This is a genomic window from Herbaspirillum sp. VT-16-41, from assembly GCF_001994935.1.
Taxonomy (GTDB): Bacteria; Pseudomonadota; Gammaproteobacteria; order Burkholderiales; family Burkholderiaceae_D; genus Herbaspirillum; species Herbaspirillum frisingense.
In genome coordinates this window covers 1-56,369 of sequence record NZ_MUXB01000133.1, presented here as the reverse complement: position 1 = coordinate 56,369, position 56,369 = coordinate 1, and the positions used below count along the sequence as shown (strand labels likewise).

The window sequence follows — 56,369 nt, the reverse complement described above, 5'->3', positions numbered from 1 at the left end:
AGATTGGAAAAGCGCACGGTACCGCCATCGAGCCCGGCGCGCGAGAGCGGGATGCTGATCGCGTCGCGCAGGCTCAGGCCCGCCTCCAGGGTGAAATCAAGCTGCATGGCCTGGCCTTCCAGGCTGACGATGCGTTCGGGTTCAGGCGGGCCGGGATGGCGGACGGTACGGGCGAAGGCTTGCGGGGTGGGCATGCGGTCTCCTGGGTAAGGTGTCAGGGCGCGGCTTTGGTGGGCCGTCGGATAGCCGGTTCGTAGGCGGCTGGTGTGGTGAATTATCCTGCGTTCTGCGTGGGATTGCTGGTGAATGTTTTTAACCGGAAGGTGTTTCACTGGGCGAGATGTTCAATTGCTCAGTAGTGGAAGTGACGAGAATTTCTTCCTGAAGTCAGCTTTATCTGCCCAGAAGTCGCAGCGCGGCTATATTTGGCCTTGATGAGACAACTCTCCAGAACATGACGAGGCGACATGAAGGGCGCTAACAATATTCAAATGATCCGGACTCCACGTTACGGCGGGGGGGGGAATCGGATTCCCAATGAAGTAGTGGGTGCGACCATGGACGGCTTGACGCCGATACAGGCATGGCGCGAGCATCTGGGGCTGACACAGGCGGTCGTCGCGCAACGCCTCGGGATTAGCCAGGCGCTCTATGCAAAATATGAGAAGAGCCCGAGGCCGAGAACATCTACGATTTCAAGGATTGCAGTCGCGTTGGGTATCTCCAAGGAACAATTGGACTTCTGAGAGGCAATTGGCAATCCTGCCTTGACGCTAGCGCATCATGCTTGCTAGTCTCCGCCATCCCATCGCACATGGGATCGAGTTTGGCGACTCGAACACACCCGCGACATTCAACAATCCTTCTTACCGGAGAAACCATGTCCGACAAGTGTTCGCACGTCCCTGACTCGTCCCCGATCTTTCGTTCGTTCTCCTGGCATCGCGCCGATACGCCCCCGTCGCATCAGAAAACCCTGGCTGACTATTCACTGGATATAGGTGGCGGCGTCTCCACCTTGCTTTCCTTGATCGCATTCAGCGACGCGGAGGCTATCGATGGCAAGCCCTTGCTGTCAGTGGTTGACAGGGAAGTCTTGCTGCGCCTGGCGATCACCGCCTGCAAAATGCTGGCCAAGGTGGCCGAAGGCCATATCGACGCCGCTAATGCCGTAGAAGCGCAATAACCCCGCATCCAAGGGGGCAGCACTCCGTTGCCCCCTCACCAATACTTGCAATGCAGTCTCGCCGATCAGCCTTCGTTGCTCGGCTCAGCCGATTTCTTCGCCTTGTAGGCCCTGACTTCTCCGATCTTCAATCCCCTGGGCAGCAGGCCATGCTTGGCCCAGCCCACCCGTTGCGCGTGGTAGATGCCGGTATGGCCGGAAAACAGGTAAGCGACCACGCAGGCCAGCGCCGCAAACGGGCCGATTTCCGGGCCGAACAATTCGATGGCCATGATGGTGGAGGCAATCGGCGTATTGGCCGCACCCGCGAAGACGGCCACAAAGCCGATGCCGGCCAGCATCGAGAAGGGCAGGTGCAGCAGCGGTGCCAGGGCATTGCCGAGGGTGGCGCCGATGTAGAACAGGGGCGTGACTTCGCCGCCCTTGAAGCCGCTGCCCAGCGAGGTGACGGTGAAGACCATCTTGCCCAGGAAATCCCAAGGTGCCAGCGGCTGCTGGAAGGCTTCCACGATCACCGGAATGCCCAGGCCGATGTAGCGATCGGTGCCGATGGCCCATACCCCCAGCGCCACGACCAGCCCACCGACGAAGGGGCGCAGCGGCGCATAGGCAATGCGGCTTTTCATGAAGGCTGACAGGCGATGCGTGCTGTTGGCAAAGACCATACCGATCAGGCCGAACACCACGCCAGCAGCGATCACGGCGGCTACGCTCCATAAGGCGACGGGGGCGCTGCCGCTCATGAGGTAGTGGGTGTGATGCACGCCCCAGGCCAGGCCGACCTGGTCGGCGGCGATGGCGGCGATGAAGCAGGGCAGGATGGCGTCATAACGCATGCGGCCGATGGCCAGCACTTCCAGCCCGAAGATGGCGCCGGCCATCGGGGTGCCGAAGACGGAAGCGAAGCCGGCGCTGATGCCGGCCATGAGCAGGATACGGCGATCTTCGGTGCGCAGGCGCAGCAGGTGGGTGAGCTGGTCGGCCAGCGCGCCACCCATCTGCACGGCGGTTCCTTCGCGCCCGACGGAGGCGCCGAAGAGGTGCGACATCACGGTACCGAACAGCACCAGTGGCGCCATGCGCAGGGGGATCACCTTCTTGGGGTCGTGGATTTCATCGATGAGCAGGTTGTTGCCGGCTTCGACCGGCTTGCCGGTGTGCAGATAGAGCCAGCCCACGATAAAGCCACCCAGGGGCAGCAGCCAGATGATCCAGGGATGACCCTGGCGCCATTGCGTGGCGTACTCCAGCGAGAACAGGAAGAAGGCGGAGGCCGAGCCTGCCAGTACGGCGATCAGGCAGGCGATCAGGCACCATTTGACGATGTAGGGCAGCAGATAGAGCTGTTCGGGGTATTTGTAATGTTTCATGTTGCCAGGATTATAGTGAACCAGCCTGGAAACACGGAGCGCAGGAAGCGCATGAAAGATGAAGGTGCGCGCCTACAGCCCTGGGTCGCCAGGTCACTGTAGGCATCATCAGCCCCAACATGATGTTGGTGGCGGTTTGAGGAGGAATGCCATCTCCTTGACGCCGATGGTAACAAGTTTGCGTCAGATCGACAACATAATGTCTATCGGGGTTGATGTTTCGCGATCCTTATCGCTCAATCCGGGCCTTATAGCGGGTCTGGCACCAGTTCCGGGATGCCGACCACCACCGTCCACGGTTGCACTTGCCAGCGCGTGACCAGGCCCTGGGTGACATAGGGATCGGCGGCGGCGAATTTTTCGGCATGTCCGGCCGCACCCTGGAACAGCAACAGGCCGCTGGACGGGGGATTGCCGACAGCGCCGCCGGCCAGCATTTCGCCGCGGGCCACGGCTTGCCGGCATAGGTCCAGGTGGGCGGGGCGCAGGGCGGTGCGGCGTTCCAGATAGTCGCCGACGAATTCATAGCTGAGCAGGTAAAGCATGATGGGGCTCCGGTCTGCGTGGAAAAGGTGGATAGCATCGCTGAAGTAGCCTGCACTTGGCAAACATTTAAGCTGCAGGAACGTATCGGCGAATTGCCCTTCAAACGCCTGACCACCGCGACCAGTGCGGTCGTGGCCATGACCAATAACAGGGGAGCACCGGTGAAAACCTTTCATTGCGACAATTGTGGAATGCAGGTCTTTTTTGAGAACACGGTCTGCGGGAATTGCGGCTGGATGCTGGGTTATCAGCCGCAATTGCAGGCCATTGCCAGCTTTTCGCCGCTGGAGCCGGCACAGCCGGTGGATGGCGAGGTGGCAGCGGAGGCAGCGGAGGTGGTGGGCGAACCTGGCCCCGGGCGCTGGCGCAGCGTCAGGCCGGAGAACGAAGGGCGGGTCTTCAAGCAGTGCTTGAACTACTGGCGTGAAAATATCTGCAACTGGATGCTGGACGAGCGCGAGCCCCACGAGTTGTGCGCCTCATGCCGCCTGACGCGGGTGATCCCCAATCTGGAGGAGGGCAATAATCGCGTGCTCTGGAGCCGGCTGGAAACGGCCAAGCGGCGCCTGCTGCATTCGCTGTGGACCTTGCAGTTGCAGCCGGTGCCGAAGATGGAGGATGAGGAGGCCGGGCTGGCCTTCGAGTTCATGCAGGATCTGCCGCACGGTGAACGGGTGCTGACGGGGCATGCCGACGGTGTCATCACCATCAACATCGCCGAGGCCGATCCCGCCTATCGGGAGCAGGCGCGGGAGCAGATGGCCGAGCCTTACCGCACGCTGCTGGGGCATTTCCGGCATGAGAGTGGTCACTATTATTTCGACCGGCTGGTTGCGCCTACGGAGTGGTTGGCGCCGTTCCGGGAGCTGTTCGGTGACGAGCGTCAGGACTATGGCGAGGCGTTGAAAACGCATTACGAGAACGGTCCGCGCGCGGACTGGGATCAACATTTCGTCAGCGCCTACGCCAGTAGCCATCCCTGGGAGGACTGGGCCGAGACCTGGGCGCATTATCTTCACATGTTCGATACCCTGGAGACGGCCTATGCCTGCGGCGTGCAGCTGAGGCCGCGTCATGAGGGCGAGCAGAAGCTGGTGATCAAGGCGCCGCCAGTGGCGGCGGGCTCGTTCGACGAACTGGCGCGGGAGTGGTTTGCGCTGACCTATGTGCTCAACAGTCTGAACCGCAGCATCGGAATGCCGGATTCCTATCCCTTCACCTTGACCACGCCAGTATTGGAAAAGCTGCGCTTCGTTCATGAGGTCGTCAATGGGAAGCGGAAGGTGGGCATGGCTGCGGCGCAGGAGCAGGCGGCATAGTGCATTGCCATGCGGCCTTCGGGTGCGCAGCCATAAAAAAACCCGGAAGCAGCTTCCGGGTTTTTCTTTGGGCGGGCCGCTGCTGCGGCCTGACCCTATGGTTCAGTCCTCCCTGGCTTCGAGTGCACGGTTCAGGCTCAGCGCAGCCAGCGAGCCTACGGCGCCGGAGAGCAGGTAGAAGCTCACGTAGGCCATGCCGAAGTGGGCCGACAACCCCAACGCCACCAGCGGTGCGAAACCGGCGCCGACCAGCCAGGCGAGATCAGAAGTCAAGGCCGCGCCGGTATAGCGATAGCGGGCCTTGAAGTTGGCGGTCACCGCGCCGGCTGCCTGGCCGTAGGACAATCCCAGCAGGGCAAAGCCGATCAGGATGAAGGTGTTCTGGCCCGATTCGCCGCCATTCATCAGGCTCGGGACGAAGGCGGAGAGGATGGCGATCAGCAAGGCCATGGAACCGAGCGTGTTGCGGCGGCCGAAGCGGTCAGCGACCAGGCCCGACACCACGATGCCCACCGCCATGATGAGGCCGCCCCAGATCTGGATGACCAGGAAATCGGCGGCTTCACGCAGCGAATACAGCTTGATCCACGACAGCGGAAACACCGTCACCAGGTGGAACAGGGCATAGCTGGCCAGCGCGGCCAGGGCGCCGATGATGATGTTGCGGCCCTGGGTGGTGGCCAGCTCTACCACGCCGGCCGGTTCCAGCTCGCGTTCATCAAGCAGCTTGGCGTATTCCGGCGTCGAGACCAGGCGCAGGCGTGAGAACAGGGCGACCACGTTGATGGCGAAGGCGACGTAGAACGGATAACGCCAGCCCCATTCGAGGAAATCGGCCGTGGTCAGGCTGGAGAGCATGTAGGCGAACAGGCTGGCTGCCACGACGAAGCCCAGCGGCGCGCCAAGTTGGCCCAGTGCGGCGTACCAGCCACGCTTGTGCTCCGGAGCGTTCATCGCCAGCAACGAAGGCAGGCCATCCCATGCGCCACCCAACGCCAGGCCTTGACCAACTCGTAAAAGCGAGAGCAAGATGATCGCCCAGACGCCAATGTGATCAAAAGTTGGTAACAAGGCAATGCCCGCAGTCGAAAAGCCGAGCATGAACAACGCCAGCGTCAGTTTCACCTCTCGGCCGTAGTGCTTTTGAATCGCCATGAAGATCGTGGTCCCGATGGGGCGGGCCAGGAAGGCGAAGGAGAAGATCACGAAGGAGTAGAGCGTGCCTTCCAGTTTCGGATCGTTGGGGAAGAACAGGGTCGGGAACACCAGCACCGAAGCCAGCGCATAGACGAAGAAATCGAAGTATTCGGACGCTCGTCCGATGACCACGCCGACGGCGATTTCACCGGGTTCGATCCTGGCGTGGTCGTGGGAAGTGGAAGGTTGGTCCGATTGCGGTCTGAATTCACCCGAACCTTGACTGTTGTGGATGCTGGTGCTTGCCATGGCTTTGTCTCCCACTGTTAGAGGTTTAGTCGCAGTACGTACTACTAATCCCAACCTGGCAGGTGGCAGCTGACAGGGTGGGACAAAACGTCCAATCGCCAACACACTTTATTGGCGTTACATTACCACGCTCTGATACATACGACTGGAATTTTCCTTCATGGTTTCTCAAATCCTTCGTCGCGGATCGCTCCTGCTTCCTGCGCTTTTGTTGGCTGGGTGCAACACCGTCGTGATGAATCCTTCCGGCGACATCGCTAACCAGCAAGCGCGCCTGATCGTCATCTCGACCGCCTTGATGTTGCTCATCATCGTTCCGGTGATCATCCTGACGCTGCTGTTCGCATGGCGTTATCGCAAGAGCAACACTTCTGCTCCCTACGAGCCGGACTGGGATCACTCGACCCGTCTGGAGCTGGTCATCTGGGGTGCACCCCTGCTGATCATCATCGCCCTGGGCCTGTTGACCTGGATCACCACCCACACCCTGGACCCGTACCGTCCGCTCTCGCGTATCGACGCCGAGCGTCCGCTGGCTCCGCAGGTCAAGCCGCTGGTGGTGGAAGTGGTGGCGCTGGACTGGAAGTGGCTGTTCATCTATCCGGAACAAGGCATCGCTACTGTCAATGAGTTGGCCGCGCCGGTGGATGTTCCCATCCAGTTCAAGATTACTGCGTCCAATGTGATGAATTCCTTCTACATCCCTGCATTGGCCGGCCAGATCTACGCCATGCCGAGCATGGAAACCAAGCTGCACGCGGTCATCAACAAGGCCGGCGAGTACGACGGTTTCTCCGCCAACTACAGCGGCGCCGGCTTCTCGCACATGCGCTTCAAGTTCCACGGCCTGGACCAGGCTGGCTTCGACGCCTGGGTGCAGAAGGCCAAGGCTGACTCCAGCAAGCTGGACCGTGCCGAGTACCTGAAACTGGAACAGCCCAGCGAGCGCGATCCTGCCCGCCTGATCGGCAGCGTCGAGCCGAACCTGTTCCACGCCATCGTGAACCGCTGCGTGGCTGCCAACACGGTTTGCATGGACAAGATGATGGCCACCGACCTGAACGTGAAACCGGGCCAGCAAAAGGCTGAATGATTTCCTAGCCTGGTAGCCGTATCAGCGCAGCAGAACACCGCTGCGCCCCAATTTCCTTTTTCCCCGGGAAGTAAAGATGTCTGACAATTTTGACCTGATAAAGCTGATCTTCGGTCGCCTCAGTCTGGAAGCGATTCCATACCATGAGCCGATCCTGATCGGTACCTTCGCCATGGTGGCGCTGGGCGGCATAGTGGTACTTGGCCTGCTCACCAAATATCGCCTGTGGGGCATGCTGTGGCGCGACTGGTTCACCAGTATCGACCACAAGCGCATCGGCATCATGTACATCGTGCTGGCCATCGTCATGCTGCTGCGTGGCTTTGCCGATGCGGTGATGATGCGCGCACAGCAGGCCATCGCCTTCGGCGACAACGCCGGCTTCCTGCCGCCGCACCACTATGACCAGGTGTTCACCGCCCACGGCGTGATCATGATCTTCTTCGTGGCCATGCCCCTGGTGACCGGTCTGATGAACTACGTCGTGCCCCTGCAGATCGGTGCGCGCGACGTGGCCTTCCCGTTCCTGAACAACTTCAGCTTCTGGATGACCACCTTCGGCGCACTGCTGGTGATGGCCTCGCTGTTCGTGGGCGAATTCGCCCGCACCGGCTGGCTGGCCTACCCGCCGCTGTCGGGCATCCTGTACAGCCCTGACGTGGGGGTGGACTACTACATCTGGGCCTTGCAGGTGGCCGGGGTAGGGACACTACTTTCCGGCATCAACCTGGTGGTGACCATCGTCAAGATGCGCGCCCCGGGCATGAACATGATGAAGATGCCGGTCTTCACCTGGACCTCGCTCTGTACCAACGTCTTGATCGTGGCCGCCTTCCCGGTGCTGACCGCCGTGCTGGCCATGCTGTCGCTGGACCGCGTCTTCGGCACCAACTTCTTCACCAACGACATGGGCGGCAACGCCATGATGTACGTGAACCTGATCTGGATCTGGGGTCACCCCGAGGTCTACATCCTGGTGCTGCCGGCCTTCGGCGTGTTCTCTGAAATCGTCTCGACCTTCAGCGGCAAGCGTCTGTTCGGCTACACCTCCATGGTCTATGCGACCGTGGTGATCACCATCCTGTCCTACCTGGTGTGGCTGCACCACTTCTTCACCATGGGTTCGGGCGCCAGCGTGAACTCGTTCTTCGGCATCACCACGATGATCATCTCGATCCCGACCGGTGCCAAGATCTTCAACTGGCTCTTCACGATGTACCGTGGTCGCATCCGCTTCGAAGTGCCGATGCTGTGGACCATCGGCTTCATGATCACCTTCGTCATCGGTGGCATGACCGGCGTTCTGCTGGCCGTTCCCCCGGCCGACTTCGTGCTGCACAATTCGCTGTTCCTGATCGCTCACTTCCACAACGTCATCATCGGTGGCGTGGTGTTCGGCATGTTCGCCGGCATCAACTTCTGGTTCCCGAAGGCCTTCGGCTTCAAGCTGAACCAGTTCTGGGGCAAGTGCTCGTTCTGGTTCTGGTTCGTGGGCTTCTACCTGGCCTTCATGCCGCTGTACGTGCTGGGCCTGATGGGCGTGACCCGTCGCATGAGCCACTTCGACGACCCGTCGCTGCAGATCTGGTTCGTGGTGGCCGCCCTGGGTGCTGGCCTGATCGCCCTGGGCATCGGTTCCTTCATCATCCAGATCGCCGTCTCCATCCGCGATCGCAAGAAGCTGGCCGACGTCACCGGCGACCCGTGGGATGCCCGTACCCTGGAATGGTCCACTTCCTCGCCGCCGCCTGTCTACAACTTCGCCTTCACCCCGGTCGTGCATGACAACGACGCCTGGGCTGACATGAAGAAGAACAAGTATCAGCGTCCGCTGGGTGACTTCGTGGAAATCCACATGCCCAAGAACACCGGTGCCGGCTTCATCATCGCTGCGCTGTCGGCAGTGCTGGGCTTCACCCTGATCTGGCACATGTGGCTGCCGGCCGTGGCAATCTTCGTCGTACTGGTTGCCGCCACCATCATCCACACCTTTAATTACAACCGCGACTACTACATCCCGGCCGACGAAGTCGTCCGTGTCGAAGCAGAGCGCACACGTCTGTTGAATAGCCATGTCTGAAGCAATCAACCACACGGCCGACGCGACGCCTAGCTCGCGCTATTTCGTCCGCCATCACCATCCGGAGAACGGCACCCTGCTGGGCTTCTGGATCTACCTGATGAGCGATTGCCTGATCTTCGCCTGCCTGTTTGCGTGCTATGCCGTGCTCGGCCGCAACTACGCAGGCGGCCCGACCGGCGCCGAGCTGTTCGACCTGCCGCTGGTGGCGCTGAACACCGCGCTGCTGCTGCTGTCGTCGATCACCTACGGTTTCGCCATGCTGGCCATGCAGGCCAAGAAGCAGCAGAACACCATCATCTGGCTGGTCATCACCGGTCTGCTGGGTGCCGGCTTCATCTACTTCGAGCTGTATGAGTTCCTGCACCTGATCCACGAAGGCGCCGGCCCGACCCGCAGCGGTTTCCTGACCTCGTTCTTCGCCCTGGTCGGTACCCACGGACTGCACGTCACCTTCGGCATCATCTGGCTGGTCGTGCTGCTGTTCCAGATCAACAAGCATGGTCTGACCGAAGCCAACGGCCGTCGCCTGATGTGCCTGTCGATGTTCTGGCACTTCCTGGACGTGGTCTGGATCGGTGTCTTCACCTTTGTCTATCTGATGGGAGTCCTGCCATGAGCCGCGGCCACCAAGAACACCCGGCCCGTCCGATGGGCCACCACGATGACCATGGCCACGGTCATGGTCATGGCGACCACGCCGCCCACGGCACGATGAAGGATTACGTCACCGGCTTCGTGCTGGCCGTGATCCTGACCGCGATCCCGTTCTGGATGGTGATGAACAAGTCCATCTCCAGCTCGGCCACGCTGGGCATCGTGCTGCTGGCCTTCGCGGCCGTGCAGATCGTGGTCCACATCAAGTACTTCCTGCACATGAACGGCAAGTCCGAAGGTGGCTGGAACATGCTGGCGATGATCTTCACCATCGTCATCGTGGTCATCACCCTGTCCGGTTCGCTGTGGGTCATGTATCACCTGAACCACAACATGATGCCGACCATGTCGCCGGAAAACATGCCGACCGAAACTGTCCCGCAATCGATGCAGGGCATGCAGGGTATGCAACACGGCGCAGCCCAATCGAAATGAGCCCGACGCCGAATCAAGGCGTGAAGCAGGGCAAAGAAAGCGGAGCGGCGCAAGCCGCTCCGGTATCCCGCACAAAGGCCAGCCTGCTGTTGCTGACCCTTTTGGCGGGATTTTTCTTTCTGGTCTTCGCCGCGCTGGGAAGCTGGCAGGTCTACCGCCTGCAATGGAAGCTGGACCTGATCGCCAAGGTCGATGCCCGCGTGCATGCCGCACCCGTGCCCGCCCCTGGCCCCCAGGAATGGCCGCAGATCTCGGCCGAACGTGACGAATATCGCCGCGTAAGCCTGTCCGGCCGCTACCTCTACAGCCAGACCGTGGCCGTGCAGGCCAGCACCGGACTGGGAAGCGGTGCGTGGCTGCTGACGCCCTTGCAGCTGGCCGATGGCACGCTGGTCCTGGTCAATCGCGGCTTCGTCAACGTCTCGCCGCTCAAGCTGGATGCCAACGGCCTGGCCGATGCACCGGCCGGCCAGAGCACGCAAGTAGTCGGGCTACTGCGCATGAGCGAGCAGGGTGGTGGTTTCCTGCGCAGCAATGACGCAGCCCAGAATCGCTGGTATTCACGCGACGTCAAGGCCATCGCCCAGGCGCGTGGCCTGTCGGGCGTGGCACCGTACTTCGTGGATGCCGACAAGCCTTCGGCCGAAGCCAACGCCGCCGTGGCACCGGACGCGCAGAAACCGGTCGGTGGCCTGACCGTCATCGCCTTCCACAACAGCCACCTGGTCTACGCCCTGACCTGGTATGCCCTGGCCCTGATGTCGCTGGGCGCAGGTTACTGGGTGATCCGCGATGAGCGCCGCTGGCGCCAGCGCATCCAGGACGCCCGCTCCAAGGGCTGACACGCATGACCGCCGCCGACACCTTCGCCAAGCGCAAGACCCTGCGCGAGCGCTGGCAGCGCCTGCGCCAGGGGGAGCAGAACCCGGCCGGCCACCAGAACATGCTGCTGTTGATCCAGCTGCGCTGGCTGGCGGTGCTGGGGCAGGTGTCCACCATCGCCTTCGTGGTGCTGGTGTTCGACCTGCACCTGCCGCTGCCGCACATGCTGGAGGTGCTGTCCTGCCTGATCGCATTCAACATCGCCAGCCACCTGCGCTGGCATGAACGGCGCATCGCCACCAACGCCGAACTGTTCCTGGCCTTGCTGGTGGATGTGGCGGTGCTGACCTTTCAGCTCTATCTGAGCGGCGGCATCACCAATCCCTTCGCCTTCCTCTACCTGATGCAGATCATTCTCTCGGCCGTGCTCCTGAAGCCCTGGTCGAGCTGGGCCATCGTCGGTGTCACCATGGTCTGCCTGGCCGGGCTGGCGCTGTTTTCCGAACCGCTGGCCCTGCCGCCGGACCACAATGCCGGCCTGCTGAGCCTGTATGTGGAAGGTACCCTGATCTGCTTCCTGCTCAATGCCGGCCTGATGGTGTTCTTCATCACCCGCATCAGCAGCAACCTGCGTGCCGGCGACGCCTTGCTGGCCGACCTGCGCCAGCGTGCCGCCGAGGAAGACCACATCGTGCGCATGGGCTTGCTGGCCTCCGGCGCCGCCCATGAACTGGGCACGCCGCTGGCGACCGTCTCGGTCATCCTCGGCGACTGGAAGCGCATGCCCGAGATCAGCCAGCGCCCGGATATGCTGGACGACATCGCCGAAATGGAAGCCCAGCTGCAGCGTTGCAAATCCATCGTCAGCGGCGTGCTGCTCTCGGCGGGGCAGGCGCGAGGTGAATCCTCGATCAAGACCACCCTCAACACTTTCCTCGACAGCGTGGCCGAGGACTGGCGCAAGACGCGCCCGGTGGAGGTATTCCAGTACCGCAACCTGATCGAGCAGGATGTACCGGTGGCCTTCGATTCGGCCATCAAGCAGATGTTGGGCAACGTACTGGACAATGCCTTCGAGGTCTCACCGCGCTGGCTGGCGCTGGAGGTCAGGCGCGAGGGCGATCTGCTGTTGATGGAAGTGACCGACCAGGGCCCGGGCTTCCCGGAGTGGATGATCAACCAGATCGGCAAGCCCTACCAGTCGACCAAGGGCAAGCCCGGTCGTGGTCTGGGCCTTTTCTTCGTGGTCAACGTCGCGCGCAAGCTGGGCGGACGCGTCTGGGCCAGCCATCGCAGTGGTGGCGGCGCCTGCGTCACACTGGAACTGCCGCTGTCGGCCATCAGCCTGGAAAGCCCGCCCGAGGTTGCGCCGGGCAGCGTGGCGCCGGATTTTCCGACCGGCGCTTGATGTGCCGCAATGTGCCGCAAGCCGCGCCCGCCGGGCGTTTGACTGCCATCATTCCTTTTTCTTTTGCTCGCTGCCATGCCGGGCGCCGTCTCGACATACAATAGCGCCCTGGGAAAGCAGATAGAAGAAATAGGGAATGTACATGCCGGCTGATCGCCTGCTCCTGATCATCGAGGACGATGCCGCCTTCGCACGCACCTTGGGGCGCTCCTTCGAGCGCCGTGGCTACACCGTATTGCTCGCCGCCAGCCAGGAAGAGGCGGCGGCCCATCTCAAGGAACACCAGCCCGGCTATGCCGTGGTCGACCTGAAGCTCGGTGGCAATGCCTCCGGCCTGGCCTGCGTGCAGATGCTGCATGCCCACGACGAGAACATGCTGATCGTGGTCCTCACCGGATTTGCCAGCATCACCACGGCGGTGGAAGCCATCAAGCTGGGCGCCTGCCAGTACCTCGCCAAGCCCTCCAATACCGACGACATCGAAGCCGCCTTCGGCCACGTGGCCGGCGCCTCCGAGGTTGAATTGCCGGCCCGCGCCACCTCCATCAAGACCCTGGAATGGGAGCGCATCCACGAGGTGCTGGTGGAGACCGATTTCAACATCTCCGAAACCGCCCGCCGACTCGGCATGCACCGCCGCACCCTGGCGCGCAAGCTGGAGAAGCAGCGGGTCAAGTAAGCCAAGCAAGCATCAGCAAGCATTCAAGCAGCGACCCAGGCAGCGCCAGACCAGGGCAGCAGTGGTTATCATGGCGCCCGCAGATCAGGCAAGGCCATCTCATCAAGAGGGAATGACGTGAAACAGTTCAACTTCCAGTTCGACTTCCAGCGCAACATCCTGTGGGCGGCCAGTGCCGCCATCCTGTCCCTGGCCGGCACCAGTGCCACCGTCACCGCCAGCGCCCAGGAGGCCATCAGGATCGGCGAGATCAACAGCTACAAGGCGCAACCGGCCTTCCTGGAGCCCTACCGTCGTGGCTGGGAAATGGCCCTCGATGAAGTCAATGCCGCCGGCGGCGTGCTGGGCAAGAAGCTGGAAGTGATCGCCCGCGACGACAACGGCAACCCCGGCGACTCCGTGCGCGTGGCCGAGGAATTGATGGCCCGCGAACGGGTGGCATTGCTGTTCGGCGGCTTCCTCTCCAACACCGGCCTGGCGCTGACCGATTACGCCCGCCAGCACAAGGTATTCTTCCTCGCCGCCGAACCGCTGACCGACAAGATCGTCTGGCAGAACGGCAACAAGTACACCTATCGCCTGCGCCCCTCCACCTACATGCTGGTGGCCTCGGTGGTCAAGGAAGCCGTCAAGCTGAAAAAGAAGCGCTGGGCCATCGTCTACCCCAACTATGAATACGGCCAGTCGGCCGTGGCCAGCTTCAAGACCCTCATGAAGCAGGCCCAGCCCGATGTGGAGTTCGTGGTCGAACAGGCACCGCCGCTGGGCAAGATCGATGCCGGTGCAGTGACCCAGGCCCTGGCGGACGCCAAGCCCGATGCCATCTTCAATGCCCTGTTCGCGGCCGACCTCGGCAAGTTCGTGCGGGAAGGCAATACCCGTGGCCTGTTCGATCATGTGGAAGTGGTGTCGCTGTTGACCGGCGAGCCGGAATACCTGGACCCGCTGAAGAACGAAGCCCCGCAGAACTGGATCGTCACCGGCTATCCCTGGTACGCCATCAACACGCCCGAGCACAAGAAGTTCGTCGATGCCTACCGCAAGAAATTCAATGACTATCCCCGCAACGGCTCACTGGTCGGCTACAGCGCCCTGATGTCGATCGCGGCCGGCATCAGGAAGGCCGGCAGCACCGATGCCGACAAGCTCGCCGCCGCCTTCTCCGGCCTGAAGGTCGACACGCCGGTGGCCAGCATCGTCTATCGCCCGCAGGACCACCAGTCCACCCTGGGCGCCTTCGTCGGTCGCACCGGCATCAAGGATGGCAAGGGCATCATGACCAGCTTCAGCTACGTTGACGGCGCCAGCCTGCAATTGCCCGACGACGAGGTCAGGAAACTGCGCCCGGCCGATTGAGTGTCGTCGTGGTGATCTTCCTTTCCGGCGAGCGCGCGTGACGCCATGACCCTGGCCAGTCTCACCGTGCAGATGGTCAATGGCCTGGCCGATGCCTCCGCGCTGTTCCTGGTGGCCGTCGGCCTGTCGCTGATCTTCGGCGTCACCCGCATCGTCAACTTCGCCCATGGTTCGTTCTACATGCTGGGCCTGTACCTGGCCTATAGCCTGGTGGAACGGCTGGGGCCGAGCGCACTCGGCTTCTGGGGCGCGGTCCTGCTGTCGGCCCTGATGGTGGCAGCACTCGGCGCGCTGGTGGAGGTCGTGGTGCTGCGGCGTATCTATCGCGCGCCCGAGCTGTTCCAGCTGCTGGCCACCTTTGCGCTGGTGCTGGTGATCAAGGACGCCGCCCTCTGGTACTGGGGCCCGGAAGACCTGTTCGGCCCGCGTGCCCCGGGCCTGGGCGGGGCCGTGCCACTGCTGGGACGGCGCCTGCCGCAATACGACCTGCTGCTGATCTTCATCGGCCCGCTGGTGCTGGCGCTGCTGTGGCTGCTGCTCAACCGCACCCGCTGGGGCACATTGATCCGCGCCGCCACCCAGGACCGTGAAATGCTGGGCGCACTGGGCGTGAACCAGGCCTGGCTGTTTACCGCCGTATTCGCCCTGGGCTGCTTCCTGGCCGGCCTCGGTGGCGCGCTGCAAGGGCCGCGCATGCCGGCCAACCTGGCCCTGGACCTGGATACCATCGGCAACGCCTTCGTGGTGGTGGTGGTCGGCGGCATGGGTTCCATCGGGGGCGCTTTCGCGGCCGCGGTGCTGATCGCCGAAGTCAAGGCACTCTGTATCGCCGTGGGCAACGTCTCCGTCTTCGGCATCGACCTCTCCCTCTCGCGGCTGACGCTGGTGGTCGAATTTCTGGTGATGGCCGTGATCCTCGTGCTGCGCCCCTGGGGTCTGTTCGGCAAGCCGCTGGCAGCGGTGCGCGTGGCGGCGGCCCACGCCGCGCCGCTGGAAGCAGGTGGGCGCGTCGCGCGCCTGGCCGGGCTGGCATCGCTGCTGTTGCTGCTGGCCCTGCCGCTGTTGGCGGGGCGCTTCCCCTATCTGCCGGTACTGATGGTGGAAATCCTGATCGCCGTGCTGTTCGCCGCCAGTCTGCATTTCCTGATGGGGCCGGGGGGCATGGTGTCCTTTGGTCACGCCGCCTATTTCGGCCTGGGCGCCTATGCCGCCGCGCTGGTTTCGCTGCGCCTGCAGTGGCCGCTGCCGCTGGCGATGCTCAGCGGCGCGCTGACGGCGATGCTGGCAGCCCTGTTGTTCGGCTGGTTCTGCGTGCGCCTGTCGGGCGTGTACCTGGCCATGCTCACGCTGGCCTTTGCGCAGATCGTCTGGGCCGGCATCTTCCAGTGGGATGACCTGACCGGCGGCAGCAATGGCCTGGTCGGCCTGCGCCCGGGCGAGGCGCTGGCTTCCCCTGTGGCGTATTACTACCTGGCGCTGGCCTGCGCCGCGCTGGGCGTATACCTGTTGCGACGCGTGGTGCAGGCGCCATTCGGCCTGGCCCTGCGCGCCGCACGCGATGCGCCGGTGCGGGCCGAGGCGCTGGGCATGGATGTGCGTGCGCTGCAGTGGGGCGGCTTTGCCGTGGCGGGTCTGTTCTGCGGCCTGGCGGGCGTGCTGTTCGCGTTTTCCAAGGGCAGCATTTCTCCCGAGGTGGCCAGCGTGGGGCGCTCGGTCGATGGGCTGGTGATGGTGCTGCTGGGCGGCGTGCAGAGCCTGCTCGGTCCCTTGCTCGGCGCTTCGCTGTTCGTCTGGCTGCAGGATCTGGTGGCACGCGAGACCGATTACTGGCGCGCCTTGCTGGGCGGGGTGATCCTGTTGCTGGTCCTGCTCTTCCCGGGCGGGATCGTGGGTGCCTTGCGCGGCTGGCGCGGACGGGGGGAGGGCGCATGAGCCTGCTGCACGTGCAACACCTGTCCAAGACCTTCGGCGGCGTGGCCGCGCTGGATGATGTGTCTTTCGAACTCCCGGCCGGCCAGATGCTGGCCCTGATCGGCCCCAATGGCGCCGGCAAGTCCACCTGCTTCAACCTGATCAACGGTCAGTTGCGCCCGGATGCCGGCGCCGTGTTGCTGGCCGGTGAAGACATCGCCGGCATGCCGGCGCGCCACATCTGGCAGCGCGGCGTAGCCCGCACCTTCCAGGTATCGGCCGCCTTCGGCTCCATGACCGTGCTGGAAAACGTCCAGGCCGCCTTGCTCTCGCACCGGCGCCAGTTGTGGCGCTGGTGGCGTCCTGCGGCTTCCTGCCTGCGCGATGAAGCCATGGTGCTGCTGGAGCAGGTCGGCATGGCAGCGCAGGCGCGCCGTGCCTGCGGGGTGCTGGCCTATGGCGACATCAAGCGGGTGGAGCTGGCCATGGCCCTGTCCAATGAACCACGGCTGCTGTTGATGGACGAACCCACCGCCGGCATGGCGCCCCGCGAGCGCCAGCAATTGATGGCCCTGACGCGGCGCCTGGTCAGCGAGCGCGGGCTCTCGGTCCTGTTCACCGAACACAGCATGGACGTGGTCTTCGCCTTTGCCGACCGCATCATCGTGCTGGCACGTGGCCAGTTGATCGCCCAGGGTGAACCCGAGTCGGTGCGGCGCGATGCCCGCGTGCGCGAGGCCTATTTCGGCAGCGGTGCCAGCTTCGGTGAGGCCAATATGGGGAGCCCGGCATGAGCGCAGCCTTGCTGCAGGTCGAGGCCCTGAACGCCTTCTACGCGCGCGCCCATATCCTCTTCGATGTCAGCCTGGAGGTGGGCCGGGGCGAAGTAGTGGCCCTGATGGGCCGCAATGGCGCCGGCAAATCCACCACCCTCAAGGCCGTGATGGGGCTGCTGGAGGGGACGCGTGGCAAGGTCAGTTTCGGTGGTCGCGATCTCACCCGCCTGGCACCGTATCAACGTGCGCGGCTGGGCCTGGGTTTCGTCCCGGAAGATCGTCGCATCTTCACCGAACTGAGCGTGCTGCAGAACCTGGAAGCAGGGCGCCAGCCACCGCGTGCCGGTGCGCCGGTCTGGACAGCGCAGGCGGTGTTCGATCTCTTTCCCAACCTGGGCGCCATGCCTGAACGCCCGGGTGGCCGCATGAGCGGTGGCGAGCAGCAGATGCTGACCATCGCCCGCACCTTGATGGGCAATCCCCACCTGCTGCTGCTCGACGAACCTTCCGAAGGGGTGGCGCCGGTCATCGTGGAGCAGATGGCGGCCATGATCGTCCGGCTCAAGGAACGCGGCATGTCGGTGTTGCTGTGCGAACAGAACACCCACTTCGCCAGCCTGGTCAGCGACCGTGCCTACCTGCTCGATCAGGGCCGTATCCTCCATCACGGCAGTCCCCAACAGGTGCAAGCTCATCAGCAGCAGTCCGGCCTGTAGCAAGGGCTTCAAAAGGATGTAACAAAGCACCGTCGCGCTTGTTGCAATTGCGGGGGAACCGTTGAGCCTGCCTGTGTCCAAACTCCTGAAAACAGCTTGTTTCAGCCCGCCTTTGCTTGCCACGCTGCAACCGAGCCCACCCATACGGAGAAGAACACAATGCCCACACTTGCCAAGCGCCCTCCGGTGCATTGGCCTGCCGACGACTACAACGATGCAGGATTACGTAACGACCATGCCAAGGTCGCGGTAGGCGATGACGCCAACGATATCTTTTTTGCCGCCGTCGAAATGACGCGCATGCCGATGATCGTGTCCGATCCAAACCAGCCGGACAACCCCATCATCTTCGTCAACAATGCCTTCATCAACATGACCGGCTACAGCCGGGCCGACGTGATCGGCAAGAACTGCCGTTTCCTGCAAGGCCCGGAAACCGACCGTGCGGTGGTGGCGCAGGTGCGCGAAGCCGTGCTCGAACGGCGCGAGATCGCCACCGAGTTGCTGAACTATCGCAAGAACGGTTCCACCTTCTGGAATGCGCTCTTCATTTCACCCGTCTATGACCAGCATGGCGAACTGAAATACTTCTTCAGCTCGCAACTGGACATCAGCCGCCGCCGTGACGCCGAACAGGCCCTGGGCCAGGCGCGCAAGATGGAAGCACTGGGCCAGTTGACCGGCGGTATCGCGCACGACTTCAACAACCTGCTGCAGGTGATCAGCGGCTACCTGGACATCATCAACCTGGCCCTGCGTAGTCCGGTGCCGGATCTGGGCCGCGTGGCGCGCAGTACCGACAGTATCCGCAAGGCCTCCGGCAAGGCCGCCATGCTGACGCAGCAGTTGCTGGCCTTCGCCCGCAAGCAGCGACTGGAGGGGCGTACCATCAACCTCAACTCGCTGACCGAGGGCTTTACCGATCTGGTGCAGCGTACCCTGGGGGGTGATATCCATGTACGCACCGCACTGGCGCCTGGCCTCTGGAATTGCCGTCTCGACCCGACCCAGATGGAGGTGGCGCTGCTGAACATTCTCATCAATGCCCGCGACGCCATGTCCGGCAAGGGAACATTGCGCATCCAGACCAGCAATGAAGACCTGAGCAGCGATGAACCTGCCTTGCAGCTGGGCTTGAAGCCGGGCCTCTATGTCTGCCTGGCGGTGGTCGACGACGGCCCCGGCATTCCGCCCGACATCCTGCCGCGCGTGATGGACCCCTTCTTCACCACCAAGGACGAAGGCAAGGGGACCGGGCTGGGCCTGTCCATGGTGTATGGCTTCGTCAAGCAATCGGGCGGTTCGGTACGGATTTCCTCGGGGCCGCAGGGTGGCACGACGGTAGCGATCTACTTCCCGGCGACGCAGGACCAGGTCGGCGGCAGCTTCGAGTATGACAACCGCACCCAGAGCCAGGGTGGTCACGAGCACATCCTGGTGGTTGACGATAGAATCGAGGTCGCCGAACTGGCCCAGGACATGCTGGAAAGCCTGGGCTATCGGGTGCGCATGGTCAATTCCGCCAACGAAGCGCTGCAGTTGATCCGTGCCGGCGAGCCGGTCGATCTGCTCTTCACCGACCTGATCATGCCGGGCCACATGAATGGCGTGGTACTGGCGCGGGAGGCGCGGCGCATGTTACCTTCGCTCAAAATTTTATTGACTACCGGTTACGCCAGCGAATCGATAGAACGGCATGGAGCCGACGGAGAATTCCCCGTCCTCGACAAACCGTATCGTCATGATGAGCTGGCCCGCAAGATCCGCATTGTCCTCGACGGCGCCACTGGCGTGAGCTGAAAACAATAACAACAAGCCGTCCGCCTCTGCCCGCTCTGCCCGAACAAAGGGAGTCGTCCATGCAATTGGATCACCTGTTGGCCAGGGCACAGTCCCTGGCCTACCGCATTTCCGCCGATTTCAACGGCAAACCGTTGCCGCCGGACCGCCGCGCCATCGCTGCCATCGGCTGCCTGACGGTGGCACAACAACATCACTGCGGCATCATCCTGCTGCTGCGCGATGACATGCCGGTGCACGCCTCGGCCTTCGCACTCATCGGTCATCAGATCGAGACCGCCTTCAATGCCCTGTGGCTGTGGTATTGCGCCAGCGAAGACGAACTCGGGCGCTTCCTCGCCGACGGCAGCGGCAAGACCATGCGCCAGCTGGTGGCGCAGGTCGATGGCGTGCTGGCCGGCAGCGACGGGCCGGAGGCAGCGCTCCTGCGCGATCACTGGGCGCGCCTGAGTGACTTCGTCTTTTCCGGCGAGCGTCGCATCCGCCACTGGCTCAACGCCAATGAGGTCGATGCCATGTATGCCGAGGAGGCCGTCATCGAACTGCTGGAACTGTCCAATTCCATCGCCGAACTGGGCCTGGCCAGTTTCCGCACCATCCACGACAAGCATTTCACCGCACCGCGCAGTGGCGATGCAGCACCGATCAGGCTGGATCTGGCCAAGTGAGCCATGCCGCTGCCTGCGCCGCACTCATCCCGGGTGACCAGGGCAGGCAGCCCAGGAGCGGAGCCGGCAGGCGCTGCGCCAGGCTCTCGATCATGGCCTCGGCCTGATCTTCCTGCGCATCGATCTGGTTGGCGACCCAGCCGACCAGCGGCAGCCCCCGCGCCAGCACCGCTTGGCACGTGAGCAGTGCATGATTGATGCAGCCCAGGCGAATTCCCACCACCTGCACCACCGGCAGCCCCAGCCGGGCCACCAGTTCATCGCTGTTGTGGCGCTCATCCAGTGGCACCACGAAGCCGCCGGCCCCTTCCACGATCAGCACATCGCAGGCCTGCATCAGCTGCGCATGGCATTGCGCCAGATGGTCGAGATCGATGCGCCGTCCTTCTTCGGCTGCGGCGATATGAGGTGCGGTCGCCCGGCGAAACAGGTACGGGTTCACCAGCGCCGCCGGCAGCGCCACGTTGGCGGCCGCCTGTAAAGCCAGCACATCCTCGTTGCACCACTGACCATCCTGCAGGAAGGCACCCGAGGCCACCGGCTTCATGCCGCCAGCACGCGCGCCCCGCGCCGCATGCAGATGGATCAGGGCCGATGCCACCAAGGTCTTGCCCACGCCGGTATCGGTGCCGGTGACGAAATAGCTGCGTCCCATCATGCTCCCCGCATCTCGGCAAAGGTAGCATCGAAGGCGGCATGCAGGCGCTCACCCAGCCACTGTGCCTGGTCGGCATCGAGGATATAGGGCGGCATCACATAGACGCTGGTCCCGATCGGCCGCACCAGCAGTTCGCGCTGTGCCGCCTGTGCCGCCAGCCCGCGCGAAAATCGATGGCTGGCCGCCTGAGCCGCATCAAGGCCATCGACATCGTCAAGCACGGCATCACAGGCCCAGATCAGGCCGCGCTGGCGCACGTGGTGCACCCGGTGGTCCTGTGCCAGCGGGGCCAGACCTGCCGCCAGCACCGGGGCGAAGTCGCGGTTGCGCTGCAGGACCTGTTCATCCTCGAAGATCGCCAGCGTCTCCAGCGCGGCACGGCAGGCCAGGGGATTGCCGGTATAGGAGTGCGAATGCAGGAAGCCGCGACGCACATCGTCATCATAGAAGGCCTGGTAGATCGCCTCGCTGGACATCACCAGCGACAGCGGCAGGTAGCCGCCGCTGATGCCCTTGGACAGGCACAGCAGGTCCGGCCAGATACCGGCCTGCTCGCAGGCGAAGAAGCTGCCGGTACGGCCGCAGCCGACCGCGATTTCATCGGCGATCAGGTGCGCGCCATAGGTGTCGCACAGGCCGCGCAGGCCGCGCACATAGGCCGGGTCATGCATGGCCATGCCCGCCGCGCATTGCACCAGCGGTTCCACGATGACGGCAGCGATGCGTCCCTCGCCCTGTTGCAGCAGTCTTTCCACATCGGCCAGCGCCTGCCGGGCGACATCGGCGGCGCTTTCGCCATCGCGGGCCTGGCGCGCATCGGGCGAGCGGGCCACGTGGGCCGGCCGCAGCAAGGCTTCGTAGGAGGCGCGGAACAATGGTGTATCCGTCACGCCCAGCGCCCCCACGGTCTCGCCGTGATAGCCGCCGGCGATGCAGATGAACTCGTTCTTGCCGGTCTGCCCCGCGTTGCGCCAGGCATGCACGCTCATCTTCAGCGCGATCTCCACCGCCGAGGCGCCGTCGGAGGCGTAGAAGCAATGCCCCAGCGCCTGCCCGGTCAGTGCGCCCAGGCGTTCGGACAAGCGCACCACCGGCTCATGCGTGAAGCCGGCCAGCATCGCATGTTCCAGCCGGCCCAACTGATCGACCAGGGCAGCATTGATGCGTGGATTGGCATGGCCGAACAGGTTGACCCACCACGAACTGATCGCGTCCAGATAGCGCCGGCCCCCGGTATCGACCAGCCACGCACCCTGGGCGCGGTCGATGGCGATGGGGGGCGTGCTTTCGTGACGGCGCATCTGCGTGCAGGGATGCCAGACGCTGCGCAGGCTGCGGGCGGCCAGGGAGTCATGCGGTGTCATGCGTGGGTTCCTTCGTCCGCCAGCGATCGCAGGGCGGCGATCAGGTGGTCGACCTGTTCGGGCGTATGTACGGCCGACAGGCTGATGCGCAGGCGGGCGCTGCCCTTGGGCACGGTCGGTGGGCAGATCGCCGGCACCCAGATACCGCGATCGCGCAGCGCGGCGGCCAGCGCGCGGGCCGCCGCGTTGTCGCCGACGATCAGGGGCTGGATCGCGGTGGAAGAGGGCAGCAGCGCCCACGGCAGGCCGGCCAGCCCCTGCCGCAATTGCGCGGCCAGTTCGCGCAGACGTGCGCGCCGCCAGTCGTCCCGGGCCATCAGGGCCAGGCTGGCCGAGGTGGCCACCGCCAGGGCCGGCGGGTGGGCGGTAGTGAACATGTAGGTGCGTGCGCGCTGCGTGATCCATGCAATCAGCGAAGCCTCGCCAGCGACAAAGGCGCCGGCCACGCCAGCGGCCTTGCCCAGCGTCCCCATGCAAAGCACATGGGGCGAGCGCACTTCGGCCTGCGCCAGGCTGCCGCTGCCGTGCGGGCCGAGTACACCCAGGCCGTGGGCATCGTCCACCAGCAGCCAGGCATCGTGCTGCGCGCACACGGCGGCCAGTTCGGCCAGCGGCGCCAGGTCGCCGTCCATGCTGAAGACTGCATCGGTCACCACCAGCCTGCGCCCGGCGGGACAGCGCGCCAGCACCTGTGCCAGCCGTGCCACATCGTTGTGGGGAAACACCTTCAGGCTGGCCCCGGACAAACGGGCGCCATCGATCAGCGAGGCGTGCGCCAGCCTGTCCACCACCACCGTATCGCCGGCTCCCACCAGCGCGCCGATCACACCCAGGTTGGCCATGTAGCCACTGGAAAAGGACAGCGCCGCCGGCAGTCCGACGAAGCGCGCCAGTTCCTCCTCCAGCTTCTCGTGGGCCGTACTGTGGCCGCTGATCAGGGCCGACGCGCCAGCCCCCATGCCGTATTGCTGCAAGCCCGCGATACCGGCCGCCACGATCTCGGGATGCCTGGCCAGCCCCAGGTAGTCATTGCTGCAGAAGGACAGCAACTGCCGTCCTTCCACCATCAGCAGCGGCCCTTGAGGGCCATCCACCACGCGCCGCGTGCGCAGCAGGCTCTGGCTGGCCAGGTGGGCCAGCTCATCGGAAAAATCATGCATGAGAAGTCTTTCAGAACACCAGCGGCAGGCTATCCAGCGCGCTGTAGGCGGCATGCTGCTGCCGCCGGGGTGGGGTGGCCGACAGTGCCAGGGTGGGCAGGCGTTGCATCAGCGCGGTGAAGGCGATTTCCGCCTCCAGCAGGGTCAGTGCCGCGCCCAGGCAGACATGCGGCCCCTGGCCGAAGGACAGGTGCATGCCTTCATCGCGCCGGATATCGAAGTGCTGCGGCCCGGTGAAGCGGCGTCCATCATGATTGGCCTGCCCGATATGCAGGATCACCAGTTCACCCTGTCGCAGCGTCCGGCCCGCTACCTGCAGATCGGTCAGCACACGGCGCCCGGTGTATTGCACCGGGCTGTCATAGCGCAGCATCTCGCGCAAGGCCGTACGCAGCAGGGAGGGATCTGCCTTGAGCGCCGTCCATTGCGCAGGATGCTGCAGCAGCGCCAGCAAGCCATTGCCCAGCAGATTGCGGGTGGTCTCGTAGCCGGCAAAGAGCAGGGTGCAACACTGCGCCAGCATTTCGTTGCGGTTGATCCGTTGTTCCCGCTGCGCCTGCAGCAGGCGCGCGACCAGGCTGTCGGGCGGCAGGGTGTTGGCATCGTTCACGACTTCGGCAAAGTAGTCGCACAGGGCTTCCATCGCCGCCTGGGCCGCCAGGGTCTGGCCCGCATCCGGCGTGGGGCTGCCGATGAAGGCGGCCAGATCAGCAGCCCAGTCGATGAAGGCCGCTGGCACACGGTCCGGCAATCCCATCAGGCCGGCGATGGCCAGCGCCGGCAGTGGCCGGGCGAAACGGCTGACGAAATCGAAACCCTGCGGCGCCAGCGGATCGGCCACGATGGCATCGATCAACTGACCGGCAATGCGCGTGATGGCAGGCCGTTGTGCCTCCAGATCGGTCGGCTTGAATCCCGGGTTGAGCACGCCACGCAGGCGTCGATGGGCGCGGCCGTCGAGCAACAGAACCGAGCGCGAAAAGAGTCGCTTGAAACGGCGTTGTGCTTGCAGCTCCGTGGACGCATCGCCCATACCGCTCATGCCACCCAGCCCACTGTTGATCCAGCGCGCCCCGCGTCGCACCGACAGGCGCGGATCGCGCAAGCCTGCCGCCACTGCCTCGTAATCGCTGACGACCCAGGCGCCACCGCAATGCGCGGCGCTCCATTGCACGCTCATCAGGCCGTCGCCGGGGCGGCCTGCAGGCCCAGCCGGGACAACAGGTCCAGGTCGGACGACACCGGCGCATTGGCCGTGGTCAGCAACCTGGCCCCGAGGAAGATGGAATTGGCGCCGGCCGCAAAGCACAGCGCCTGGGTGGCCTCGCTCATGCTCTCGCGTCCGGCTGACAGGCGGATCACCGCGTGCGGCAGAGCGATGCGCGCCACCGCCACGGTCCGTACGAATTCGAATTCATCCAGCGGCGGTACGTCCTCCAGGGGCGTGCCGGCAATCGGTACCAGATGGTTGATCGGCACCGATTGCGGTGGCATCGGCAGGCGCGCCAGCTGTGCGATCAGGCCGGCGCGCTGGGCGCGCGTTTCGCCCATGCCGATGATGCCGCCGCAGCAGACTTGCAGGCCCGCCTGCTGCACCCGCTGCAGGGTATCGAGCCGGTCCTGGTAGCTGCGGGTGGAGATGACCTGCCCGTAGAAATCGGGAGCGGTATCCAGATTGTGGTTGTAGTAGTCCAGACCGGCCTCCTTCAGGGCCTCGGCCTGCGCCTGCTCCAGCATGCCCAGGGTCATGCAGGTTTCCAGGCCGAGGGCGCGCACCTCGCTGACCATGCAGGTCAGTGCCGCCATGTCGCGCTCCTTGGGATTGCGCCAGGCCGCGCCCATGCAGAAGCGGGTGGCGCCCTGCTCACGGGCGGCGCGGGCCGCCTGCACCACCTCGTCCACCGCCATCAGCTTGCCGGCCGGCACGCCCGCCTCCTTGTGATGCGCCGACTGCGAGCAATAACCGCAATCCTCGGCGCAGCCACCAGTCTTGATCGACAGCAGGCTGGACAGCTGCACCTGGTTGGCCGGGTGGTGCTGGCGATGCACGCTCTGCGCCTGGAACAGCAGATCCAGGAAGGGCAGTTCGAACAAGCGTTCAACCGCCGGGTTGGACGCCGGGACGCTGGCCTGCGGCGGCAGGAAGAGCAGCGGAGCGCTGGCCGGGACGGCGGCGGAGGAAGGGCATTGGCTCATCGATAAAATCCGTTCGTGAGTAAAAAGGCTTAGAATTTCGTTCCGGCGGATTCTATCTTCGTCCAATTTCGTTTAACAATTTCTTTTTTAATAGATTATCTATACTTTGGCCGTATGAAAAACGACCCAGGCAGTACCGTCTCTCGCATCGCCGAGGTCTTGCGCACGCGCATCATTCGCGGCGAAATCGCAGGCGGGGCGGCCCTCCGGCAGGATCACGTGGCGCAGGAATTCCAGTCCAGCCACGTGCCGGTGCGCGAGGCCTTTCGTCAGCTGGAAGCAGAAGGATTGCTGCTCACCTTGCCCCGTCGCGGGGTACGGGTGAGCATGGTGGACCGCGCTGCGGTGAAGGAAAATGCAGAGATGCGCGGTGCCCTGGAGATCCTGGCGCTACGCCATGGCGTACGCAAATTCACCAGTGAACACATCGCCCGGCTGGAGCAGGCGCAGGACGACTGTGCGCGGGCGGCCTCGCTGGTGGAGTGGGACGCCGCCAACAACCTGTTCCACGACATCCTCTCCAGCGAATGCGGCATGCCGCGTCTGCTGGCGGTGTTGAAGCAGCTGCAGCTGACCAATTCGCGCTACCTGTTCTCGACCGGCTTCAAGCGTGGCTGGCAGCCGCGTTCGGATCACGACCACATGCTCATCATCGACGCCCTCAAAGGCAAGAAGACCGATCGCGCCGTGCAATTGCTGAGCATGCATATCGGCACGATGGAACGGGTCGGCTTCGTGGCGGCCTAGTCGAGTCGGGTCAGTCGGGTCAGTCCGGTGCGCTAGCCCGGCAGGCCGGACAGGCTGAACTGCGACGGCGGCACGCCCACATGACGCGTGAAGGCCACGCTGAAGGTGGAGGCCGAGCTATAGCCCACCTGCTGCGCCACCTCCGCCATGCCGGCGTCGGCCCGCAGCAGCAGGCGCTTGGCCAGCGCCATGCGCCAGGCCAGCAGGTATTCCATCGGCGCCAGTCCCACCTCGCGCCGAAAGCGTTCGAAGAAGGACGAGCGTGACAAGGCCGCCTCCCGCGCCAGCATGACCACGTTCCAGTTCTCGGCCGGCCGCGCATGCAGGGCACGGATCGCCTGCGCCAGCCGAGCGTCGGCCAGACCGCGCAGCAGGCCCGGCGTAGGCGCCGCACCGGCCTCGGTGGTCGAACGCAAGGCCTCGATCAGCAGCACTTCCAGCAGGCGTGCCAGCACCATCTCCCGCGCCGGCCGGGCGGCGCGGAATTCCTCCCCCACCAACTGCGCCAGCGTGCTCAGGCGCGCATGGGCGCGCACCACCACCAGATCGGGTAGCAGCGACAGCAGCAGCGGCGTATCGGGGGAGTCGAAGACGCAATGACCCACCACCAGTTGTACTTCCGGCGTCAGCTCCAGGGGGCCGAGGTGATAGCGGCCATCGGGCAGGCGGGGCGGTGGATTGTCTTCGTCCAGCAGGGCGGTGTCGCTGTCCTGCAGGCTGGACAGCGTAAAACCCTCCAGCGCCGGCGCCAGCACGAAATCGCCCGCTTCCAGGACGATATCCTTGCCATCGTCGCGCAAGATGCGGCAACTTCCCTCGATAACGGTGCAGTAGAACGCCAGGTCGGAACGCGAACGGCGCACCCGCCAGCCGCCTGCCGCTTGTACGTACTTGGTATAGCGGGCCGCCGGTTGCAGCAGGGTGACGACCTCGGCCAAGGGATCGATGGAGTCGGACATGTCTGGACGATTGCAAATGAATGATGGACTCTGGATTGTAGCAAGTCCGGTGTGCTGCGCCTATTCTTCGTCCTGTCGTTCCCATCCATTCAAAGGAGTCCCTCATGAAAACCATCCTCATCACCGGCTGTTCTTCCGGCTTCGGCCTGGAAATCGCACGTTACTTCCTCGACCGCGACTGGAACGTGGTCGCCACCATGCGCAGTCCGCGCCAGGACCTGCTGCCGGCCTCGTCCAGGTTGCGAATCCTGCCACTGGACGTCACCGATGAGGCCAGCATCCGCGCCGTGGTCGCGCAGGCCGGCCCGGTCGACGTGCTGGTCAACAATGCCGGCATCGGCGCCCTGGCCGCCGTGGAAGCCCAGTCACCGGCGCACGTGCGCGAGATCTTCGAGACCAATACCCTGGGCAGCATCGCCATGTGCCATGCCTTCATCCCCCAGATGCGCGAGCGCGCCCAGGGGGTGGTGATCAACGTCACGTCCTCGGTGACCTTGCGATCCTTGCCCTTGCTGGCGGTCTATACGGCCAGCAAGGCCGCCGTCAATGCCTTTACCGAATCGATGGCGCTCGAACTGGCCAGTGTGGGCGTACAGGCGCGCCTGGTCCTGCCCGGCCGCGCCCCGTCCACGCGGTTTGCGGAAAATGCCCGGCCGCGCTTGGAGGGCGCCATCCCCGATGCCTATGGCGCGCTGGCGGCCCAGGTGTTTGCCAACTTCCAGGACAACACCCAGGTCACCCATGCCAGCGACGTGGCCGAGGCGGTGTGGCAGGCAGCCACCAATCCGGGCGCTCCGATGCGTATTCCGGCCGGGGAAGATGCCCGGGAATGGGCGGCGACAGCGGTGTGAATGATGTCCGGGTGTCCTGAAACGGGATTCCAGACATAGGCGGACGCATGGAGCGAGTCGAGGAAATGAAGCGGCACAGGCTGGCCTGGAACGTAGCTCTGACGAGCGGATGAAGTGAAAGTCGGGGTAGGGTGGTGATGTATGGATTTGTGTTCCCATTAAATCCATACTAATATCGGCGTGGTTACGTTGGCCTGCCTCTTTCCCTCTTACCCTTCTTCACGTTGGTTCGCTTCATGAAAAAATCCGCACGTCCGCAGGACTGGGTCGGCAGCTTTGCCGCCAATGGCGGCCCACGCTATCTGCAGATCGTGGGCTTCATGGAACAGGCCATTTCCGACGACCGCCTCAAGCCCGGCGACCGTCTGCCCCCGCAGCGCCAATTGGCAGATCGTCTGGACGTGGACCTCACGACCGTCACCCGCGCCTATACCGAGGCGCGGCGACGCCACCTGCTCGAAGCGCGGGGCGCGGCCGGCAGCTTCGTGGCCGCTCCCAAGGTGGACCTGAGCCAGGTGCTGGACCTGTCGATGAACATTCCGCCTCCGCCTGCCGGCATCGACCTGGACGATCTGCTGCGCCAGGGTGTCTCGCAGGTCCTGATCCATAGCGACGCCGACCTGCTCATGACCTATCACCTGGGTGGCGGCAGCAGTGCCGACCGCGCTGCCGGTGCGATGTGGTTGCAAGAGCCTTTGGGCCACATCGACGAAAGCCGGGTGCTGGTCTGCCCCGGGGCGCAATCGGCGCTGGCCGCCTTGCTGTTGTCGCAGACCCGCCCGGGTGAGGTGATACTGGCCGAACCGCTGGCCTACCCGGGACTACTGACAGCAGCGGCCCAGCTGGGCCGCCGCGTGGTGGCGGTGGGTGTGGATGGCGAGGGCATGCGGCCGGACCTGCTGGTGACCCTCGCACGCAAGCACCAGGCGCGCGTGGTCTATCTCAACCCGACCCTGCAGAACCCCACCACCCATACCATGCCGGCCACGCGCCGGGCCGAGATCGCGGCCGTGGCGACCCGGCTGGACCTGCGCATCATTGAGGACGATCCCTACTGGCGCTTCGCCGCCCAGCCGCCCCGGCCGCTGGCCTACTATGCGCCACGGCATGTGTTCCATGTTTCGACCTTGTCCAAATGCCTGTTGCCGGGGCTGCGCACTGCCTATGTGGTGATGCCCGAGGGCCAGGAGCAGGAAGAGGTGCTGGGGGCGCTGCGTTCCTTCGTGCTGATGTCGACCCCGCTGATGACTGCGCTCTCGACGCAGTGGGTGCACGATGGCACGGCCACATCCTTGCTCGAAGGGATCCGCAACGAAGCCTGGGCCCGTCAGGAGCTGGCCCTGCGTACGCTGGGAGATCCCGGGCTGGCCGGGTCGGGCGGGATTCATCTGTGGCAGGCACTGCCGCCCCACTGGAGTGGCCGGGAGTTCGTCATCAGGGCCGGCCAGGCCGGCCTGAACGTGGTCTCGCACAGCAGTTTCGAGGTGGAGCCAGGTCCATCGGGCCAAGGTTCGGGAGGAGGCGGTGCGGCGCATATCCGCATCTCGCTGGGACGCTCGCGCAGCCGCTTCGAACTGGTCAATGCCTTGCGCCGCCTGAGCGAGCTGACCCGCCGCCGCAGTATGCGGGAAGTGGTGGTGTAGCGAAGGGAGTGGGTGAGATGCTAGTGCGGCGCTAGTGCGACGCTAGTGCGTCAGGGCCGAGGCTGCCGGGGACATCCCCGTATGGCGACGCGCTGCCGCCAGGATCTCGAAAGCGGCCTCATCTTCGGAGTGGGCCGCCAGCGGCAAGGAGCCGCGGCTGATCTCGGTGCGATCCTTCAGGATCGCGTAGGAGCCTTTCCAGCGGCCTTCGCTGTCGTCGGCCTGATAGACCAGCAGATAACCGTCGAACTCGATTTTCTTCATCGTCATTCTCACCAGGGCAATGAGGTGTCCGAGCTGCCTGAGGTGTCTGATTCCGCCGTCAGGGCGGGGCGGTCGACTCAACAGCAGCAGTTTGCCGAAGTATGCCGCGCAGATTGGCGGCTGGATGTCGTCCGCCTGCGCAATCGTTTGTAGGACAAGAGCTATGGCATCATGCGCGCTGAATTGTCGCCTTGTTTGCTAGCTTCGCTACCTCCGCCACCTTCCTTCGCCACCATGGAAATCCGCCAGCTCCGCTATTTCGCCAGCATCGTCGAACACGGCAGTATCGGCAAAGCCGCCCTGGAGCTGGGCATGGTCACATCGGCCCTGAGCCAGCAGATCACCCGCCTGGAGACCGAACTGGCCACCCGTCTGCTGCAGCGCACCTCCACCGGCGTGGTGCCGACCGCAGCGGGCATCGCCTTTCTGAAGCAGGCCCAGCTGGCACTGCGCCACATTGACGATGCCGCCCTGGCGGCGCGACAGGCGCGCCTGTCCGGGCATGTCAGCGTGGGGATGGCCTCCAGTACGGCGGGGGTGATGGGGCTGGCCTTCATGCAGGCCATGCACGAACGCTATCCGGAGGTGCGTCTGCGCATGGTGGAAAGCCTGTCCGGTCACCTTGGCGCCATGCTGGGCGCGCGCCAGATCGACCTGGCCATCCTGTTCCAGGAGGAACCGGCGCAACGCTGGAGCGTACTGCCCCTGCTGGATGAGCGGCTGTTCGTGATCGGCGCCCCCGCGCTGGCCGGCATGCCCGTTGCGCGCCAGGCGCGCCTGGGCAAGCTGGGGGATCTGCCCCTGATCCTGCCGACCCGCAAGCATGGGCTGCGTTCGCTGTTGGATTCGGCCTTCCGCCATGCGGGCTACACACCCAATATCGTCCTTGAGGTGGATGGCCTGCCGATGTTGATGGACGCCGTGCGCGCCGGCATGGGGGCCACTATCCAGCCTGGTGCGGTCCTGGCCCGGGCCGAGAATGCCGACCTGGCCAGCGTGCCGGTGGCCGATGGCGATGCCTCCCGTCCCAACCTGATCGTCAGCGTCTCCGATGACGAACTGTCTCCCGCCGGGCTGGCCGCCCGGGTGCTGCTGGCCGAGGTGGCGCGTACCCAGGTGGGGCAGGGCCGCTGGCCCGGTGCTACCCTGCGCGGCACCGGTCTTCACGAAAACTGAACACCCCTTGCCGGCGCGCCGATAGCGGCGCACCGGCAGGCTGCCTATAGTCGCCTCCCTGGACATATCACAAGGAGGGGACGGCGATGTTGGACGTTCTGGTTATTGGCGGTGGCAACGCTGCCCTGTGCGCGGCCCTGATGGCACGCGAGGCCGGCGCCTCGGTCATGCTGCTGGAATCGGCGCCCCGCGCCTGGCGCGGGGGCAACTCACAACACACCCGCAACCTGCGCTGCATGCACGACGCACCGCAGGACGTGCTGGTGGAGGCCTATCCGGAAGAAGAATACTGGCAGGATCTGCTGAAGGTCACCGGCGGCCTCACCGACGAACACCTGGCGCGCCTGACTATCCGCGCCTCGGCCACCTGCCGGCCCTGGATGCGCAAGCATGGCGTGCATTTCCAGCCGCCGCTGTCGGGCGCGCTGCATGTGGCGCGTACCAATGCCTTCTTCATGGGCGGCGGAAAGGCGCTGGTCAATGCCTACTACCGCAGTGCCGAAGCACTGGGCGTGGAGATCCGCTACGAGACCCCGGTGGACGCCATCGAACTGGATGGCACGCGCTTCGTCGCTGCCCGCAGTGGCCGCCAGCGCTTCACCGCCCGCACCTGCGTGCTGGCCGCTGGCGGCTTCGAATCCAATCGCGAATGGTTGCGCCAGGCCTGGGGCCAGAACGAGCGCGGCGAATGGCCGGCCGACAATTTCCTGATCCGCGGGACCCGCTTCAACCGTGGCGAACTCTTGCGCTACATGATCGAGGCTGGCGCCGACAGCATCGGCGATCCCACCCAGGCCCACATGGTGGCCATCGATGCCCGTGCACCGCTCTATGACGGCGGCATCTGCACCCGTATCGACTGCGTCTCGCTGGGCGTGGTGGTCAATCGCGACGGCCGGCGCTTCTACGACGAGGGCGAGGATTTCTGGCCCAAGCGCTACGCCATCTGGGGCCGCCTGGTGGCGCAACAGCCGGGCCAGGTCGCCTATTCCATCATCGACAGTCAGGCCATCGGACACTTCATGCCACCGGTGTTCCCCGGCGAGAAAGCCGAGACCCTGGCCGACCTGGCACGCCAGCTGGGGCTGCCGCCGGCACAGTTCGAACAGACCGTGCGCGACTACAACGCCGCCTGCCGCCAGGGAAGGTTCGACCACACCGTGCTGGACGACTGCCATACCGACGGCCTGCAGCCCCCCAAGACCCACTGGGCGCGGCCGCTGGAGCGGGCGCCGTTCTACGGCTATGCACTGCGACCTGGCGTGACATTCACCTACCTCGGTTTGAAAGTGAACGACAAGGCCCAGGTGCATTTTGCCGGCAGGCCCAGCGACAACCTCTTCGTGGCAGGCGAAATGATGGCCGGCAACGTGCTCGGCAAGGGCTATACGGCCGGTGTGGGCATGTCCATCGGCACCGCCTTCGGGCGTATCGCCGGAGTGCAGGCCGCCCAGTTCGCCACCCGATCTTCCGGAGTTTCCCATGCAGCAGCTTGAAGCCCTGACCGATGCCGCCCGCCGCGACGCGCAGGCCGGTCCTGCCACCGTTGCCCCGGGAGGGGCCCGCATCATTCCCATCCTGCCCGTCAAGGCGGCGCCGCCCATGAACGCCGACGAGGCCGAAGTAGCCCGGCAGATGCAGATCTGCAATGCCTGCCGCTATTGCGAAGGGTTCTGCGCGGTGTTCCCGGCCATGACACGCCGCCTGGAGTTTGCCAAGGCCGATGTCCATTACCTGGCCAACCTGTGCCACAACTGTGGCGCCTGCTATCACGCCTGCCAGTACGCGCCGCCCCATGAATTCGCGGTCAACGTTCCCAAGGCCATGGCGCGGGTACGGCTGGACACCTATTCCAGTTATGCCTGGCCGGCCGCCGCCGGCGCACTATACCGGCGCAATGGCCTGACCCTGGCCCTGGCCTTGGCGGGCAGCCTGGCCCTGTTCCTGTTGCTGGCCCTGGCGCTCAACGGCACGCTGGCCAGCAGCCCGGCAGGCGGCAATTTCTATGCGGTGTTCCCGCATGGGCAGCTGGCACGCATGTTCGGCGCGGTGTTCGCCCTGGCGGTGCTGGCGCTGGGCATGGGTGTCAGGCGCTTCTGGCGTGATATCACGGACGGCACGGCCGGTGCCCCGGGCAGTGCAGCGGCGGCCGAGGCCACCCGCGACGTGCTGGCCCTGCGCTATCTGGATGGCGGCCACGCAGAGGGCTGCAACGAGTCCGATGACGGCTACACGCTCATGCGCCGACGCTTCCATCACTTCACCTTCTACGGTTTCATGCTGTGCCTGGCGGCCACCTCGGTGGCGACCCTCTACCACTACCTGCTGGGGCTGGAGGCGCCATACCCCGTGCTGAGCCTGCCGGTACTGCTGGGCACGGCGGGCGGCATCGGCCTGCTGGTCGGCCCCGCCGGTCTGCTGTGGTTGAACCTGCGGCGGCATCCGGAGCAGGGCGACCGTCGCCAGCGGCCCATGGATCGCGGCTTCATCGTCCTGCTGCTGCTGGTCAGTGCCACCGGTCTGGCGCTGCTGGCCTGGCGCGACAGCGCTGCCATGGCGGCTCTGCTGGCCCTGCACCTGGGCTGCGTGATGGCCCTGTTCCTGACCCTGCCTTACGGCAAGTTCGCCCACGGCATCTATCGCAGTGCCGCATTGCTCAAGTCCGCCATCGAGAAGCGGCAGCCCCTGCGGCACGATCCCGGATCGGCCTGATCCCGGGCCGGCCAGCGCGCCGGCCCACCCGGTTTTTCATGAACACAACAGCAAGGAGACTTTCAGCATGAGCACCCAACCCGAGACGCGCGGTTCGCGCGCAGGCGCCGTCCTGCGCGTGACCAGCGGCAATTTCCTGGAACAGTTCGATTTCTTCCTGTTCGGCTTCTACGCGACCCACATTTCCAAGGTCTTCTTCCCCACCAGCAGCGATTTCGCTTCGCTGATGCTGACCTTCGCCGTGTTCGGTGCCGGTTTCCTGATGCGGCCACTGGGTGCCATCGTGCTGGGCGCCTATATCGACGAAGTGGGCCGCCGCAAAGGTCTGATCGTGACCCTTTCCATCATGGCCAGCGGCACCATCCTGATCGCCTGCGTGCCTGGGTACGCCAGTATCGGCCTGCTGGCGCCGCTGCTGGTCCTGATCGGACGTCTGCTGCAGGGTTTCTCGGCCGGAGCCGAACTGGGCGGGGTATCGGTCTACCTGGCCGAGATGGCCACGCCCGGCCGCAAGGGCTTCTACACCGCCTGGCAGTCGGCCAGCCAGCAGATCGCCATCGTCGTGGCCGCGCTCATGGGCTATGCCCTCAATCTCTGGCTGGATGCAACGCAGATCGCTGCCTGGGGCTGGCGCATTCCCTTCTTCGTGGGCTGCCTGATCGTGCCGTTCATCTTCCTGCTGCGTCGTTCCCTGCAGGAGACCGAAGCCTTCAAGGCACGCGCCCATCGTCCTGCCTTGGGCGAGGTCTATCGCACCATGCTGGCGAACTGGAAGACCGTGATCGCCGGCATGCTGCTGGTGGCCATGACGACCACCACTTTCTACCTGATCACCGTCTACACGCCGACCTTCGGCAAGTCGGTACTCAAGCTCTCGACCCAGGCCAGCCTGGTGGTGACCTTGCTGGTGGGGCTGTCGAATTTCTTCTGGCTGCCCATCGGCGGCATGGTGTCCGACCGTATCGGGCGGCGCCCGGTGCTGCTGAGCATCACCGTGCTGGCGATTCTGACCGCCTATCCCGCACTATCCTGGCTGGCCGCCGCACCCAGTGTGGAACGCATGCTGCTGGTGCTGCTGTGGCTGTCGTTCTTCTTCGGCATGTACAACGGCGCCATGGTGGCGGCACTGACCGAGATCATGCCGGAGCAGATCCGCGTGGCCGGCTTCTCGCTGGCCTTCAGCCTGGCCACCGCCGTATTCGGCGGCTTCACCCCGGCCATCTCCACCTGGTTGATCGAACTCACCGGCGACAAGGCTGCGCCCGGCTACTGGCTGACCTTCGCTGCCGTCTGCGGCCTGTCGGCTACGCTGATCCTCTATCGTGGGCAGGCCGTTGCGGTGCGGGCAGCCGCCTCGCGGGCAGGCTGAGCGCCGCCCGGCATCTGCCGTTTCCGGACATTCAGCGCACCGTGGCTGGCACCAGCAAACCATTGAGCGCATCGCCGACGATCAGTGAGGGCAGGGAGCGGTGGTCGTTGGCGAGGATGACGCTGTCCTTCTCGACATCGCCCGGCAGCACCAGCTGCGCGATGTAGCGACAGTCGCTGCTGCAGGTGTAGCGCAGCACGGTCTGGCCGCGCACCGCCTCCAGGATGGTCTGCCCGTGTTCCACGCCGTAGTAGCGCACGCTCACCAGTTGCTGTGAGGCGCCGGCATCGGGGTCGCGATAGAAGTACGTGCCGCGTTCGACCCGCGTGTAATGCGGCCACGGCATGCTGCCGGCTGGCGCCAGGCCGTCGATCTGGCGCGCATCCAGCCCCAGCCGCAAAGCCTGGGGGAGCGGCACCGGTACGGCGGCTTTGCCCTGGTCGCTGATATCGGCCTGGCCTGCGGCGGCGGACAGTTCAGCCTGACGCCGACGGTACCAGTCCAGCAGGCAGCCGCGGTCGCTGCAGTGCTGCTCGCGCCAGTGCCATTGCGCATCACTGGCGGCGCGAAAGGCGCGCTTGTCGGGGGCCATGTCACGGGCCTGGCGGAAGGCCCGGCCCAGGGCGTCATCCAGGGCCGATAACTGGGCATCGCCACAGATGGTCTTTTCGTTGCGGGAAGCGGCCTTGCCGCAATCGAAGCTGGCGGCCAAGCTGCCGGAGGCGAGCAGGAGCGCCAGCAGGGCTGGCAGTGCTGGCAAAGCGAGATGGGAGAGCTTGTTCATGGCGAGACTGTCCGTATTGCGAGCGAATGACGGGCGCCAGCTTCGCATTGCGCGCCCCGACGCAAAACGCGGAGAAGACAGGGAAAATTTCCAAAATCTTTGCAACTGAAAAAGCGTGTTGGGTTTGTCTTCACATTCATCGCGCTGCCTGCCTGCGCAGGCCATGTCACATGGCAGTAGAATCGCGGTCTTCATGCCATTTGCGCGATCCGCGCAAGGCACATAACCAGCACACAACCAGCACGCAGCAGACCGGTGACAGGCACAGAGGACAACACCCCGCAATCGCAATTGCGCCCAGGCGAACGTGCCGGCTTCATCCTGAGCCGACACTGGCGCGACACGCCGGCGGGCGTCGAGATCGAGCTGTGGCTGGCCACTGACAATGGCCCGCAATGCCTGCGCCTGCCGCCGCAGGAGGCGGTGGCCTTCGTGCCGCAGGCGGAGGCCGAACGGGTAGACGCCCTGATCGCCGGCGAGCGCGGCATGCAGTTGCGTCCGCTGGAACGACTCAAGGACTACAGCCAGCGGCCGGTGATGGGCCTGTATGGTCGCCATTACCGCAAGCTGCTGAAGATCGAAAAGGCGCTGATCGCTGCCGGCATCCCCGTCTATGAAGCCGATATCCGGCCGCCCGAGCGCTACCTCATGGAGCGTTTCATCAACGCGCCGCTGGCCTTCCAGGGCGTCGACGATGGTCAGGGAGTGCTGGTCGAGGCCCGTGTCCGCGCCTTGCCGGGCTACCGCCCGCCGCTGAAGCTGGCTTCGCTGGATATCGAGACCAGTTGGCAGGGCGAGCTCTACAGCATCGCCATCGAAGGTTGCGGCCAGCGCAGCGTCTATGTGCTGGAGCCGGACAGCGGAGCCGCCGGGCAGTCAGGCGAGGCGGTCGCCAAGGCGGCCGAGGCCGGTTTTGCGCTGCAGTTCTGCGACAGTCGTGCCGCGCTGATCGAAGCCCTCAACGACTGGATGGCGCGCCATGATCCGGATGCCCTGATCGGCTGGAACCTGATCCAGTTCGACCTCAACGTGTTGCAGAAACAGGCGGACAAATACCGCGTTCCGCTGCGCCTGGGGCGGGCCGGACGGGCCCTGGAGTGGCGCGAACACGGCCTGCGTGCCAACCACCTGCTGGTATCGGCCCCGGGGCGGCTGGTGATCGACGGCATCGAAAGCCTGCGTTCGGCATTCTGGAATTTTCCGTCCTTCAGTCTGGAAAACGTAGCGCAGACCCTGCTGGGAGAGGGCAAGGCGATTGCCACCCCCTACCAGCGCATGGACGAGATCGACCGCATGTTCGCCGAGGACAAGCTGGCCCTGGCCACTTACAACCTCAAGGATTGCGAGCTGGTCACGCGCATCTTCGTGCACACCGAGATCCTGTCCTTCCTGCTGGAGCGCGCCAGCGTCACCGGCCTGCAGGCCGACCGCAGCGGCGGTTCGGTGGCGGCGTTCACCCATCTCTACCTGCCGCACATGCACCGCAAGGGCTATGTGGCGCCCAACCTGGGCGATGCCGAGCCGCTGGCCAGTCCGGGCGGCTTCGTCATGGATTCGCGCTCGGGGCTGTATGACTCGGTGATCGTGCTGGACTACAAGAGCCTGTATCCGAGCATCATCCGCAGCTTCCTGATCGACCCGGTGGGGCTGGTCGATGGCACCCTCAACGAGCCGGAAGAGGAGACCGTGCCTGGTTTCAACGGTGGGCGCTTCTCGCGTCGCAGTCATAGCCTGCCGGCCATCATCGAGCAGCTGTGGCAAGCCCGGGAAGCCGCCAAGGCACAGGGCAACAAGCCCTTGCAGCAGGCGCTGAAGATCATCATGAACTCCTTCTACGGGGTGCTGGGTTCGACGGTGTGCCGCTTCTTCGATTCGCGGCTGGCATCGTCCATCACCCGGCGCGGGCATGAAATCATGCATCGCACGCGCGAACTGATCGAGGAAGAGGGCTTCGAGGTCATCTATGGTGATACCGATTCGACCTTCGTCTGGCTGCGTCGCGCCCATGACGACGAACAGGCGCGCCAGATCGGCCTGCGCCTGACCGGCCGCATCAATGACTGGTGGCGTCAGCACCTGGCCGATGAGTACGGGCTCGAGAGCGCGCTGGAACTGCAGTACGAGGTGCATTACCAGCGTTTTCTGATGCCCAACGTGCGGGGCGCCGATACCGGCAGCAAGAAGCGCTATGCCGGCTATGTCCGCAGCGCCGACGGCCAGGACAAGGTGACCTACAAGGGGCTGGAAACGGTACGCACTGACTGGTCGCCGCTGGCGCAGCGCTTCCAGCAGGAGCTGTATCTGCGCATCTTCCGGGGCGAACCCTACCGCGACTACATCGTCGGCTATGTGGCCGACCTGTTTGCCGGCCGGCTGGACGAGCTGCTGGTCTACCGCAAGCGCCTGCGGCGCCAGCTGGACCATTATGAAAAGAACGTGCCGCCACACGTGCGGGCGGCGCGCATGGCCGACCAGGCCAACCAGCAGGACGGGCGGCCCCTGCAATACCAGCACGGCGGCTGGATCAACTACGTCATGACCACGGCCGGCCCGGAGCCGCTGGAAAAGCGCAGTGCCGCCATCGATCATGGGCACTACCTGGAGCGCCAGCTGGCCCCGGTGGCCGATGCCATCCTGGTCTTCGTGGGCGACAGCTTTGCGGCCGTGACCTCACCCCAGCAGGAATTGTTCTGAAGCGCCGCAGAATGAAAAAAGGCCGGATTCGATGAATCCGGCCCTGCTTGCATGCGCTTGCACTGGTCAGTGCAGGCGCGAATCCGACTCACGTCCCGAGCGCGGGTCGTACTGGACGCGCAGCGGCACCGGCTGGCGACGCGGCTTCTGGTACAGCTTGTGGCGCAGGAACAGACCGAAGGCCAGCACGCCCGCGAGCACATAGAACGCATAGAAAGCCGCGAGATAGCTACCGTGGTGAAGCAGGGTGTCGATGATGGCCATAGGTCCTCCTTGGGGAGTCATTCAGTGTCGATGGCCTCATCGTATGCCGGGACGTCGGTGGCGGATATCAGGGTTTTTCTGATGTGTGTCGCTGCAACGGCAACTGTACCCCAACGCGCCGGGGCGCCGTCAGCGCCCCGGGCCCGGCTGCGCCATGGCGGCGGCAGGTGGTACTTGCAGGTGTTGCAACAGCTTGGACACCATCAGGATCACGGTCAGGCTGACGATGCAGAAGAACACCGCCAGCGGCGTCAGGCTATGGATGGACACGAATCCGGCCAGCCCCATCATCCCCGAGGACACCAGCAGCAGCGCAAAGCCGAGGATGGCACTGGTCAGCCCGGCGATATGCGGGAAGATCGAATTGCCCTTGGCCATCAGCGTGGGATACATGGCCCCGGCGCAGAAGCCCATCACCAGCACCGGCGTGATCAGCGTCCACACCTGCAGGCCCACGGTCAGGGCCAGCACCAGCATGACGAAGGCGGCACCGGCCATGACCCGCGCGCCGATGCGCAGGCGCGCTTCGGCACTGGGCAGGCGGCGATGCTGGATGCGATTGGAAATGCCGCCCAGGAAATACATCATGCCGATGGCCAGCGCCATGTAGCCGAAGAAGGTCGGTGGCTGATGCAGGGTGTTCTGCACCATGAAGGGGCCGACGATGTTGAATACCAGCAGGATGCTATAGCACAGGCCCTGGGCCAGGAAGCAGCTCTGGAACACCGGGCTGGCCAGCACCATGCGGGCATTCCTGAACAAGGTCCGGGGGTGCAGGTGCACCGGCTGGGCCAGGGTCTCACGGTAACGCCACAGGATGGCCCACATGGCGAAGGAGTAGATCAGCAGGAACACCAGGCAGGAGCGCCAGCCGAAGGCTTCCTGCAGGTGTGCGCCGATCACCGGGGCGACGATGGGCGCCAGGCCCCAGGCAATGGCCATGTAGGTGTAGGCATGCACCAGCGCCTGGCCGGCAAAGGAGTCGGTGATGATGGCCTTGGCCAGCAGGTTGGTGGCGGCGATGCCGAAGCCCTGCAGGATGCGGGCAGCGACGAAGGTTTCCAGGTTGGGCGCCACCAGGGTCAGGACACAGCCCAGCGTGAACAGGCCCAGCCCCAGGGCCAGGATGCGTTTGCGGCCGAAGGCGTCGGCCAGCGGCCCGAACACCAGCTGCCCGAAGGCATAGGCGATCAGGTAGCCGGTCACGCTGGTCTGGATGGCCTGGGCCGAAGTGGCGTAATCGATCGCCATCTCCGGCAGCGCCGGCACGTACAGATCGATGGCCAGCTGGCCGGCCGAGGCAAAGGCGCAGATCAGGAACAGCAGGAAGCGCGGGTGGTTCGGAGACGGCTTGGCAGAAGAGCTCATGAAGGGGGATGCTGCGTAGACAAAGACCGCTATTGTGAACCTTGATGCAGTTTTCTGCTGGCGGCGGCTCAGCTTGGGCGGGGGGGGGCGCCTAAAGTTTCATTATTGGCCAGAGCAGAATGGCAAGTTCTGATGCCTGTAAAACATCATCTTGTAGAAATAATTCGAGACGAGAGCAGTAAACTTTCGATATTCGACTCTCCTCGTTCCCACGGACGTATCGTCTGCCGACCGCAAGCCAGCGCGTCTGCCGCGGCAGGTGGCGCGGCGGCAGCTGCCAATTCCTTGGGGGAGGGAGATATCGTGAATTTCATTTTTCGCCGGTTTTCGATCCGGCAGATCTTTATCGCGCTGGTGACGGTGATTGCCATGCTGATGGCGCTCATCGTGCTGGCCGCCTATGAGGAGGAAAACGCCAACATGGCCCTGAACCGGGCCAATGAGCAGCGTTTCAGCTCCTTTCTGCTGGCCGCCGAGCTGCGCCAGAGCTCGGACGACCTGACCCGGCTGGCGCGCACCTACGTGGTCACCGGCGATCCGGTCTACGCCCAGCACTACCAGACGGTGCTGGACATCCGCGACGGCAGGCGAGCACGTCCTCAGCACTACGAGCGCATCTACTGGGACTTCTTCGATGCCGAGGGGCGTGCGCCGCGTCCGGACAGCAATGTCAGTGCGGCGCTCACCGATCTGATGCGCGAGAACGGCTTCACCGCCGCCGAGCTGAGCAAGCTGACCGAGGCCAAGAACATTTCCGATACCCTGGTCCAGATCGAGACCCGTGCCATGGAGATGGTCAAGGCGCAGCGCGCCGCCGGTGCCAGCGCCAACCGCAACGAACTGGAACAGGCACGGCAGATGATGCATGACGCGAGCTACCACCAGAACAAGGCCCGGATCATGCACCCGGTCGACGAGTTCTTCGCCATGCTGGACCAGAGGACGGCCGGCCAGGTGCAACAGGCGCAGGAAGCTGCAGACCGCATGACGCGGGTGGTCTACCTGCTCATCGGCGTCAGCCTTGTGGTGCTGACCGGCACGCTGCTGGTGGTGTACAAGGCCATTGCCGGTCCGCTGGCGGGGGCGGTGGAGGTTGCCCGGCGTGTCTCCCATGGCGACCTGACGGCGCCGATCGATGTCGGCTACAAGGGAGAGACCCGCATGCTGCTCTACGCCCTGAAGGAAATGCGCGACGGGCTCACCTGCATCGTGCGGCAGGTGCGCGAGGGGGCCGACTCGATCCGTGTATCGGCAGCCCAGGTCGCCTCGGGTTCCCAGGACCTGTCCTCGCGCACCGAAGAGCAGGCCGGTTCGCTGGAAGAGACAGCAGCCTCGATGGAGCAGATGAATGCCAACGTGCAGCGCAACGCCGGCAACGCCCAGCGCGCCAGCCAGCTGGCCGGCACCGCCTCGCAGGTGGCGCGCGAGGCAGGGTCGGTGGTGGCCGAGGTGGTGACGACGATGGCCTCGATCAAGGATTCCTCGCACCGTATCGTGGAGATCATCACGGTGATCGACGGGATTGCCTTCCAGACCAACATCCTGGCGCTCAACGCGGCGGTGGAGGCGGCCCGGGCCGGTACCCAGGGCCGCGGCTTCGCGGTGGTGGCCGGCGAAGTGCGCAACCTGGCGCAACGTGCCGCAGCCGCTGCCAAGGAGATCAAGCTATTGATCGACAATTCGGTGGACAAGGTGGAGAGCGGCAACCTGCTGGTCAAGAAAGCCGGCCAGACCATGGCGGACGTGGTCGAGAGCGTGCAGCGGGTCAACGACCTGATGGGCGATATCGCCAGCGCGAGTGTGGAGCAGTCCAGCGGACTGCAGCAGATCTCGATGGCGGTCAAGCAGCTTGACGACGTCACCCAGCAGAACGCCACCCTGGTCGAGCAGACCTCGTCGGCCTCCGACTCAATGCAGGAACAGGCCAACCGGCTGGCGCAGCTGGTCGGGGAATTCAAGCTCTTGCCCAACTTCGACGAGGAAATCCCGCTGCTGCTGGTGGATTAGGATACTTTCACAAGCTCAGCTGACCAGGCGCGCGCGCAAGGCATCGAAGCGCGCCGGCCATTCCCGGCGCCAGCGCTCGCGCAGGGCCGGTGCCATCCAGGCGGCGTCCAGGCCGTTGAGCATGAAGCCGCGCAGGGCATCGATGTCGGCGCCCAGCTGCAGCATGATCAGCCAGGCCCCGGTGGGTGTGATCAGATGCAGGGTCGGGTCGTCGGTGTTGGGGTGCAGGCGCAGGCCGGCGGCCAGCATCTGGCGGATCGGATGGTCCTGCGCCCAGCGTTGTGGCGCCAGCGTGCGCAGGTAATAGGAATTGGTCGGCACCACGGTAAAGATCAGGCCGCGTTCGATGCACCGCTGCAGCAGTGCCGGGTTGTCGACGATGGTATAGCCGTGGTCGACGCGGTCCACCTGCAGCAGGTCGATGGCGGTGGCCACGTTGTTCCAGGGCATGCCGAATTCGCCGGCATGCGCGGTGGTCTTCAGGCCAGCTTCACGCGCCAGGCGGTAGGCGGTCTTGAACAGCTCGGGCGGACGGTCGTTCTCGCGGTAGTCCATGCCGATGCCCACCACCTGCGGCGCCGGATGCTGCAGCATCCACTGCACCATGCTCAGGGCCTCGTCGGGACTGGCTTCGCGGTCGATGCTGGGGATCAGGCGGCCGATGATGCCGATGTCCCGTTCTGCATCCACGATGGCGCGCACGATGGCGTCTTGTGCGGCGTCGTAGGCGATGCCCGAGACCCGCACCGTGCCGGTCGGATTCCAGAAGAATTCGCTGTAGGCCACGCCGTGCTGCCAGGCGTCCTGCAGGTATTCGTAGGTGATGCGGTAGAGGTCGTCGGGCTGGCGGATCAGCACGGCATCGAGGGCGCGCAGCACGCGCAGCACGCCGACCGGCTTTTCGCCGCGGGTGTAGAAGGCTTCGATCTCTTCGGCCGAGACCGGATGGCCGGCGCGCGCGGAAAGTTCGCTGAAGGTCTGGCGGCGCACCGCGCCGAACAGATGGCAATGCAATTCGACCTTGGGCAGGGCGCGCACGAATTGTTCGAGCGTCAGCGGGCCGGTATCGGTGGGGTCGTTAAAACTCATAGACGAAACATCGCGGAAGATCGGTTCAGGGAGGAGTGGCGGGGGCGTCTTCAGGACAGCGTGCCCAGCAGCTCCTGCATCATGCATTGCATGGCACGTGGGCCGTCGACGGTCATGGCGACCTCGGTATTGGCCGGTGCGCGCCGGGGGACGCGGAATTCGCACACCGTCATGCCCCGCGTGAGCCGGCCCTGCAGTTCGATATCCACCCGCGCCGAGCGGAAACTGAACAGTTCCGGACGCTTGAGCCAGATCGCCACCGCCGGGTCATACATCGGCATGGGCACCGAGCCGTCCGGACTGCGGATGCGCAGGTAGGCATCGAAGTAGCCGGCCAGCCAGCGGGCGCGGGGCGTGCCCAGGGCGCGCACCTGCTGCACCTCGTCGGCGGTCACCAGCAGTTGACGGCACAGGTTCAGCCCGAACATGCGCAAGGGGATACCGGATTGGAACACCAGATCGGCCGCTTCGGGATCGGCAAAGATGTTGAATTCGGCGGCCGCCGTGTGATTGCCCTGGTCGGCCGAGCCCCCCATGAGGATGATTTCCTTGACCATGGAGGCGATCTCGGGCGCACGCTGCAGGGCGATGGCCACATTGGTCAGCGGCGCGATGCACATGAGGGTGATCTCGCCGGCGTGCAGGCGGATCGCCTCGATCATGGCATCCACCGCGTGCGGCAGCGGCGAACGCTGCAGTTGCTGCGACTGGCGCGCTTCGAGTTCGGCGATGTCGACCTGCGGCAAGGCGTCACCGGTGGTGGCCATGCCGGCCTGGCCGAGGATGGATTGCGCGGTCTCGATGTTGCCGGCCAGCGGCTTCTCGCAGCCGGCATAGACCGGCACATCCAGCTGATAGTGCTGCTTGATGCGCAGCGCATTGTCGTAGGTGGTCGCCAGCGGCGCGTTGCCCGCCACCACCGATACGCCCAGCCAGTTCACGTCGAGGTTGGCCGACAGCATCAGCATGGCCAGCCAGTCGTCGAAGCCGGGGTCGGTATCAAGCCAGATCTTGTGCATGTTCTTGTTTTCCTTGGAGGGTAGGGGCCTGCTCAGGCGGGCAGCGTCAGGGCCTGTTCGCGCGGCAGGTGGAAGGCCACGTCGTCGCCTTCACGGGCTAGTGCCTGGGCCGCCGGGGCCATGCCGCGCACTTCGCCCAGGGCAGTCTGCAAGAGATATTCCACCGATTCACCCAGGAAGCCCCGCGACAGCACACGGCCCTGGTAGCTGCCGCTGCCGACCTGGACCTGCTGCACGCGCCAGCCGGCGCAGGCGGTGCCAGCGGGCAGGCCAGGGCAGGGCAGGCTGCCCTGCGGGCCGTGGAGGGCGCCGTCGCGGTAGTCGAACAGGTTTTCGAAACCCATGAAATTGGCGACGAAACGGGTGCGCGGGGCATTGAAGAGGCGCTCCGGCGTATCCAGTTGCTCGATCTTGCCGCCGTTCATGACCACGATGCGGTCCGACATCGCCAGCGCTTCATCCTGGTCGTGGGTGACGTAGAGCATGGTGATGCCCAGCTCGCGCTGGATGCGGCGCAGCTCGGCGCGCATCTGCACGCGCAGCTTGGCGTCGAGGTTGGAGAGCGGTTCGTCCAGCAATAGCAGCTTGGGTTCGATCACGATGGCCCGTGCCAGCGCCACGCGCTGCTGCTGGCCGCCCGACATCTGCGCCGGCAGGCGCGCTTCGAAACCGGCCAGGCCGACCGCGGTAATCACCTTCTCCACCCGCTGGCGCAGTTCGGCCGCAGGTACCTTGCGCAGGCGCAGTCCGAAGGCCACGTTGTCGAACACGTTCAGGTGCGGGAACAGGGCATAGGACTGGAACACCAGACCGATGTCGCGCTTGTTGGGCGGCAGGCGGCTGATGTCGCGTCCGTCCAGCGTGATGCTGCCGGCGCGCAGCTCGATCAGGCCGGCGATGGCGCGCATGGTGGTGGTCTTGCCGCAGCCGCTGGGGCCGAGCAGGGAAATCAGCTCGCCTCGGGCCACGTCCAGGTCCAGCCCTTGCACGGCGGTCTTGGCATTGCCGTAACCGAGGGCGACTTGCTGCAGTGTCAGGTAACTCATCACGTTCTCACATCACATGTATTTGGAAATGCTCAGCACCTTTTCGGTGACCAGCACGAAGGCCATGGTGAACAGCACCAGCAGCGTGGACAGCGCCGCGATGGAAGGATCGAAGCTGTTCTCCATGTGGCCCAGCATCTCGATGGGCAGGGTGCTGATGCCAGGTCCGGTCAGGAACAGCGATACCGGCACCTGGTTGAAGGAGGTCACGAAGGCCAGGAAGAAGGCCGCGATCACGGCGCCCCGGATATTGGGCAAGACCACCAGGCGGAAGGTCTGGGCGCGGGTGGCGCCGAGGGTGATGGCGGCTTCCTCGATGTCCACGCGCAGATTGGCCAGGCTGGAATAGACCACCCGCACCGCATAGGGCGTCAACAGGCCGACGTGGCCGATCAAGAGACCCAGGAATACTGGCGCATCGATCACCAGCACGAAATGGCGCAGCAGGCCCAGGCCCACCAGCATGGCCGGGATGATCAGGGGCGAGGTCAGCACTTGCTTGATCACCGCCATGCCGGGCGGCGGCATGCGTGACATGGCATAGGCCACGGGCACGCCCAGCAGCAGGGCGATCACGGTCGCCAGCAGGCCGATTTCCAGGCTGGTACCGAAGGCCTGGCGGAATTCGTCGGCCTGCAGCACCGCCACGATCCAGCGCAGCGAATAGGAGGGCGGCGGGAAGGCCAGCGTCTCGCCGCCGCTGAAGCCGGCCAGGAAGACGATGATGAACGGTCCCAGCAGGAACAGCATCACGGCCCACAGCACCAGGCGCGGGAACAGTCCTTGTTTCATGTCGTCCTCCGGGGAGCGGCAATGCGTTTCAATCCGGCGTTGACGGCCAGCGTCATCGCCACCAGGATCACCGCGATCACGTTGGCGGTGCCGAAGTCGCTCTCCACGCTGACCTTCTGGTAGAGCAGGGTTTCCAGCATCAAGACCTTGGGGCCACCCAGCAAGGCCGGGGTGACATAGGCAGTGACGCTGCCGGTGAATACCAGCGTGCCGCCCACGATCAAGCCCTCTTGCGTCAGCGGCAGGGTGACGCGGGTAAAGACCTGCCAGGCATTGGCGCCCAGGGTGGAGGCCGCCAGCGCCAGGTCGGCGGAGATGTTTTCCATGGCGCTGACCAGCGACATCAGCATCAGCGGCAGCAGCAACTGCAGCAAGCCCACGAACACCGCCATCTCGGTAAAGAGCAGGCGTTGCGGTTCATCGGTCAGGCCCAGTTGCAGCAGCACGGCATTGACCGCGCCATTGCGCCCGAACAGCACGATCCAGGCATAGGTCCGCGCAATGGGTGACACCATCAGCGGCAGGATCATCATGCCCAGCACCAGTCCGCGCCAGCGTGGTGCCACCCGGACGATGGCTTGCGCCGCGGGATAGCACAGCAGGGCCGAGCACAGGGTGACCAGGGCGGCGATGCGCAGGGTGCGCCACAGCACCTGCAGGTGCAGCGGTTCGGCGAAGAAATCGGCGAAGCGGGCCAGGCTCCATTGCAGCGGGCCACCGTCCAGGCTGTCCGGGCCGCCGGTGCGGAAGGCCCCCAGCAGCAAGGCAGCCACCGGCAGCAGGAAGCAGACCACGGTGAAGATCAGCGCCGGCGTGACCAGCATCAGGCCGAGGCGGGTTTTGGATTGGGCGAGCATGTTGGGCAAACGATGTCAGGAAGATGAACGACAGCGACGGCCGCCATCCCGCAGGAGAGCGGCCATCGACGATGGCGTCGGGCGTGTGGCCGGATTACTTGCTGATGCCCTTGTTCCACTGTTCCAGCCAGCCGGAGCGGTGCTTGAGCAGGTCTTCCGGCTTGACGAACTTGAGCGAGGCGATATGTTCGCCGCCATAGGTATTGAATTCGGCCTTGTCCTTGGGCAGCACCACCTGGGTGTTCACGGGTGAATCCACAAGTTCCATCGCCAGCGCGGTCTGCACGTCCTTGGACAGCCAGAAATCCATCAGTTGGTAGGCCAGGTCGGCGTTCCTGGACTTGGCGACGATGCCCATCACATTCATGCCGGCGGCCTGGCCTTCGGCGGGGATGGCCCACTTCAGCGGCATGCCGGTCTTCATCAGCTGCGACCAGGTGAAGCGCGCCACCGGGGCGACCCAGATTTCATCCTGGGCAAACAGCGAGGACAGCTGCGCGCTGTTCTTGGTGAAGGTCACCACGTTGTTCTTGATGGACAGGATCTTCTGCATGCCAGCGGCATAGTCGCCACCCTTGCCACCCCAGGCCAGATCGGCCATCTGCAGCGCCAGCGGGCCCTGCGTGGTGCTCACATCCGGCAGGGCGATGCGGCCCTTCAGTTCAGGGTTCCAGAGGTCCTTCCAGGACTTGGGGGCGGCGGTCTTGTCGCTGCGATAGACCAGGCCCACCGAGTAGATGGTGTAGCCCACGGCGTAGTTGCCGCCGATGGGATTGCGGGCGAAGGGGTAGATCTGGCTGTAGTTCTTCAGCTGGGTGTAGTCCAGCGGCTGCACCAGGCCCTTGCGGGCGGCTTCCAGCATGCCGAAGTCCGACAGCAGCACCAGGTCCACCACCGGGTTGTTGCGGCGGGCATCCAGCTTGGCGATGCGGTCGGCATTGTTGCCGGTCTCGACCACGATCTCGCAGCCGCATTTTTCCTTGAACGGTGCATAGACCAGCTTGTTGAACAATGGCTGCGAAATCGGGTAGGCCGACAGCACCAGGGTGCGCTTTTCCGCGTGGACCGGCGCGCTCAGCAGGGACAGGCCGAGGCCGGCAGTGACCAGGGCGGCCGAAGCACGGGTGAAGGGGACTTTGTTCAACATGACTATCCTTGAAACCGACAAAAGACTTGTATTGTAGGCCCGACCGCCGCGGGAGCCAGCGGCCAGGCCTGGGGAGAACGATCAGAAGACGTGACGCACGCCCAGCATCAGCACCGCCTGCTTCTTGTCACTGGAGGACGGGAAGCCGAAGATGGTGGCCTTGGTGGCATCGCCAGCAGCCATCTGGTAGCTGTAGGTGATGGCCACGTCGGTGCGCTTGGACAGGAAGTAGTCAGCCTGGAAGTTGACCTGGTGCCACTTGGGGTTGGTGTTGATGGTGTCGTACTTGCCGGTGGTATAGAAGTAGGACGCGCCCAGGTTCAGTTGTGGCGTGTAGTGGTGCACCAGGTTGATGTCCACGTTCTGCAGGGTCAGCTTGGTGTTGTCCAGGTATTCATACTTGACGTTGCTGTACATCGCGCCGAAATCGGTATTGCCCACGATGTAGAAGCCACCGGTACCGGCGATGCGCTGGCGGCGCACGCCGGCCGAGCTGTTGACCGCGCTCTTGTTGAAGATCAGCAGCGAGCTGGCGTAGTCGTTGCCCATGGCGCCGTCCGGGCTCTTGCTGCTGTTGGGCTGGTCCATCTGGGTGTAGGCCACGGCCCAGCGGAAGTTGCCGCCCTTGTAGCCGGAACCGATGCTCATGACGCGGTTCACGGCGGCGTCGCCGGCCGCTTCACCGAAACCATAGACGGCGGTGACGTTGAAGTTGTTGAAATAGGGGCTGACGTACTTGACCGAATTCTGTACGCGCAGGTTGTTGTAGCCGTTGTCGTTGTCGCCGATGTGCACGCCGTTACTGGCGATGACCACGGGGCCAAGGTAGTCCTTGACGGCTTCATACTGGCGGCCCAGGGTCACGGTACCCATGCTGTTGGAGGACAGGCCGAGCCACGACTGGCGACCGAACAGGCGACCATTCTGGGCGGCACCGCCGGTCATCATGTTGAAGCCGTTTTCCAGGTTGAAGATGGCCTTGTTGCCGCCGCCCAGGTCTTCCTGGCCGCGGAAACCGATGCGCGGGTTCTGGTTGGTGCCGGACAGCGCCTCGAAGTTGTGCGGACCGCCCTGATTGCTGAGGTAGCCCACGCCACCCGAAATCAGGCCGTAGATCTCGACCTTGCTTTGTGCTTGCGCCTGTGCGCCTGCCAGCGCTGCCGGAATAGCCAGTGCGCCGATCATCCAGTGTTTTTTCATTCCTGCCCCTGTGGTGAGTCTGATGAGGTCTTGCGACCGTTCTTTATGGATAGAACTCAGTTCATAAATAGGCGGGAGTGCGAGCGAGTCCCATTTGGGATGAAGTGCAAGGCGCGAACTTGGGTCAAGACTGGGCGTCTTGACCCAAGTTCGTAACGCAGCAATTCGCCCAAACGGGCCGCTCCCTGCGGGTTCTTCCCAGAAAGGGCGCTGGCCGCGTTGCGCTCCTTGCGTGTGGCGCCGCCACACGACGCGTCGCGCGCCTTGCCAGCACCCTTTCTGGGAAGAACGCATCTCCCGCCTATTTATGAACTGAGTTCTAGTACTGCGAACGGTGTGGAGGATAGGACAAGTGCTTAAATAATATAATTTGTTTATATTTATAATTTCATAAACTGGGTTTATAACCGAGGCGGTTTTCCTGTCCTGTCTTTTTGGCAATGCCATGATCAAATTGAATCAGAAAGTCACCCTTCGTCACCTGCAGGCGCTGGTCACGCTGGCCGACACCAACAGTTTCAGCCGCGCCGCCGATGCGCTCGCGGTGACCCAGCCAGCCTTGTCGGCGTCCATCAAGCAGCTCGAAAACCAGCTTGGGACGCGGCTTTTCGACCGCACCACGCACCAGATCAGCCTCACCGCGCAAGGGGCTGTGGTGCTGGAATACGCGCGTCACCTGCTCAATACGGCCAGCAATATCTTCGACGATATCGAGCATGCCATCGGCACCGGACGGCACCGCATCCGGGTCGGCGCCATCCCTTCGGCGGTCACGCTGACGGCGGCGGTGATCGCCCGTTACAACCAGGCGCACGACGAGCATGTGGAAATCCTGCTACAGGACATGCCCAACGACGCCCTGCTGGACGCCTTGCACTCGGGCAAGCTGGACTTCTGCGTGGGTATCAAGCCACCCGATTCGCTGTCGTCCCAGACGCTGGAAACGGTGACCCTGTTCGAGGATGAGCTGGTCTTGATCGTCTCCCGCCACCATGCCCTGGCCGGGGCCAAGGAAGTGCAGTGGCGGCAGATGGCCGGGGAAGAGATCGTGCTGTTCACCCAGGGCAGCGTGTGGGAATTCGCCTCGGCAGCGCTGATGCAGCACGGACTGGCGTCCTCGCGCCGCTATCAGGTGGTGCACAGCGAATCGCTGTACGGGGTGGTACGGGCCGGCATTGCCATCGGCATCATGCCCAGCCTCTACACCACCTACCTGCGCGACGACAGCCTGCACGTGGCGCCGCTACGGCAACCGACCCTGAAGCGCAAGATCGTGCTCATGCGGCGCAACGAGATCAGTCGCAGCGACTGGACCGACCATTGCTTCCGTGAACTGCGCAGTGACCTGAAGCAGGCCAATCACTGGTTCTGAGGGACTGCCGCTCAGTAGCGCGCATCGGCGGGCTTCTTGTCGCGGGGCCAGTCGTTGACCTTGGGTGCGAAGTCCGGACGCGGCTGGTGCGTGAAATATTCGGCCACATCCAGCGCCTCCTGATCGGACAAGCCTCCTTGACCAAGCGGAAAGCGGTCGTGCAAGGCGATCGGCATGTTGCGCTTGACGAAGGCTGCCGCAGTGTAGGTGCGCGCCATGCCGGCACCGATATTGAACGAGGCATCGCCCCACAGCGGTGGGTATACCCACTGGCCGGCCTGATTCTTGACGCCTTCGCCCTGTTCACCATGGCACAGTGCACACTGCGCGGTATAGACACGCTGGCCGTTGACCGGATCAGGCTTGAGCCGGGGATCGATCTTGCCCACGCCACGGCCTGCGACCTTATCCTCGGCTCGGGTATCGCGCCGCATCCAGTCGATGTAGGCCAGCATGGCCTTCATGTCTTCCGATCCCGCGGGTAGCGGCTTGCCGTTCATGGAGCGCTGGAAGCATCCGTTGATACGATCTTCCAGCGTAATGAGACGCCCGGCGCGCGCGGCATAGCTGGGGAAGAAAGCCGACACGCCCACGTACGGCGAACCGTCGGCCACGGTGCCGGCATTGAGGTGGCAACTGGCGCAATTGAGTGCGTTGCCGACGTGACCGGGCAGCATGCGGCTGGTCTCGATGTTCAGGCGCGCGCCGCGTGTCAGCTGGGAGGCGTTCTTTTCGCTGAGCATGTCGGCCAGGCGCGGTGTGACGAAGGTTGCAACTTTGGCCTTGTCCATGCCGATGCTTTCACTCAACTGGGCGCGCATGCGGCGCACCATCGTTTCACTGATGTCGCTCTTGGTGGAACCGCCCCAACTGGTGCGGGCGAAGTTGAGTATCTCGGCGATCTCGTGGTCGTTCAGTGCGGCGAACGAGGGCATGGTCATCACCCGCGACTGCGCCTGGGTGCGTGCCGAGCGCCAGCCGGTAAGCATGATGTGAATCAGCGAGGAAGGGTCTGCCGAGTGCAGCGCAGGATTGTTGGCCAGGGTGGGGAACACGTCTTTTACCCCGGCGCCGTCCGGGCGATGGCAATCAGCGCAGAATTGTACGTAGCCCAATCCTCCCCGGCTGCCGTAGAGTTTGTCAGGCGACGGAGCTGAGCTGGGCGTAGTCGGCATCTGCATTGGCAACTCGCCGGGGGCAGGCTGCAGCGAGGCCAGATAGATGCCGATGGACTGCAGGTCGTCGTCGCTGAGGTACTGGGTGCTGTGCTGTACCACATCGACCATGTTGCCGGCCACGCTGCCGAAACGGTTGCTGCCGGTCTTGAGCAAGCGGGCCACATCGTCCGGCTTCCATAGGCCGCGCAGGCTCAGGGCACGCCAGTTTTCCACGGTTTCGCCGCTCAGGAAAAACCGGCCATTTCGGCCACCGTCGCTCATGGCCTTTTCCTGGAAACCGATGCCGCGTGGTGTATGGCAGGCACCGCAATGGCCCAGCCCCTGGACAATGTAGGCACCCCGGTTCCACTGGTTCGACTGCGACAGATCCGGCTGGAACGGAGTGCGGTCGAGGAAGGCCATGTTCCATAGGGCCATGCCCCAGCGCTGGTTGAACGGAAACGACATGCCCAATGCCTGGTTGGCCTGTTGCACCGGCTTTACCCCTTGCATCAGGTAGGTATAGAGCGCTCGCATATCCTCTTCTGTCATCTTGGCATACGACGGATAGGGCATGGCCGGGTAGAGATGATGGCCATCCGCGGCGACGCCTTCGCGCATGACACGGTCGAACTGGGCGAAGCTGTAGTTGCCGATGCCAGTCGCGCGATCCGGCGTGATATTGGTGGAATACAGTTTGCCGAAGGGCGTGTCCAACGGCAGCCCGCCGGCCATCGGCTTGCTCCTGTCGTGGGTATGGCAGGCTACGCAATCGCCCAGGCGCGCGATATAGCGCCCGCGCATTATCTGTTGCCGGGTACCAGCATCCTGTGTGGCGCTGTAGTCGGCGGGCAGATCGTCGATGACGTCGTTCGACGGTGGGGCGGAGGGCGGCAATGAGGTCGCCGCGACTGGCCGCAACGTCGCTGTGACAGACAGGCAGAGCAACAGCAGGCCTGCCGGCACGGACAGGGTAAGGCGGCGGAAGGGGGCGGACGGTAGCTGCATGATCGTGGCTCGCTGAGTTCAGATGGTATCGAGCAATATTTAACGCCCGTCCTCTCCCACCGACGCAGCGGTGATCCCAACCGCCTTGATATGCCGCAAACAATGGTAGTGATGCGCCGTCGCGGGTTTTGCCAGATCGCACAATAGCGCATGCCATAAGAAACGCCGTCCGGTATGAACAGCACCGGACGGCGTTTCATCTAAAGGGTGGGTCTATTTGCCGGAAGACCGCAGCGACATGCGCTGCAGGATGGGCATGCGATCGAAGAACTGGTGCCACAGCGCGCCCAGCACATGCAGGCCCACCAGGAAATAGACGGCATTGCCCATGAATTCATGGACTTCCTTGATCGGCCCGCGCAAGGCCATGTCCTTGGCCAGGATCACCGGCAGGGTGCTGCCGAAGAACACCACCTCGCGGCCACCGGCCTGGGTGAAGAGGATGCCTGTCACCGGCAGGCCGATCATCACCACGTACAGCAGCAGGTGTACCGCATGCGCCCCCAGACGTTGCAAGCGGGGCAAGGACAGTTCGGGCGGCACGCCCAGCATCTTGCGGGCGATCAGGCGCACCACCACCAGGATCAGCACAAGCTGGCCGGCGTGCATATGCACTGTGCGCAGCAGGTCGCGCAGGGGATCGCCCTTGGGAACATCGTCGCGATATTCGATGGTGGCCAGCGCCACCACGAAGAGCAGGAACATCAGCCAGTGCAGGGCGGCCGAGAGCGGGTGATAGCGTGTTCGTTGCAGGGTGTCGGGATATTGGTTCATGCTGGCTCCTCCTTGGCTGGCGAAACCGGAATAGTAAAGGCAGAAACTTAGACCGGCATTAGCCTGGCTCAAGAAATCGTGCGGCAGGCAGAGTCCTCGCCGGCAGGAATATCGAGGATCACCCGCAGGCCCTGGCCTGTAGACGCATCCGCGTGCTCCAGCCGCAGGCCGATATCCAGTCGCGCCGCGAGTGATTGCACGATGGAAAGTCCCAGCCCGGAGCCGGGCGCGCCCGCCGGGTCGATGCGATAGAAAGGCTCGAATACCCGCTCCCGCTGCTCGGCAGCGATGCCCGGGCCGGTGTCGCTGATTTCCAGGCGCACCTGACCTGCCTGGGTGGCGGCATCGCCTGCAACGGCGATGCTGACGCGCCCGCCGGGCGGGGTATAGCGCACCGCATTGTCGATCAGGTTGTTCAACAGCAAGCCCAGTTCCAGCGGGTTGGAGCAGACCTCGACCTCCAGGCTGCCATCGACGCCCAGGTCGATATCCTTCTGTTGCGCCAGCGGCAACAGGTCTTCCAGTACCGGTCGTACCGCCTCGCGCAAGATGAAACGGCGACATTGCGAGGCATTGGCCGACTCACCGGACATCCCGCCTTGGGCGCGTGCCAGGGCCAGCATCTGCGCCACCAGCGCCTTGCTGCGTTCGATGCCGCTGCCCAGGCGCAGCAAACGTTCGCGGGCGGTGTCGGACATCTCGCTCTGCTGCAGCCGCTCGGCCTGCAATGACAAGGCTGCCAGCGGGGTACGCAACTCATGCGCGGCATCAGCCACGAAACGCTGCTGGCTGCGCATGGCACCTTGCACCCGGGCCAGCAGGCGGTTGATGGCCTCCACGAAGGGAAGGATTTCGGTGGGCAGGGCGGTAGTGGCGATGGGTTCCAACTGATCATCTCGGCGCTGGTCGATATCCCGGCGCAGGCTCTGCAGCGGGGCGAACAGCTTGCCGATGATGCGTTGCAGGGCCAGCAGCAGGACCGGCACCAGGATCAGCACCGGGATCAGCGCACGCCAGGCATTGCGGTAGGCAATGCGATCGCGGACATCGGTTTCCTGCGACAGGGCGATGCGCCGACCCGATTCCAGCGCTTGCACGTAGACCCGGAAGTTCTCGTGATACACGAAGACGGTCTGCAAACCGTCATTCAGGTCCGCCGGCAGCGGCAAGGGGGGCTGCCCGTGCTCGGCCCGGGCCGTCGTCTCTCCCGGTGAGGCCAGCCATTGCACGGCGATGCGAGATTCGTGATCGCCACCGGGATAGCGGCCTACGGCACCGGCCTCGGGCAATGTGCCGCCCATGCGGGCGATCAGGGCGCCCACCTGGCGCAACATGTCATCCTGCATGCGGATCGAATCGCGATAGGCACTGATGAAGCCGAAGCAACCCGCGCCCACCGCCACCAGCAGGATGGTCGCGGTCAGTGCCAGCGACAGGCGCGCCTGCAGGGAGCGGCTCATACTGGACGCGCGACCATCCATCCCATGCCCCTGATGTTCTTGATGGCGTCCTTGTCCAGTTTCTTGCGCAATGCATGGATCAGGAATTCGACGGCATTGCTCTCCACTTCCTCGCCCCAGCCGTAGATGCGTTCTTCCAGATCGCTGCGCGAGAGAATGGCGCCGGGGCGTTGCATCAGGGCCTGCAGCAAGGCGAACTCGCGGGCCGACAGGCTCACCGGTGGCGATTGCTGCCAGCGGGCGGTCTTGGTGCCCAGGTCCAGCTGCACGGCGCCATTGTCCAGCAGGTCGGTGGCGGCACCCGATTTGCGCCGCATCACGGCGCGCAGGCGGGCCAGCAGTTCGCCCAGGGCGAAGGGCTTGAGGACATAGTCGTCAGCCCCTGCATCCAGGCCATCGATGCGATCCTGCACGCCATCGCGGGCGGTGATGATGAGCACGGGAATGTCGCAGCCACTGCGCAACTGGCGCAAGACGGAGAGACCATCGCGACCAGGCAGTCCGAGATCGAGCAGGGCGGCTGCGTAGACCGGTTGGTGGGTGGCCGACAGGGACGAGGCAGACGACAGTGCGGAGAGTGCGGAGAGGGCAGCGGCCCCGTCACGTACCCAGTCGACCGCATACGAAGCCTCGCGCAGCGCCGCGCGGACCTCCTCGCCGATCATGATGTCGTCTTCTACCAGCAGTATTCTCATCGCCTTGCCTGGGTGGAGCCGGGACGTTGTACCGGCGGCGTTAGAGTCTACGGCAAAAGTGTGGGGGAGGAAATGCGTGGGTCGGTTCAGGTGACGGCGCGACCGGTTTCTTTTCGGTCAGACTGGGTGTCATCAGCGAAGTCCATGAGAACGCATCTCACGCCTATCCATGAAATGGGTTCTAGTCGAGCGCTGTAGTTGCCCCCGCAATTCAGGACACTCAGACATCGTTAAGTTACTGATGCTGCAGCCCGTCTGAACTCGCGAGG

Annotated in this window: 51 protein-coding genes and 1 riboswitch (1 of these 52 running past the window's edge); of the genes, 26 read left to right on the top strand and 25 right to left on the bottom strand. The window is 64.4% G+C overall.

What is annotated here, in order from left to right:
- On the bottom strand, nucleotides 1-194 hold the 5' end (the start) of the coding sequence (locus tag BTM36_RS22455; protein WP_077238018.1) for a DUF296 domain-containing protein. It extends 673 nt beyond the left edge of the window; only the first 194 of its 867 coding nucleotides appear in the window; the start codon lies at nucleotides 192-194; its stop codon lies off the left edge, out of view.
- A gap of 273 nt (nucleotides 195-467) precedes the next feature.
- Here BTM36_RS22455 and BTM36_RS22450 point away from each other — a divergent pair, with 273 nt between their 5' ends.
- Together BTM36_RS22450 and BTM36_RS22445 are read left to right on the top strand one after the other, a co-directional pair.
- Nucleotides 468-746 carry a helix-turn-helix domain-containing protein gene (locus BTM36_RS22450; protein WP_077238017.1) on the top strand — a complete coding sequence of 93 codons (279 nt, stop codon included), beginning with the start codon at nucleotides 468-470 and terminating at the stop codon, nucleotides 744-746.
- A gap of 134 nt (nucleotides 747-880) precedes the next feature.
- Complete coding sequence (locus BTM36_RS22445; protein ID WP_077238016.1) at nucleotides 881-1,186, top strand: hypothetical protein; 306 nt, start codon at nucleotides 881-883, stop codon at nucleotides 1,184-1,186.
- A gap of 65 nt (nucleotides 1,187-1,251) precedes the next feature.
- On the opposite strand, the gene BTM36_RS22440 is transcribed toward BTM36_RS22445, so the two are convergent.
- On the bottom strand, nucleotides 1,252-2,556 hold the full coding sequence (locus BTM36_RS22440; protein WP_077238015.1) for a voltage-gated chloride channel family protein: 1,305 nt from the start codon (nucleotides 2,554-2,556) through the stop codon (nucleotides 1,252-1,254).
- 92 nt (nucleotides 2,557-2,648) lie between these two features.
- Nucleotides 2,649-2,722, bottom strand: a riboswitch (Fluoride riboswitch).
- Between the two features lie 82 nt (nucleotides 2,723-2,804).
- Complete coding sequence (locus tag BTM36_RS22435; RefSeq protein ID WP_077238014.1) at nucleotides 2,805-3,101, bottom strand: YciI-like protein; 297 nt, start codon at nucleotides 3,099-3,101, stop codon at nucleotides 2,805-2,807.
- A 162-nt stretch (nucleotides 3,102-3,263) separates the two neighbouring features.
- Here BTM36_RS22435 and BTM36_RS22430 point away from each other — a divergent pair, with 162 nt between their 5' ends.
- Entirely contained in the window at nucleotides 3,264-4,421 is a 1,158-nt protein-coding gene (locus tag BTM36_RS22430; protein WP_077238113.1) for a putative zinc-binding metallopeptidase, read from the top strand.
- Nucleotides 4,422-4,523: 102 nt separating this feature from the next.
- Here the strand turns inward: BTM36_RS22430 and BTM36_RS22425 are convergent, their stop codons facing one another.
- The gene (locus tag BTM36_RS22425; RefSeq protein ID WP_006462269.1) at nucleotides 4,524-5,867 is read right to left on the bottom strand and encodes an MFS transporter; all 1,344 of its coding nucleotides are present in this window, start codon (nucleotides 5,865-5,867) and stop codon (nucleotides 4,524-4,526) included.
- A 160-nt stretch (nucleotides 5,868-6,027) separates the two neighbouring features.
- Between BTM36_RS22425 and cyoA the strand changes: the two genes are divergently transcribed.
- The 13 genes from cyoA to BTM36_RS22360 all read left to right on the top strand — a co-directional run bounded on the left by cyoA (nucleotide 6,028) and on the right by BTM36_RS22360 (nucleotide 20,268).
- Nucleotides 6,028-6,960: a ubiquinol oxidase subunit II gene (gene cyoA / locus BTM36_RS22420; RefSeq protein ID WP_077238013.1), complete on the top strand. Its 933-nt coding sequence runs from the start codon at nucleotides 6,028-6,030 to the stop codon at nucleotides 6,958-6,960.
- Nucleotides 6,961-7,036: 76 nt separating this feature from the next.
- Nucleotides 7,037-9,040: a cytochrome o ubiquinol oxidase subunit I gene (gene cyoB, locus BTM36_RS22415; protein ID WP_077238012.1), complete on the top strand. Its 2,004-nt coding sequence runs from the start codon at nucleotides 7,037-7,039 to the stop codon at nucleotides 9,038-9,040.
- The gene (gene cyoC, locus BTM36_RS22410) at nucleotides 9,033-9,659 is read left to right on the top strand and encodes a cytochrome o ubiquinol oxidase subunit III (protein ID WP_077238011.1); all 627 of its coding nucleotides are present in this window, start codon (nucleotides 9,033-9,035) and stop codon (nucleotides 9,657-9,659) included. Before cyoB ends, cyoC begins: the two co-directional genes overlap by 8 nt.
- Nucleotides 9,656-10,132, top strand: a complete 477-nt coding sequence (gene cyoD / locus BTM36_RS22405) for a cytochrome o ubiquinol oxidase subunit IV (protein ID WP_006462265.1) — start codon at nucleotides 9,656-9,658, stop codon at nucleotides 10,130-10,132. The genes cyoC and cyoD overlap by 4 nt, the downstream gene beginning before the upstream one ends.
- Complete coding sequence (locus BTM36_RS22400) at nucleotides 10,129-10,974, top strand: SURF1 family protein (protein WP_077238010.1); 846 nt, start codon at nucleotides 10,129-10,131, stop codon at nucleotides 10,972-10,974. The genes cyoD and BTM36_RS22400 overlap by 4 nt, the downstream gene beginning before the upstream one ends.
- A gap of 5 nt (nucleotides 10,975-10,979) precedes the next feature.
- Nucleotides 10,980-12,362, top strand: a complete 1,383-nt coding sequence (locus BTM36_RS22395; protein ID WP_077238009.1) for an ATP-binding protein — start codon at nucleotides 10,980-10,982, stop codon at nucleotides 12,360-12,362.
- Between the two features lie 142 nt (nucleotides 12,363-12,504).
- Nucleotides 12,505-13,041 carry a response regulator transcription factor gene (locus BTM36_RS22390; protein ID WP_006462262.1) on the top strand — a complete coding sequence of 179 codons (537 nt, stop codon included), beginning with the start codon at nucleotides 12,505-12,507 and terminating at the stop codon, nucleotides 13,039-13,041.
- A gap of 156 nt (nucleotides 13,042-13,197) precedes the next feature.
- Nucleotides 13,198-14,397, top strand: coding sequence for an ABC transporter substrate-binding protein (locus BTM36_RS22385; protein ID WP_077238112.1), 1,200 nt, complete (start codon nucleotides 13,198-13,200; stop codon nucleotides 14,395-14,397).
- 45 nt (nucleotides 14,398-14,442) lie between these two features.
- Complete coding sequence (locus BTM36_RS22380; protein WP_077238008.1) at nucleotides 14,443-16,329, top strand: ABC transporter permease; 1,887 nt, start codon at nucleotides 14,443-14,445, stop codon at nucleotides 16,327-16,329.
- On the top strand, nucleotides 16,326-17,102 hold the full coding sequence (locus BTM36_RS22375) for an ABC transporter ATP-binding protein (RefSeq protein ID WP_077238007.1): 777 nt from the start codon (nucleotides 16,326-16,328) through the stop codon (nucleotides 17,100-17,102). Before BTM36_RS22380 ends, BTM36_RS22375 begins: the two co-directional genes overlap by 4 nt.
- On the top strand, nucleotides 17,099-17,800 hold the full coding sequence (locus BTM36_RS22370; RefSeq protein ID WP_077238006.1) for an ABC transporter ATP-binding protein: 702 nt from the start codon (nucleotides 17,099-17,101) through the stop codon (nucleotides 17,798-17,800). Before BTM36_RS22375 ends, BTM36_RS22370 begins: the two co-directional genes overlap by 4 nt.
- Nucleotides 17,801-17,959: 159 nt before the next feature.
- Nucleotides 17,960-19,600, top strand: a complete 1,641-nt coding sequence (locus BTM36_RS22365; RefSeq protein WP_077238005.1) for a histidine kinase famiy protein — start codon at nucleotides 17,960-17,962, stop codon at nucleotides 19,598-19,600.
- A gap of 59 nt (nucleotides 19,601-19,659) precedes the next feature.
- Entirely contained in the window at nucleotides 19,660-20,268 is a 609-nt protein-coding gene (locus tag BTM36_RS22360) for a hypothetical protein (protein WP_077238004.1), read from the top strand.
- Here BTM36_RS22360 and bioD read toward each other — a convergent pair.
- The 5 genes from bioD to bioB are packed head-to-tail and all read right to left on the bottom strand — an operon-like array spanning nucleotide 20,246 to nucleotide 25,646.
- Nucleotides 20,246-20,926: a dethiobiotin synthase gene (bioD, locus tag BTM36_RS22355; RefSeq protein ID WP_077238003.1), complete on the bottom strand. Its 681-nt coding sequence runs from the start codon at nucleotides 20,924-20,926 to the stop codon at nucleotides 20,246-20,248. The two genes, BTM36_RS22360 and bioD, sit on opposite strands and share 23 nt — an antisense overlap.
- The gene (gene bioA / locus BTM36_RS22350; RefSeq protein ID WP_077238002.1) at nucleotides 20,923-22,290 is read right to left on the bottom strand and encodes an adenosylmethionine--8-amino-7-oxononanoate transaminase; all 1,368 of its coding nucleotides are present in this window, start codon (nucleotides 22,288-22,290) and stop codon (nucleotides 20,923-20,925) included. The genes bioD and bioA overlap by 4 nt, the downstream gene beginning before the upstream one ends.
- Nucleotides 22,287-23,450 carry an 8-amino-7-oxononanoate synthase gene (gene bioF / locus BTM36_RS22345; RefSeq protein WP_077238001.1) on the bottom strand — a complete coding sequence of 388 codons (1,164 nt, stop codon included), beginning with the start codon at nucleotides 23,448-23,450 and terminating at the stop codon, nucleotides 22,287-22,289. The genes bioA and bioF overlap by 4 nt, the downstream gene beginning before the upstream one ends.
- 10 nt (nucleotides 23,451-23,460) lie before the next feature.
- Complete coding sequence (locus BTM36_RS22340; RefSeq protein WP_077238000.1) at nucleotides 23,461-24,630, bottom strand: cytochrome P450; 1,170 nt, start codon at nucleotides 24,628-24,630, stop codon at nucleotides 23,461-23,463.
- The gene (gene bioB / locus BTM36_RS22335; RefSeq protein ID WP_077237999.1) at nucleotides 24,630-25,646 is read right to left on the bottom strand and encodes a biotin synthase BioB; all 1,017 of its coding nucleotides are present in this window, start codon (nucleotides 25,644-25,646) and stop codon (nucleotides 24,630-24,632) included. The genes BTM36_RS22340 and bioB overlap by 1 nt, the downstream gene beginning before the upstream one ends.
- Before the next feature lie 114 nt (nucleotides 25,647-25,760).
- Here bioB and BTM36_RS22330 point away from each other — a divergent pair, with 114 nt between their 5' ends.
- Complete coding sequence (locus BTM36_RS22330; protein WP_077237998.1) at nucleotides 25,761-26,393, top strand: GntR family transcriptional regulator; 633 nt, start codon at nucleotides 25,761-25,763, stop codon at nucleotides 26,391-26,393.
- Between the two features lie 32 nt (nucleotides 26,394-26,425).
- On the opposite strand, the gene BTM36_RS22325 is transcribed toward BTM36_RS22330, so the two are convergent.
- Complete coding sequence (locus BTM36_RS22325; RefSeq protein WP_006462249.1) at nucleotides 26,426-27,352, bottom strand: AraC family transcriptional regulator; 927 nt, start codon at nucleotides 27,350-27,352, stop codon at nucleotides 26,426-26,428.
- Nucleotides 27,353-27,456: 104 nt separating this feature from the next.
- Between BTM36_RS22325 and BTM36_RS22320 the strand changes: the two genes are divergently transcribed.
- Nucleotides 27,457-28,203: an SDR family oxidoreductase gene (locus BTM36_RS22320; RefSeq protein ID WP_077237997.1), complete on the top strand. Its 747-nt coding sequence runs from the start codon at nucleotides 27,457-27,459 to the stop codon at nucleotides 28,201-28,203.
- Nucleotides 28,204-28,439: 236 nt separating this feature from the next.
- Nucleotides 28,440-29,846 (top strand): PLP-dependent aminotransferase family protein, encoded by a 1,407-nt coding sequence (locus tag BTM36_RS22315; protein ID WP_077237996.1) that lies wholly within the window; start codon nucleotides 28,440-28,442, stop codon nucleotides 29,844-29,846.
- A 42-nt stretch (nucleotides 29,847-29,888) separates the two neighbouring features.
- Here BTM36_RS22315 and BTM36_RS22310 read toward each other — a convergent pair whose 3' ends face one another.
- Nucleotides 29,889-30,110: a hypothetical protein gene (locus tag BTM36_RS22310; protein WP_006462246.1), complete on the bottom strand. Its 222-nt coding sequence runs from the start codon at nucleotides 30,108-30,110 to the stop codon at nucleotides 29,889-29,891.
- 234 nt (nucleotides 30,111-30,344) lie between these two features.
- Between BTM36_RS22310 and BTM36_RS22305 the strand changes: the two genes are divergently transcribed.
- The 4 genes from BTM36_RS22305 to BTM36_RS22290 all read left to right on the top strand — a co-directional run bounded on the left by BTM36_RS22305 (nucleotide 30,345) and on the right by BTM36_RS22290 (nucleotide 35,367).
- A complete protein-coding gene (locus BTM36_RS22305; RefSeq protein ID WP_006462245.1) occupies nucleotides 30,345-31,286 on the top strand; it encodes a LysR family transcriptional regulator in 942 nt (313 codons plus the stop codon).
- 86 nt (nucleotides 31,287-31,372) lie between these two features.
- Entirely contained in the window at nucleotides 31,373-32,782 is a 1,410-nt protein-coding gene (gene tcuA / locus BTM36_RS22300; RefSeq protein WP_077237995.1) for an FAD-dependent tricarballylate dehydrogenase TcuA, read from the top strand.
- Nucleotides 32,769-33,998 (top strand): tricarballylate utilization 4Fe-4S protein TcuB, encoded by a 1,230-nt coding sequence (tcuB, locus tag BTM36_RS22295; RefSeq protein WP_077237994.1) that lies wholly within the window; start codon nucleotides 32,769-32,771, stop codon nucleotides 33,996-33,998. Before tcuA ends, tcuB begins: the two co-directional genes overlap by 14 nt.
- 67 nt (nucleotides 33,999-34,065) lie before the next feature.
- The gene (locus BTM36_RS22290; RefSeq protein WP_077237993.1) at nucleotides 34,066-35,367 is read left to right on the top strand and encodes an MFS transporter; all 1,302 of its coding nucleotides are present in this window, start codon (nucleotides 34,066-34,068) and stop codon (nucleotides 35,365-35,367) included.
- Nucleotides 35,368-35,398: 31 nt separating this feature from the next.
- Here BTM36_RS22290 and BTM36_RS22285 read toward each other — a convergent pair whose 3' ends face one another.
- Entirely contained in the window at nucleotides 35,399-36,151 is a 753-nt protein-coding gene (locus BTM36_RS22285) for a lysozyme inhibitor LprI family protein (RefSeq protein WP_077237992.1), read from the bottom strand.
- Nucleotides 36,152-36,406: 255 nt separating this feature from the next.
- Here BTM36_RS22285 and BTM36_RS22280 point away from each other — a divergent pair, with 255 nt between their 5' ends.
- A complete protein-coding gene (locus BTM36_RS22280; RefSeq protein ID WP_077237991.1) occupies nucleotides 36,407-38,845 on the top strand; it encodes a DNA polymerase II in 2,439 nt (812 codons plus the stop codon).
- Nucleotides 38,846-38,911: 66 nt separating this feature from the next.
- Here the strand turns inward: BTM36_RS22280 and BTM36_RS22275 are convergent, their stop codons facing one another.
- On the bottom strand, nucleotides 38,912-39,109 hold the full coding sequence (locus BTM36_RS22275; RefSeq protein ID WP_077237990.1) for a hypothetical protein: 198 nt from the start codon (nucleotides 39,107-39,109) through the stop codon (nucleotides 38,912-38,914).
- Between the two features lie 129 nt (nucleotides 39,110-39,238).
- Nucleotides 39,239-40,477, bottom strand: coding sequence for a multidrug effflux MFS transporter (locus tag BTM36_RS22270; RefSeq protein WP_077237989.1), 1,239 nt, complete (start codon nucleotides 40,475-40,477; stop codon nucleotides 39,239-39,241).
- A 303-nt stretch (nucleotides 40,478-40,780) separates the two neighbouring features.
- On the opposite strand from BTM36_RS22270, the gene BTM36_RS22265 reads away from it, so the two are divergent.
- A complete protein-coding gene (locus BTM36_RS22265; RefSeq protein ID WP_077237988.1) occupies nucleotides 40,781-42,484 on the top strand; it encodes a methyl-accepting chemotaxis protein in 1,704 nt (567 codons plus the stop codon).
- A gap of 15 nt (nucleotides 42,485-42,499) precedes the next feature.
- Here BTM36_RS22265 and BTM36_RS22260 read toward each other — a convergent pair whose 3' ends face one another.
- From BTM36_RS22260 to BTM36_RS22230, 7 genes are all read right to left on the bottom strand, one after another.
- Nucleotides 42,500-43,573, bottom strand: a complete 1,074-nt coding sequence (locus BTM36_RS22260) for an adenosine deaminase (protein ID WP_077237987.1) — start codon at nucleotides 43,571-43,573, stop codon at nucleotides 42,500-42,502.
- Nucleotides 43,574-43,623: 50 nt separating this feature from the next.
- Nucleotides 43,624-44,592: a nucleoside hydrolase gene (locus BTM36_RS22255; RefSeq protein WP_077237986.1), complete on the bottom strand. Its 969-nt coding sequence runs from the start codon at nucleotides 44,590-44,592 to the stop codon at nucleotides 43,624-43,626.
- 32 nt (nucleotides 44,593-44,624) lie between these two features.
- Nucleotides 44,625-45,638: an ABC transporter ATP-binding protein gene (locus BTM36_RS22250; RefSeq protein WP_077237985.1), complete on the bottom strand. Its 1,014-nt coding sequence runs from the start codon at nucleotides 45,636-45,638 to the stop codon at nucleotides 44,625-44,627.
- 12 nt (nucleotides 45,639-45,650) lie between these two features.
- The gene (locus tag BTM36_RS22245) at nucleotides 45,651-46,430 is read right to left on the bottom strand and encodes an ABC transporter permease (protein WP_077237984.1); all 780 of its coding nucleotides are present in this window, start codon (nucleotides 46,428-46,430) and stop codon (nucleotides 45,651-45,653) included.
- Nucleotides 46,427-47,287, bottom strand: coding sequence for an ABC transporter permease (locus tag BTM36_RS22240; RefSeq protein ID WP_006462232.1), 861 nt, complete (start codon nucleotides 47,285-47,287; stop codon nucleotides 46,427-46,429). Before BTM36_RS22240 ends, BTM36_RS22245 begins: the two co-directional genes overlap by 4 nt.
- A 94-nt stretch (nucleotides 47,288-47,381) precedes the next feature.
- The gene (locus BTM36_RS22235) at nucleotides 47,382-48,434 is read right to left on the bottom strand and encodes an ABC transporter substrate-binding protein (RefSeq protein ID WP_077237983.1); all 1,053 of its coding nucleotides are present in this window, start codon (nucleotides 48,432-48,434) and stop codon (nucleotides 47,382-47,384) included.
- Between the two features lie 81 nt (nucleotides 48,435-48,515).
- Entirely contained in the window at nucleotides 48,516-49,634 is a 1,119-nt protein-coding gene (locus BTM36_RS22230) for a porin (protein ID WP_174616896.1), read from the bottom strand.
- 445 nt (nucleotides 49,635-50,079) lie between these two features.
- On the opposite strand from BTM36_RS22230, the gene BTM36_RS22225 reads away from it, so the two are divergent.
- A complete protein-coding gene (locus BTM36_RS22225) occupies nucleotides 50,080-51,006 on the top strand; it encodes a LysR family transcriptional regulator (protein WP_006462229.1) in 927 nt (308 codons plus the stop codon).
- Between the two features lie 11 nt (nucleotides 51,007-51,017).
- Here the strand turns inward: BTM36_RS22225 and BTM36_RS22220 are convergent, their stop codons facing one another.
- From BTM36_RS22220 to BTM36_RS22205, 4 genes are all read right to left on the bottom strand, one after another.
- Entirely contained in the window at nucleotides 51,018-53,171 is a 2,154-nt protein-coding gene (locus BTM36_RS22220; RefSeq protein WP_077237981.1) for a c-type cytochrome, read from the bottom strand.
- Between the two features lie 213 nt (nucleotides 53,172-53,384).
- Nucleotides 53,385-53,945, bottom strand: a complete 561-nt coding sequence (locus BTM36_RS22215) for a cytochrome b (protein ID WP_077237980.1) — start codon at nucleotides 53,943-53,945, stop codon at nucleotides 53,385-53,387.
- Between the two features lie 68 nt (nucleotides 53,946-54,013).
- Nucleotides 54,014-55,405: a HAMP domain-containing sensor histidine kinase gene (locus BTM36_RS22210; protein WP_077237979.1), complete on the bottom strand. Its 1,392-nt coding sequence runs from the start codon at nucleotides 55,403-55,405 to the stop codon at nucleotides 54,014-54,016.
- On the bottom strand, nucleotides 55,402-56,100 hold the full coding sequence (locus BTM36_RS22205; protein ID WP_077237978.1) for a response regulator transcription factor: 699 nt from the start codon (nucleotides 56,098-56,100) through the stop codon (nucleotides 55,402-55,404). The genes BTM36_RS22210 and BTM36_RS22205 overlap by 4 nt, the downstream gene beginning before the upstream one ends.
- Nucleotides 56,101-56,369 lie beyond the last annotated feature (269 nt).

Excerpts from the sequence above, each read along its gene's own strand:
- BTM36_RS22310 (WP_006462246.1), bottom strand. The coding sequence starts at position 30,110 with ATGAAGAAAATCGAGTTCGACGGTTATCTGCTGGTCTATCAGGCCGAC.
- BTM36_RS22260 (WP_077237987.1), bottom strand. The coding sequence starts at position 43,573 with ATGAGTTTTAACGACCCCACCGATACCGGCCCGCTGACGCTCGAACAA.
- BTM36_RS22240 (WP_006462232.1), bottom strand. The coding sequence starts at position 47,287 with ATGCTCGCCCAATCCAAAACCCGCCTCGGCCTGATGCTGGTCACGCCG.
- BTM36_RS22290 (WP_077237993.1), top strand. The coding sequence starts at position 34,066 with ATGAGCACCCAACCCGAGACGCGCGGTTCGCGCGCAGGCGCCGTCCTG.
- BTM36_RS22245 (WP_077237984.1), bottom strand. The coding sequence starts at position 46,430 with ATGAAACAAGGACTGTTCCCGCGCCTGGTGCTGTGGGCCGTGATGCTG.
- cyoA (WP_077238013.1), top strand. The coding sequence starts at position 6,028 with ATGGTTTCTCAAATCCTTCGTCGCGGATCGCTCCTGCTTCCTGCGCTT.
- BTM36_RS22225 (WP_006462229.1), top strand. The coding sequence starts at position 50,080 with ATGATCAAATTGAATCAGAAAGTCACCCTTCGTCACCTGCAGGCGCTG.
- tcuA (WP_077237995.1), top strand. The coding sequence starts at position 31,373 with ATGTTGGACGTTCTGGTTATTGGCGGTGGCAACGCTGCCCTGTGCGCG.
- BTM36_RS22395 (WP_077238009.1), top strand. The coding sequence starts at position 10,980 with ATGACCGCCGCCGACACCTTCGCCAAGCGCAAGACCCTGCGCGAGCGC.
- cyoB (WP_077238012.1), top strand. The coding sequence starts at position 7,037 with ATGTCTGACAATTTTGACCTGATAAAGCTGATCTTCGGTCGCCTCAGT.
- BTM36_RS22380 (WP_077238008.1), top strand. The coding sequence starts at position 14,443 with ATGACCCTGGCCAGTCTCACCGTGCAGATGGTCAATGGCCTGGCCGAT.
- BTM36_RS22215 (WP_077237980.1), bottom strand. The coding sequence starts at position 53,945 with ATGAACCAATATCCCGACACCCTGCAACGAACACGCTATCACCCGCTC.
- tcuB (WP_077237994.1), top strand. The coding sequence starts at position 32,769 with ATGCAGCAGCTTGAAGCCCTGACCGATGCCGCCCGCCGCGACGCGCAG.
- BTM36_RS22435 (WP_077238014.1), bottom strand. The coding sequence starts at position 3,101 with ATGCTTTACCTGCTCAGCTATGAATTCGTCGGCGACTATCTGGAACGC.
- BTM36_RS22230 (WP_174616896.1), bottom strand. The coding sequence starts at position 49,634 with ATGAAAAAACACTGGATGATCGGCGCACTGGCTATTCCGGCAGCGCTG.
- BTM36_RS22425 (WP_006462269.1), bottom strand. The coding sequence starts at position 5,867 with ATGGCAAGCACCAGCATCCACAACAGTCAAGGTTCGGGTGAATTCAGA.
- BTM36_RS22340 (WP_077238000.1), bottom strand. The coding sequence starts at position 24,630 with ATGAGCGTGCAATGGAGCGCCGCGCATTGCGGTGGCGCCTGGGTCGTC.
- bioF (WP_077238001.1), bottom strand. The coding sequence starts at position 23,450 with ATGCATGATTTTTCCGATGAGCTGGCCCACCTGGCCAGCCAGAGCCTG.
- BTM36_RS22330 (WP_077237998.1), top strand. The coding sequence starts at position 25,761 with ATGAAAAACGACCCAGGCAGTACCGTCTCTCGCATCGCCGAGGTCTTG.
- BTM36_RS22440 (WP_077238015.1), bottom strand. The coding sequence starts at position 2,556 with ATGAAACATTACAAATACCCCGAACAGCTCTATCTGCTGCCCTACATC.
- BTM36_RS22250 (WP_077237985.1), bottom strand. The coding sequence starts at position 45,638 with ATGAGTTACCTGACACTGCAGCAAGTCGCCCTCGGTTACGGCAATGCC.
- BTM36_RS22360 (WP_077238004.1), top strand. The coding sequence starts at position 19,660 with ATGCAATTGGATCACCTGTTGGCCAGGGCACAGTCCCTGGCCTACCGC.
- BTM36_RS22205 (WP_077237978.1), bottom strand. The coding sequence starts at position 56,100 with ATGAGAATACTGCTGGTAGAAGACGACATCATGATCGGCGAGGAGGTC.
- cyoC (WP_077238011.1), top strand. The coding sequence starts at position 9,033 with ATGTCTGAAGCAATCAACCACACGGCCGACGCGACGCCTAGCTCGCGC.
- BTM36_RS22285 (WP_077237992.1), bottom strand. The coding sequence starts at position 36,151 with ATGAACAAGCTCTCCCATCTCGCTTTGCCAGCACTGCCAGCCCTGCTG.
- BTM36_RS22275 (WP_077237990.1), bottom strand. The coding sequence starts at position 39,109 with ATGGCCATCATCGACACCCTGCTTCACCACGGTAGCTATCTCGCGGCT.
- BTM36_RS22400 (WP_077238010.1), top strand. The coding sequence starts at position 10,129 with ATGAGCCCGACGCCGAATCAAGGCGTGAAGCAGGGCAAAGAAAGCGGA.
- BTM36_RS22270 (WP_077237989.1), bottom strand. The coding sequence starts at position 40,477 with ATGAGCTCTTCTGCCAAGCCGTCTCCGAACCACCCGCGCTTCCTGCTG.
- bioA (WP_077238002.1), bottom strand. The coding sequence starts at position 22,290 with ATGACACCGCATGACTCCCTGGCCGCCCGCAGCCTGCGCAGCGTCTGG.
- BTM36_RS22315 (WP_077237996.1), top strand. The coding sequence starts at position 28,440 with ATGAAAAAATCCGCACGTCCGCAGGACTGGGTCGGCAGCTTTGCCGCC.
- BTM36_RS22210 (WP_077237979.1), bottom strand. The coding sequence starts at position 55,405 with ATGAGCCGCTCCCTGCAGGCGCGCCTGTCGCTGGCACTGACCGCGACC.
- BTM36_RS22220 (WP_077237981.1), bottom strand. The coding sequence starts at position 53,171 with ATGCAGCTACCGTCCGCCCCCTTCCGCCGCCTTACCCTGTCCGTGCCG.
- BTM36_RS22305 (WP_006462245.1), top strand. The coding sequence starts at position 30,345 with ATGGAAATCCGCCAGCTCCGCTATTTCGCCAGCATCGTCGAACACGGC.
- BTM36_RS22445 (WP_077238016.1), top strand. The coding sequence starts at position 881 with ATGTCCGACAAGTGTTCGCACGTCCCTGACTCGTCCCCGATCTTTCGT.
- BTM36_RS22320 (WP_077237997.1), top strand. The coding sequence starts at position 27,457 with ATGAAAACCATCCTCATCACCGGCTGTTCTTCCGGCTTCGGCCTGGAA.
- bioD (WP_077238003.1), bottom strand. The coding sequence starts at position 20,926 with ATGATGGGACGCAGCTATTTCGTCACCGGCACCGATACCGGCGTGGGC.
- BTM36_RS22375 (WP_077238007.1), top strand. The coding sequence starts at position 16,326 with ATGAGCCTGCTGCACGTGCAACACCTGTCCAAGACCTTCGGCGGCGTG.
- BTM36_RS22365 (WP_077238005.1), top strand. The coding sequence starts at position 17,960 with ATGCCCACACTTGCCAAGCGCCCTCCGGTGCATTGGCCTGCCGACGAC.
- BTM36_RS22390 (WP_006462262.1), top strand. The coding sequence starts at position 12,505 with ATGCCGGCTGATCGCCTGCTCCTGATCATCGAGGACGATGCCGCCTTC.
- bioB (WP_077237999.1), bottom strand. The coding sequence starts at position 25,646 with ATGAGCCAATGCCCTTCCTCCGCCGCCGTCCCGGCCAGCGCTCCGCTG.
- BTM36_RS22450 (WP_077238017.1), top strand. The coding sequence starts at position 468 with ATGAAGGGCGCTAACAATATTCAAATGATCCGGACTCCACGTTACGGC.
- BTM36_RS22370 (WP_077238006.1), top strand. The coding sequence starts at position 17,099 with ATGAGCGCAGCCTTGCTGCAGGTCGAGGCCCTGAACGCCTTCTACGCG.
- BTM36_RS22325 (WP_006462249.1), bottom strand. The coding sequence starts at position 27,352 with ATGTCCGACTCCATCGATCCCTTGGCCGAGGTCGTCACCCTGCTGCAA.
- BTM36_RS22235 (WP_077237983.1), bottom strand. The coding sequence starts at position 48,434 with ATGTTGAACAAAGTCCCCTTCACCCGTGCTTCGGCCGCCCTGGTCACT.
- cyoD (WP_006462265.1), top strand. The coding sequence starts at position 9,656 with ATGAGCCGCGGCCACCAAGAACACCCGGCCCGTCCGATGGGCCACCAC.
- BTM36_RS22255 (WP_077237986.1), bottom strand. The coding sequence starts at position 44,592 with ATGCACAAGATCTGGCTTGATACCGACCCCGGCTTCGACGACTGGCTG.